Source organism: Desulfoluna spongiiphila, from assembly GCF_900101345.1.
Classification (GTDB): Bacteria; Desulfobacterota; Desulfobacteria; order Desulfobacterales; family Desulfolunaceae; genus Desulfoluna; species Desulfoluna spongiiphila.
Map to the genome: position 1 here is coordinate 1 of NZ_FMUX01000028.1, position 57,102 is coordinate 57,102.

Genomic DNA, 57,102 nt, shown 5'->3' on the forward strand with positions numbered 1-57,102 from the left:
GCCTCTTCCTCGGCTTTGATGCGGGCTTCCTCTTTGGCCTTTTTCTTTGCCTCTTCCTCAGCTTTCAGGCGGGCTTTCTCTTCGGCTTTTTTCTTCGCCTCCTCATCGGCTTTTTTTTGTGCAGCGGCCTTGGCCTTGGCATCATCTTTTTTTGCCGGTGCCTTTTTGGCGACGGTCTTCTTTGTCTCAGCGGCACCGTCTTTTTTTTCAGTGCTTTTTGCGGTGGTCTTTTTGGCGGTTGAGGTTTCAGCCTTCAACGCTTTTTCTTCTTTTTTCTTCTTGGTAGCAGCTGCTTTTTTAACGGCTTTTTTAGACTTGGGAGCTTTCTTGGTGGTGGTCTTTTCTGCCGTTGCTGTGTTCTTCTTCTTTGGAGACTCCTCCTTGGCAGCGCCCTCCTTGGACGCATCGGTTGAGCTTTTTACGGTTTCCTTTGCCATGTGATCACCTTTGAAAATCTCAATTATTTATAATATGATGCCAACTGGTTATTTTCTACTTGTTAACGCTCATGTATATAAAAATTGTAAACAATTGTAAACCATTTTGGTGGAGTCGGGACGCCCGTGAAATCCAGTGCATTGAAGTATGAATCTCTTTTAACTCGCTTGAAACTCTATGATTCTCTCGCGGTAGCGTTTTCAGGGGGGGTGGACAGTACCCTTCTTTTGAAGGCTGCTGTAGATACCCTCGGAGAGAACGTTGTGGCGGTGACATCGGTCTCCCCTGTCCATGCACGACGGGAAATCGAAGCAGCCAAAGCCTGCGCCGCGACGTTGGGGGTTCGGCATATCCTTTATGATCCCGGCATGATGGAGGATAAGGACTTTCTTGAGAATACGCCCAGGCGTTGTTATTTCTGTAAACGTCGTATGTTCATGCGAATGAGTAATGAGGTGAGAGCCCTTGGGGTGAGCAATGTAGTGCATGGGGTGAATTGCGATGATTTAGGGGACTACCGCCCCGGCCTGAAGGCCGCCGAAGAACTCGGTATCGGTGCGCCCATGGTGGATGCGGGCCTGTTTAAGGCAGAGATCCGGGAGTTGGCCGAGGAACTGGGGCTGTCCGTGGCCCGCAAGCCGGCCATGAGCTGCCTGGCAACCCGCATTCCCTACGGTGAGCCCATTACGCGGGAAGCGCTGGCCATGGTGGAGGCCGCCGAGGCGACCCTGGATGATCTGGGGTTTCAGCAGTTTCGGGTGAGGCACCACGGGGACGTGGCACGGATTGAGTTCTCCCGGGAGGACCTGGCACGGCTTTTTACCGAGTCGATGATGGCGCAGGTGGTGTCCGGGGTGAGGCGGGCAGGCTATCTCCATGTGGCCGCTGACCTGGAAGGGTACGGCCAGGGGCGCATGAACAGGGGGCTGGAAGACGTCTGAAGGGAGCCTGTCTTGCGCGCGGTGTGTCCTGCATCAGGAAGCGGGGAGTCGCCTGGCGATTGCCCGCTTTTTTGTGGGGATCCGGGTGCGGGCTCTGTTTGACGTGTTGCCTTTGGGGTGTGTATATAGGTGCAGGGACGGTATCTCAAGGGGGATGACAGGGGAGGGGTGTATGGAGATTCGATGTCTGGTGGTGGACGATGAGCAGCCTGCTGTGGACGAGCTGGCTTTTCTCTTATCCGGGTTGCCGGATGTGGTGGTGGTGGGATCGGCCAACTCCGCCAAAGAGGCGGTGGAAAAGATCGGTTCCTTGAAGCCCGACCTGGTCTTTTTGGACATCAACATGCCGGGCCACACGGGGTTTCACGTCATTGAGGCCTGCAGCGACCTGCACAAGGCTCCTTTGTTTATCTTCTGCACAGCCTACGATCAGTATGCGGTGAAAGCCTTCGAGGAGCAGGCTGTGGACTACATCCTGAAACCCTTTTCCCTGAAACGCGTGGCCAAAGGGGTCGGGCGTGCCCGGGAGCGCCTGGAGGCGGAGTCCGGGGCCTCGAACGATGAGGTCACAAGGCTCCTTGAAGCCCTGGGGCCCAGGCAGCCCCATGTGGTTCGTCTTTCGGTGGAGAGCCAGGGGCGACTTCTCCTTTTGGATCCCGATGAGGTGCTTTTCTGCAGGGCGGAAGAAAAACGGGTGCGTGTCTTTACCCACGGCGGCGACTACATCTCCCACGGCGCTTCCACCCTGGACCGCCTTGAAGAGCTGGTGGCAGGCTACCCCTTTTACCGCGTCCATCGGGCGAGCCTTGTGCACCTGAAGCACATTCGGGAGGTCACAAGCTGGTACAACGGCAAGTACCTCCTCGTAATGGACGATTCCGCAGCCAGCGAAGTGGTGGTGAGCCGAAACCGGGTCAAGGGCCTGAAAGAGAACCTGGGCCTCTGAGTTTCCTGCATCCCAGCCTGCCGAAAAGCCCCCGCATCCTCGAAAATCGACCATCCCCGATGAATGCCTGGCCGCCTGGGCCCGGACGGTTTACCGTGCACGGGAGAGAAGGGGGATTTTTTCTCCCCCTGTGTGGAACCATGGAACCAGAACAATCGGAGTGCCTTGCATCGTGGACGTATCCATCACCCATCTTTTGATTTCCCTTATCGAGCACCTGGGCCTGACCGTGGCCGCGGCCTTTCTTATCCTGAACATGGGGGCTGCGGGCAAGACCTTCCTCGGGAAACATCCCTGGGTGGAGAAGGCCGTACTGACCTGCTTTTTCGGCCTGTTTGCCATCCTGGGCAATTACGGGTTCGATCCGGTACACGACGCCTTCGCCAACCTGCGGGCCATGGCCGTGGTGACCGGCGGGCTCTTTGGCGGGCCCTGGGTGGGGGTAGGGGCCGGGATCATCGCGGGAGGGCATCGGTTCCTCATCGACATCGGGGGATTTTCCTCGGCGCCGTGCGCCACGGCGACCCTTCTGGAAGGGGTAACCGCAGGGCTTTTGGCCGGGTGGTACGGCTCGCGGGTGATGAACTGGAAGGTGGCCTTCGGGCTCGGGGTGGCCGGAGAGTCCATGCACATGGGGCTGGTGCTGCTGTTTGCCAAGCCTTTTCCGGAGGCGGTGGCCCTGGTTCAACTCATCGCCGTGCCCATGATCCTGGTGAACTCCGTGGGGGCCGCCTTTTTTGTGGAATTGATCAAAGGGCTCTTTCGGGAGCGTGAGCGGCGGGAGTCCCGTCAGGTGCAGCAGATCCTGGAGATCGCCAACCTTACCGTGGGGTACCTCCGGGCGGGTCTGGGGGCGGGCTCTGCCAAAAAGACGGCCGAGATCATCTTTCGGCAGGTGGATGTGGCGGCGGTGGCCATCACCGACACCACCCATGTACTGGCCCACATGGGGGCGGGGGCAGACCACCACATCGCCGGGGAACCCATACGCACCGCCGCCACCGGCATGGTGCTGGACGACGGGTTGCCCCTGTTCCGGCACACACGGCGGGAGATCGCCTGCCCGCACCACGGCTGCCCGTTTCATCACGGCATCATCGTTCCTTTGAAAAAGGGGGCGGACATTGTGGGGACCCTGAAGTTTTACGGAACCCGGGAAAAGCCCCTGGATAAGGTCCATTTTCAGACCGCCCGGGGGCTTGCCGTGCTCTTTTCCACCCAGCTGGAACTCGAAGATATCCAGATCCAGGCCCGCATGCTGGCCTATGCGGAGATCAGGCGGCTCCAGGCCCAGATCAATCCACATTTTCTCTTTAACTCCCTGAACACCATCGCAAGCTTCTGCCGGACCCGGCCCGACCGGGCCCGGGAGCTGATCCTGGACCTGTCCAACTACATGCGCAGGAACCTTGACCAGAGCAAGGGGTATATCACCGTGCGGGAAGAGCTGGAGCAGGTGGAGGCCTACCTGGCCATCGAGCAGGCCCGCTTCGGCGATCGGGTGTCGTACCGGCTCCACGTGGGGGAGGGGTGCGACAACTGGCCCATTCCCGCCCTGGTGATCCAGCCTGTGGTGGAAAATGCCGTCAAGCACGGGATTACGCCCCAGGAGACGGGGGGCACCGTTACCGTGTCCATCGATTGCGACGCCACGCTGCTTACCGTGCGGGTGACCGATGACGGCGTGGGGATGTCCGACGAGACGGTGTCCCGCCTTTACAACCCCGAGGAGCTGGCCGCGGCCGGTGAAGGCATCGGGGTGCGTAACACCATCCACCGGCTTCAACGAATCTATGGCCCCTCCTGCCGCATGGCCATCGAAAGTGTCCAGGGCCGGGGTACAGAGGTCTCTTTTTCCATCCCCAGAAAGCACCCTTCCGTGCGTCCCTGACCCCCACTTTATCAGGTGGCCCCGGTGTTTTCGGGGCTGCCCTGGCGTTTCAGCCCATTGCTGGTGCATTCCATCCTTGAAAAACGACATGACTCTTTTGAGGCATGGCCCGTGGCCCCCATTTTCCGATAAAACCGGTGTGTAAAAGAGGAACCGCCCAAGGGGGCGATCAATGCGTTTTGTCATGGAGGTTATTTTACTATGCTGATTTTTTTTGCGTGCGTTGCTGCACTGATTCTCGGGTACTTTACCTACGGTACCTTTGTGGAAAAAACATTCGGGCCGGACAGTTCCCGAAGGACCCCCGCCTACGAGCTTGAGGACGGGGTGGACTACATGCCCCTTCCCAAATGGAAGGTGCTGTTTATTCAGGTTCTGGATATCGCGGGAATCGGGCCCATCTTCGGCCCCATCCTGGGGGCCCTCTACGGCCCGGTGGCTCTGGTCTGGATCGTCATCGGCTGTATTTTCGCCGGAGCCGTCCACGACTACTTCTCCGGCATGCTCTCCATTCGAAACCGCGGGGGCAGCATCCCCGAGGTGGTGGGGGATTTTCTCGGCATGCCTGCCCGACAGGCCATGCGCGTTTTTTCCGTCGTGCTTCTCATGCTGGTGGGTGTTATTTTTGTGCTGGCACCTGCCAAGCTCCTCACCGGGCTCACCGGTGTGAATACCCAGATTTTTATCTTTGCTATTTTCGGCTACTATTTCCTTGCCACCATTCTTCCCATCGACAAGGTCATCGGGAAGATCTACCCCCTTTTGGGCGCACTTCTGCTCATCACCACCGTGGCCACCGTGGTTGCCCTGATGCTTGGCGGCTATGAGATCCTGCCCAACCTGGATGTGACCACCAGTGCGCATCCTGCCAACAAGCCCATCTGGCCCCTGCTTTTCATCACCCTCTCCTGCGGTGCCATCAGCGGGTTCCACTCCACCCAGTCCCCCCTTATGGCCCGGTGCGTCAAAAACGAAAAAGACGGCCGCGCTGTGTTCTACGGCGCCATGATCCTTGAAGGGATAATCGCCCTGATCTGGGCCACCGTGGGACTCTCCTTCTACAAGTCTCCGGAAGCCCTTAACGCCGTGATCGCGGCGGGGACTCCCTCAGCCGTTGTCTCTGAAGTTTCCAACGCCCTCCTGGGGCCCGTGGGCGGCTTCCTGGCGGTCATCGGGGTCATCGTGCTGCCCATCACCAGCGGGGACACCGCCTTCCGAAGCACCCGACTGATCCTGGCCGAATCCTTTAAGGTCAGCCAGTCCCAGACGGCCAAGCGCCTGATGATCGCGGTGCCTCTGTTTGTCCTGGGCTTTATTATCTCCAAGCAGAACTTCGGCATCATCTGGCGATATTTCGGGTTCTCCAACCAGGCCCTGGCTACCCTGGTGCTCTGGTCGGCCGCCGTGTTCCTTGCCCGGGAGATGAAAAATTACTGGATCGCCTGCCTGCCGGCGACCTTTATGACCGCCGTGGTGGTCACCTTTATCCTCCAGGCCAAGATCGGATTTGGCCTTGCCATCGGAACATCCACCGTGGTTGGTGTCGGAACCGCCGTGGTTTTACTGGCCCTGTTTGTCTTCAAGTTTTCCGGCATCCGGGCTGTCAAACGTGCCGACGGGTTGGCTGAATAACCTGCTCTCGCAGCGGATGCGCCCGTATGTTCCCTGTCCGGTGTCATGGTGCGGATTTTTAAAGGGATGCCCGCCGGGCAGGGAATGGGGCGCAGGCTTTAGATTGCCTTGACAACCGGAAAAGTGTGGCTTAGGATCACATCCTATGCTTGGTGCAGCTAATGCTTAATAGGGAACTCCGTGAGAATCGGAGACGGGCCCGCCGCTGTAACCGGGGACGTTCTTCGCAACAACGCCACTTTCTTGATACGCCAGGAGTCATCGGCTCAAACAACGAGGGGAAGGCGCGAAGAAACGGATGATCCGGAAGTCAGAAGACCTGCCATGCGCTATATGATGTCCCGTTGTCAGATGGTTTCGTCTTATCTCCACCGTGGTGAGAGGGGTGGCCTGAAGAAACAAGGCTGCCGGAACACGGGGAAAGGATCATATAGAAGTGGCGCGCTGCCGTGGTAAAGGGTGCGCCCGACTATGAGGATTGAATACGGAATCCCCATGCTTGCATACGATTGCAGGCATGGGGATTTTTTTGTTTTAAAACCCGATAATTCGTCCTGTCCATGGCGGCGGATTTTCGGCTGAGTACGTGACCGGGTCCCCGTAACGGGGTCTTGTATACACGCAGGAAGGGAATCCCGTGAAAATCGGGAACGGTCCCGCCGCTGTAACCGGGAACCGTACGGCACGGGTGAGGGAGGTACCCCTCACCAAAAAGCCACTGCCCGCTGACGGCCCTCCTTTTCAGGCCGGCGGCAACCAGGGCGGGAAGGTGCGCCGTGCGGAAGGCCCGGGAGTCAGAAGACCTGCCCGGCATAAGACGCGTTGCTTTTTGTGCGGTTCGCTGCATAAAAAGCGCTCCTGCGGAGAACAGGGGGATCGGCGTGATGAAAAGGGCGAAGTAAAACAGGGAACAGCCCTTTTTCGGAGATGGTCGGGCCGGAAGGGGCTGGGTAGGTAATCCGCCGAACTCCGGTCCTTCAATTAAATGATCTGTTTACGAAGGAGCCGATGATGAAAAAAGGCATGATCCTGTGTGTGCAGGGGCAGCTCCCCGAAGGCGTTGCCCCGGATGACCTGCTTAAGGGCGGCCATGTTGCATTTGATGTGGACAAGGTGGCCGTGGTCTCTCCCCTGGACGGAGAGGGGGACATCCATTGGGCATGGTGGCGAATGATATCCAAAGGGTTTACCTCGATACACTGCCGCATGGCAGGGTACGAGAAGGGACGGCTCGCCTTGAAAGGAGGCAGCGTTCCCATCTGGTCGATCGGTTGAACTCCCGAGATGTCATAATCAATTAATACACCTGTTACGTACGGAGATTGTAAAACGATGAAAAAAACGACCCTTCTGATTTTGATTGTTTCATTGCTGTCCCTGCTGGGCGTAAATCCGGCCACCGCCGCCACCCAGAAAAAGGCGGTGGATGCGGTGGTTATCGCAAGCTTCGGCACCAGCTACCCTGAAGCCCTTGAAGCCATTCTCACCATCGACAAAGAGATGAGAAAAGAGTTCCCCAAGGCAGAGATCAAGCACGCCTTTACCTCCAATATCATCCGGGGCATCTGGCATGAGCGCGCAGGCGACGCCGCCTGGAAAAAAGCCAACCGCAGCGTTCCCGAGTGGCTGTATGAGGTCAAAGGACCCCTGGCCACCTTCGGCGCCCTTCAGGAAGAGGGCAAAAAGCGCGTGGTCGTGCAGACCACCCATGTGTATGCCGGGGAAGAGTACCTCGATCTCAAAGCCTATGTGGACGCCGTGGCGGGTATCGATACCCTTCGCGCCAAGTGGAAGCCCTTCTCTTTCATGACCCTGGGCCGTCCTGCCCTTGGCAAAGCCGGGGTGCATCCCGAGTACCACGCAGACATCGAAAAAGCCGCTGAGACCCTTGCCGGGGATGTGAAAAAAGCCCAAAAAATGGGTGCCGTCCTGGTCTACATGGGCCACGGCAATGAGGTGTTCCCCAGCAGCGCGTACATCGAATTCCAGAAGGCCATGAACGCCATGTACCCCGAGGTCACGACCCTCGTCGGCACCGTCGAAGGGTATCCCAGCCTTGATGAAGTGACCTTCGCTTTGAAGCACATGAAAGCCAAAAAGGTGTTCATGAAGCCCTTTATGGTGGTTGCCGGCGACCATGCCAGAAACGACATGGCCGGTGACGAAGACGACGCCTGGAAGACCGTCATGGAGAAGATGGGCGTCAAGGTGACCTGCGAACTCAAAGGCCTGGGCGAGAACCCCGAGTGGGCCAAGATCTACGCCAAGCATGCCGTGGATGCGGTGACGGTTCATAAAGGCCACTAAATAGAGTATGGTTTACTATGGTCTCCGGCGGTGCTGCCGGGGACCAACTTTTTGGATTTTACCCGAACGTTGATGGAAGGCCCCCATGACCATCGCCACAGAGCCGATGAGTAAATCGCGACCGTCCCTTGCCTTGGTGAAAGGCCCGGGAGGGTTGTTGTGTCTGTGCGCGCTGCTTTTCGGGGCGGTGCTTCTCTCGGCCCGCATGGGCTTTGTGGAGTTCTCCTTCGGGGAGGTGCTCAGTGCCCTCTGGCACGGGGTCACCGGCACCGAAGGGCAGACCACGGCCGCTGAAACGGCCCGCGTGATGGTGTGGGAAGTGAGGCTTCCGCGTATTTTAACGGCCGCCGCCGCCGGGGCGGGCCTTGCCGTGGCCGGTGCCGTCTACCAGAACATCCTGCTCAATCCCCTGGCCGATCCCTACACCCTGGGCGTCTCCTCAGGGGCTGCCTTCGGCGCGGCCGTGGCCCTTCTTTTCGGCATGGGCAAGACCCTCCTTTCTGTCCCTCTGTTTGCCTTTGGGGGCGCCATCCTCACCCTTTTTATCGTCATCGCCATGGCCTCCCCATCCGGACGCCTGCTGCGCTGCGGCATCGATTCGTCCAACCTTATCCTTTCGGGCATCATGGTGTCGGCCATCCTCTCGGCGGGCTTAAGCTTCATGAAGTACCTGGCCGACGAGCAGGTCTCCGTCATCATCTTCTGGCTCATGGGCAGCTTTGCTGCCGCCACCTGGCGGGATGCCGCGGTTCTCTCCGGCGTGGCCGCTGCCGGGTTTCTCCTGTTTCTGTTTTACGCCCGGGACCTCAACCTTCTGGCCTTGGGGGAAAAGAGCGCCCGCAGCCTCGGGGTGGATACCTCAAAGACGGTTTTTATCCTTCTGGTGGCCGCCTCTCTTGTGGCGGCTGTTTGCGTTGCGGTCTCCGGTATCATCGGTTTTGTGGGCCTGCTGGTGCCGCACATGGTGCGGTTCGTCACCGGGCCCGATGCGCGCAAGCTCTTGCCGGCCACCCTTGTCATCGGGGCCGTTCTCCTTCTTTTTGCCGACACCGTCACCCGGGCGGTGCTGCCCTACGAAGTGCCCATCGGGGTGCTGACGGCCCTCATCGGGGGGCCGGTGTTCTGCGTGATCTTTCGGAAGAGCCGCATGGGAGGAGGCGCATAAGATGGCTGACAGCGTACTCCGCATGGAAGGTATTTCATTTATGCGCGGCAGGCGCGAGGTGCTTAAAGGCATCGACGCCTGCTTCGAGAGAGGCATGTTCCACGCCATCCTGGGACCCAACGGGGTGGGGAAGAGCACCCTGGTTGAGATCCTGGCCGGGCAACTGGACCCCGACGCGGGGACAACCTCTCTTTTCGGGGCCCCTGTGCGAAAGCTGTCGGCCCGCAAGGTGGCCCGGCAGGTGGCGGTGGTGTCCCAGAGCCACGACGTACGTTTTGCTTTTTCCGTAAGGGACGTGGTGATGATGGGCAGGCACCCCCACATCGACCGGTTCGGCTCCCCGTCGGAAAACGATTTCAGGCTGGCCGAAGAGGCCATGGCCGTGGCCGATATCCACCACCTGGCCGACCGTCCCGTCACCGAGGTGAGCGGGGGAGAGCGCCAAAGGACCCTGTTTGCCCGGGCCCTGGCCCAGGACACCCCGGTGCTGATCCTGGATGAGGCCACCAGCAACCTGGACATGAAACACACCTTGAGCCTTCTTTCCGTGGTGCGCGAGAAGGTAAAACGGGAAAACAGATGCGCCGTGGGGGTCTTTCAGGACATCAACACCGCCGCGCTCTTCTGTGACCGTTTCCTCTTTTTAAAAGAGGGCCGCGTGGCCGTGTCGGGCTCCGTGGAAGAGACCCTGACGCCGGAGATCCTTCGGGAGGTGTTCGGGGTGAGGGCGCGCGTCATGGAAGACGAGACCACCCGGAGCCGTCAGGTGCTCTTCAACGCCGGAGGGTTCCATGATTAAACGATGCCTCCTGACTCTTTTTTGCCTTTGCCTGCTGGGCGGATCAGGCGCTGTGGCGGGTGCCGCGCAGATCACCGACGCCGCAGGGCAAGTGGTGACCTTTGATGCGCCCTTTTCACGAATCATCTCCCTGTACAGCGCCCACACCGACAACCTGCTGGCCATGGGGGCCGGTGACGTCCTCATCGGCGCGTCCAAAAGCGACGGGGCAGAAGATCTTCCCCGGTTTTCCTACCACGACGGCACAGAGCGGTTCCTTGCCGCCCGGCCAGATCTGGTGCTGATTCGTCCCATGATCGAGCGGGGATACGGCAGGCTGGTGGCAAGCCTCAAAGCAAGGGGAATCACCGTGATCTCCCTTCAACCCGGAACCGTGGACGAGATGATGGACTACTGGGTGGCCCTGGGCCTGCTCAGCGGCCATGAAGACGAGGCCCGGTCCCTGGTGTCGACATTTGAAAACGAGACGCGCCGCATCAGGGACCTCACCCAAGGGCTGGCCGCAAAGCGGACGGTGTTTTTTGAGGCCATGCACGGCAAGCTCCGCACCTTTTCCAAGGGGTCCATGGCGGCCTGGGCCCTGGAACTAGCCGGGGGCATAAACGTTGCCGAAGACGCCGTGCCCTCCAAGGGCAGCAACATCGCCATCTACGGCAAGGAGCGCCTCCTTGCCAAGGGGCCGACCATCGATATCTACCTGGTCCAGCAGGGACGCATGAACCGCGTCACCCGTGAGGAGATCAAAAACGAACCGGGCTTTTCCTTGATCCGGGCCGTGCGCGAGGGCGAGATCCATTTTGTGGACGAAGCCCTGGTCTCCCGGCCCACGCCCGCGCTTTTGAAGGGCGCACGGCGCATCGGGCAGATTCTTTACCCCACCCTCTTTGAACCGACCACAGAAGGACTGACAGTGCATGGGCAGTAAGGCGACTCACAGCAAGACGGGGTTTCTCATCGGCGGCACCTCCAGCGGCAGCGGCAAGACCACCCTCTCCCTGGGGATCATGGCGGCGCTGAAACGGCGCGGATTTGAGGTGGCACCCTTTAAGGTGGGCCCGGATTACATCGATCCCGGCCACCATCGGCGGGTTACGGGGCGCCCTTCCCGGAATCTGGACGGCTGGATGCTCAGCCGGGAGTATTGCCGAGAGGCCTTTTCCCGCTCCATGGACCAGGCGGACCTGGCCGTGGTGGAAGGGGTCATGGGGCTTTTTGACGGCTTTTCCGGCACCGACGAGGCCGGTTCATCGGCCCAGATGGCCAAATGGATCGGGCTTCCCGTGATCCTGGTGGTCAACGCCGCCAGCATGGCCCGAAGCGCAGCCGCCCTGGTCACCGGGTTTGAGAACTTCGACCCCGAGCTCAATTTCCTTGGCGTGGTCTTTAACAACATCGGCAGCAAGAGCCATCTCAATTACCTCACCGAGGCCCTTTCGGTGCACAGCGACCTGCCCTGCCTGGGCGGGATTCCCCGGGACGAAGCCTTGAGGATCCCCGAGCGCCATTTAGGCCTTGTCACCGATGAAGAACACATCCTCTCCGGCACCGAGACGGATCACCTGGCCGACACCGTGGAGGCCCATATCAATCTGGACCTGCTCCTTGAACGGGCCGGTGAACTTCACCTGTTCCGCCGGGAACCCGAGGGGCAGACTCGCGAAAAAACGCAAAGCGTTAAAATCGGCGTGGCCATGGACAGTGCCTTCTGTTTCTACTACCCGGACAACCTGGAGACCCTTGAAAAGGCCGGGGCCACCCTGGCCTATTTTTCCCCGACCGAGGATGAATCCCTCCCCGAAGGAGTCTGCGGCCTCTATTTTGGCGGAGGTTATCCCGAGCTCTTTGCCGAGGCCCTGAGCGGAAACACCGCCATGCGAAGGGCCGTCAAAGCCGCAGCCGATTCCGGCATGCCTGTCTACGGCGAGTGCGGCGGGCTCATGTACCTCTCCGAGGCCATCACCGATTTTGACGGGACCCGCTGGGAGATGACCGGCTGTCTTCCCTTAGAGACCCGCATGCAGGAGAAACGCTGCGCCCTGGGGTACCGGGAGATTACCCTCAAAGAATCCTCCCTCCTCGGCCCCTCCGGCACCACCGTTCGCGGCCATGAGTTTCACTATTCCAAACCCGTGGGGGAGCCGCCGGAAGACCGGATCTACCGGGTGACCCCACGTATCGATCGCACCCTTCCCGATGAGGGGTATGTCAAGGGCAACACACTGGGCAGTTACGTCCACCTTCACTTCGGAAGCTCTGCCGGGGTGGGGGAGGCGTTCGTGGCCCGCTGCAACGCGTATAAGGAGTCAACGAAACGATGAAACCCCAGGAAATTGAAGACCTGAGCTTCAAGATGATTGGAGAAGAAGCGGGCGACCACGGGTTCTCCGATGCGGAGTGGCCCATCGCCCGCCGCGTGATCCACACCAGCGCCGATTTTGAGTACGTCGACAGCCTTCGGTTTCACCCCGAAGCCATCGAAAGCGGCATTGCCGCCATTCGCGGGGGAAAACCCATCTTTACCGACACCAACATGGCCCTTTCCGGGATCCGTAAAATGGAGGTGGGCTCCTTCGGGGGAAGCGTGACCTGCCTTGTGGCCGACCCTGTGGTGGCAGCCACCGCCAAAACCAATGGCATCACCCGGTCCAAAGCGGCCGTGGACGCCGTGGCAGATCAGCTTGACGGGGCCATCTACGCCGTGGGTAACGCCCCCACAGCCCTGCTTCGTCTGCTGGAGCTGGTGCGGGAAGGGCGCATCAAGCCCGCCCTCATCGTGGGCTTTCCCGTGGGGTTTGTGAACGCGGCCGAGTCCAAGGCCGAGCTCCTGGAAACCCCGGGCGTCCCGTTCATCACGAACATAGGACGCAAAGGCGGCTCCAACGTGGCCGCCGCGGCAGTGAATGCACTGGCCATCATGGCAGCCGCCAGATAGGCCAACCCGTGGCCCCCGGCAGAGTCTCCGGAGGCCACATGGTGTTGAATAGACGCAAAATATCTGTGTCGATCACTTCGGTCATGCCCCAACCAGGTGAAATGAAAACGTCCCGCCGCGCCGGGCGGGACGATCATGGATTTTCATCGGCATGTGCGGATGCGACGACGCCGATTGTGTGATAGACGCTTTCATCAAAGCGGACAGGAGGAGTTGGATGCTGCGTGCAGCGCTGAAAGGGGCGTTTCTGTCAACCGTCAACCCTGCTATGATGAGAGATGCGGCACGGTGCCGCTTTAAAACAGTCGGTTTTCCAGGGTTCTTGTGGAAAATCGGCCCCAATCGACCGCTTGAACAGCAAGCGGATACCGAGGTAGTTTGTTATGTCTGAGAACAGAGGCACGCTTTTTGGCATTGGCGTAGGTCCGGGAGAGCCCGACCTCATCACCATGAAAGCCGTCAAGGCAATGCAAGACGTGGATGTCATCTTTACGGCATCCTCATCGAAAAACAGCTTCAGCCTGGCAGTGGAGATCGCCAGGCCCCACCTTCCGGAAAATGTCACGGTGGAGATCCTCCCCTTCCCCATGACCAGTGAGCAGGGCGTGACCACCAAGGCGTGGAAAGAGAATGCCGACCGTATCGCAGAGGTCCTGAACACCGGCAAAAACGCCGCATTCCTCACCCTGGGCGACCCCCTGACGTACTCCACCTTCGGATACATCCTCCAGTACATGAAAGCCGATCATGCGGAGTGCCCCGTGGTAACCATCCCCGGGATCACCTCCTTCCAGGCCGCCGCAGCCCGCATCAACACCCCCCTTGTGGAAGCCGAAGAATCCCTTGTCATCACCTCCGGAGCCTATGGCGGCGAGCACGTCCGCAGGGTCGCCGCGACCTCTGAGAACGTGGTTCTCCTTAAGGCCTACAAAAACGTCGACGACATCGCCGACGCCCTGTCCGACAGTGGCCTGATGGAGCACAGCTGCGCCATCAAAAAGTGCGGTCGGGAAGGCGAAGAGATCATCTGGAATGTCGGGGACCTCAGGGAGGTCAAGCCCGATTACTGGACCCTGATCATTGCCAAGCAGAAGAACGGACTGGCAAACTGAAATGGCCGGAAATCGCAAGGGAAAAGGCAGCGGTAAGACGCTGGCGGTCTCCCTGGGCGTAACGGCAGCCATGATCGCAGCAGGTCATTTCTGGATGGACGGGGTTACCCCCCACGTGGTGGTGACCCGCGTCTGCAAGCCCTTGCTGCGCCTTATCTGCTTTATTTCCCTGGGGCTCATCGCCGGTCAGATTATCGAGTCCACCGGTTGGACGCGCTACCTCGCCAAAGTGGCGGGGCCGCTCTTCCGCTTCGCCGGCCTGGGTGATCGCTGCAGCGCGGCGTTTACCACGGCCTTTGTGTCGGGGGTGGCGTCGAACTCCATGCTCTACGGCTTTTACAAAGATGGCAGCATCAGCCGCAGGCAGCTCTTCATGGCCAATTTCCTCAACCAGTTCCCGGCCTATTTTCTCCACCTGCCCACCACCTTTTTTATTGTGATTCCCCTGGTGGGCAAGGCTGGCCTGGTTTACTTCGGCCTTACCTTTACGGCCCTTCTCCTTCGCAGCGTGTTTCTCCTGGCCCTGGGCCATGTGACACTGGACGGCGAAAAGGAAGGGGGTGCAGAGGTGGAGGGCAAAGAGCCTTCGGCCAAAGGCTGGCAGGCCGTGACGGAGGGCATCCGAAAACGCTTTCCCAAACGGGTGTCCACCATCATCACCTGGGTGATTCCCATCTACGTTGCGGTCTTTTTCGTGCATCGCCTGGGCTTTTTCGACTTCATGAATGAGGCCCTGGCACACCTTGCCGTCTCCAGGATCATGCCCGTGGAATCCCTCTCCGTGGTGGTGCTGGGCTTTACCGCCGAGTTCTCCTCCGGGTTTGCCGCGGCAGGCGCTTTGCTTGATGCAGGGGTTCTCACCGTCAAACAGACGGCTCTGGCCCTTCTCATCGGCAACATCATCGCCTTTCCCATTCGGGCCGTCAGGCATCAGCTGCCCCGGTACGCAGGCATCTTCTCCCCGGTCATGGGGACCCAGATTCTTCTTATCGGCCAGTTCCTGAGGATTTTCTCGCTGATGGCGGCAGGGGTGCTCTACTATTGCCTTGTTCCGTAATACAGACCTGTAAGGTTTTCTGATATGGCAAAAAAACGAACATTACGAAGCGGGTTTACCACGGGCACGGCGGCGGCAGCGGCCGTGAAGGGGGCGCTGAGCCTTCTTTTTACCGGAGGTTGCCCGGATAAGGTTCGCATTCCCTTTCTAAGCGAGGGGCATGTGGACATTCCCCTGGTCTCCTGCAGCATGGAAGGGGAAACAGCGGTGTGTACCGTCATGAAAGACGGCGGCGACGACCCGGACATCACCCGAAACGCCATCATCGGTGCACGGGTGTGGCGGGACGATGCAGGAGGGGAGTCCTTTGTCCTTATAGGGGGCCAGGGGGTGGGCCGGGTCACCCGTCCCGGCCTGGAGGTCCCGGTGGGGGAAGCGGCCATCAACCCTGGCCCGGTGAAGATGATTCGCGGGGTCGTGGATACCCTGAGGGCCGAGACCGGTGACCTGGATCCTTTGGTCATCGAGATTTTTGTCCCCGAAGGGGAGGTGATGGCTGAAAAAACCCTGAACAGCCGTCTCGGTATTGAAGGGGGAATCTCCATCCTTGGCACCACGGGCATTGAGCGACCCCTGTCCCACGAAGCCTACGAAGCCACGGTGCGTTCGTCCATCAAAGTGGCCAAGGCCATGGGAGCCCACAGTGTGGTCTGCACCACCGGGCGCCGCAGCGAGCGTTTCGCCATGGGGGTGTTCCCTGAGTTTTCCGAGACCTGTTTTGTGCAGATCGGTGATTTTTTCAAAAGCTCCATGGAGACGGCAGGGGCGCAGGTTATGGATGTCATCCTGGCCGTCTTTTTCGGCAAGGCCGTGAAAATGGCCGCGGGCATTCCCCATACCCACGCGGCCAAGTCCGACCTGAACCTTCGATTCCTGGCCGATCTGGTGGAAGAGATGGTGGACGACGCCGAACTGGTGGACAAAGTGGCCCACTCCAACACCGCCCGGGAGGCCTTTACCTACCTTGCCGGGCCCTGCCCCGAGGTGATCGATCGTGTGGGCGAGCTGGCAGCCGCCTCTGCGGCCCGGTTTGCCGGGGAGGGCATCAAGACCCGATGCCTTATCTTCGATTTTGATGGAAACGTGGCAAGTGACAGCCGTAAGGAGCCGGTATGAACCAAACCATCACAGTCATGGGCTTCGGCCTGTCGGAGAAGGACCTTTCCCCGTCGTCTTTGGCAATCCTTTCAGACGCCGACGTGATCGTGGGGGGAAAGCGGCACCTGGGTGCCTTTCCCGATACATCCGCAGAAAAAATGGTCATCGAAGGCAAGATGTCTGTGGTTCTGGACCGCCTGGAAGGCAAGGTGGCGGAAGGCCGCAAGGTGGTGATCCTCGCCTCCGGTGACCCCTTGTACTACGGCATCGGATCGCTGGTGACCAAACGGTTCGGTTCTAAAGCCGTCCGGGTGATCCCCAACGTTTCGGCCGTTGCCGGGGCCTTTTCACGGCTCGGGCTCTCCTGGCACGACGCAGGGGTGGTGAGCCTCCACGGACGCGGGGCCACAGCAGAGACCCTGAAGGCCCTCTTGTCCCATGAAAAAACCGCGCTGTTCACCGATCCGAAAAACAGCCCCGATACCGTGGCCGCCTGGCTCCTGGAACAGGGGGTGACGGCCCGCGCCTGCCATGTCTTTGAGGCCATGGGCACCCCGGAAGAGAAACACACCGAGTCCACCCTGGAGCTCACGGCAGGCAGATCCTTTACCGGACCCAACATGATGGTGATCTTAGGGGCTGCCCTTGCGGAGCCCCCCCTTCCCATCGGCCTGGGCATGCCCAGTGAGTCCTTTGCCCACCAGCGCGGCATGATCACCAAACCCGAAGTACGGGCCGTGACCCTTGCCAAGCTGGGCCTCAAAAGCCATCAGGTGCTCTGGGACCTGGGGGCGGGCAGCGGCTCGGTCTCCATTGAAGCCTCCCGGTTTGTGAATAAGGTCTGCGCCGTGGAGCAAAAACCCGAACGCGTGGCCGACATCCAGGCCAATATCCGGCGCTTCGGCGCGCTGAACATGACGGTGACGGAAGGAGCCCTTCCCGATGCCGCACGAGATCTTCCCGACCCGGACGTGGTCTTCATCGGAGGGGGCGGCAAAGACCTTGACGCCATCATCCGCATGGCTTCCGACCGCATGGGAGATAACGCACGCATGGTGGTCAACACCGTGCTTCTCCAGAGCCTCGGCACCGCCGTGACTACCCTTGAAGACGAAGGGTTCGGCGTGGAGGTGTTTCACCTCACCGCCAGCGTTTCCACCACCGTGGCCTGGGACATGATGCTTAAAGGAACCAATCCGGTCTTTATCGTCACCGGAATACGAGGAGAAGGTTGATGACAGACGTAAGATACCCCATCACATTTACCGGGGCCGGCCCCGGAGATCCCGAACTCATTACCGTCAAGGGCAAGCGAAGCCTCGAAGAGGCCGACCTCGTGATCTTTGCCGGTTCCCTCGTCCCGGAAGAGCTCCTGGTCTGGACCCGTGAGGGCTGTGAGTGCCTGAGCAGCGCCTCCATGGACCTGGACGGGATGGTGGAGAAAATGGCCGAAGGCCATCGTGCCGGCAAAAAAGTGGTGCGTCTTCACACCGGCGATCCCTCTCTGTACGGCGCCATCGACGAGCAGATGCGCGACCTGGACAAGCTGGGCGTGCCCTACACCGTCATCCCCGGCGTCACCGCAGCCTTCGGGGCCGCAGCCGCCATGAAGATGGAGTACACCCTCCCCGAGGTGACCCAGACCCTGATCCTTACCCGCGCCGAAGGCCGCACTCCCGTGCCCGAAGGAGAAACCCTGGACGCCCTGGCCTCCCACGGCGCCTCCATGGCCATCTACCTCTCCAGCGCCCTGGCGGAAAAAGTCTCCAAACAGCTGAGCGCACACTACGGCGAAGAGTCCACCTGCGCCGTGGCCTACCGCGTGAGCCAGCCCGATGAGAGGATTATCTACACCACCATCGGCAAACTGCCCGAGACCATGAAAAACGAAGGCATCCGAAAAACCGCCCTTATCATCGTGGGCAAAGGCGTGGGTGACCACAACGCCGCCAAATCCAAACTCTACGATGCCACCTTCACCCACGAATACCGGGACGGGGTGGAAAAAGCGTAAAGAGCATGCCTCCGGCGGGCAGGGGATAAATCCCCTGCACCCCAGGTTGCGAATGCTCCCGGCCTTCGTTCCTCAGGCCGATCACATTCGCTTACGGGCTTCGCCCGTGATGTGTCGGGTGCATTCCATGCACCAAAATAAAAGCGTGGGTATCACCCATCGTCGGGCTTAAATGTGAAGAATACGTTCCTGGCCTGCACGGAGGAAAAGATGAACAGACGAACACTGAAAATCTGGGCCGTAACCGAACGGGGCGCGCACCAGGGCCAGAGGCTCTGTGCAGCCCTGGGCGGTGATCTGTGCCTGCCGGACAAACCCTGGGTATCCGGGTTTCCCAAGGCACGCATTGTGCCGTCCCTTCGGGAAGGGATCGCAGGCGGGTTCCACGGGGCGGACGGCCATGTGTTCATCATGGCCGCGGGCATCGTGGTGCGGATGATCGCGCCCCTTTTGAAGAGCAAGGCCCAGGACCCGGCGGTGGTGGTCATGGACGAGGCGGGGCGCTTTGCCGTGAGCCTGGTCTCCGGCCACATCGGCGGGGCGAACCGATTGGCGGAAGAGGCGGCAGCGGCTGTGGGCGCGGTGCCGGTGATCACCACGGCCACCGACACCCACGGCATCCCTTCGGTGGACGGCGTGGTGTCCGAACGGGGGCTGGTGGTGGAAAACCCGTCAGCCATAAAAACCGTGAACATGGCCCTTTTGGAAAAAAGAAAACCCCTGCTCTGGGACCCCATGGGGATCTATGCCGATATGGCGGATTCCTATGCCCCTGCCGGTGAACGGGCTGCTGCCGATGTGGTGGTGGACTGCTCTTCGGCCCCGGCAAAAGAGGGGGCCCTGGTGATCCGGCCCCGGCGCGTCACCGTTGGGGTGGGGTGCAACCGGGGCACCGATGTGGAAGAGATCCTGGAGGTCATGGGAAAGGCGTTTGAGGCGGGGAATTTATCCCATCTGTGCCTGAAGGCCGTGGCTTCCATTGATGTAAAAGCCGATGAAGAGGGGATACTCAAGGCCGCCGAGCGACTCGGGGTGCCCCTCTCATTTTATACCAAGGACCAACTCAGCGGCACCGAAGGGGTGGTGACACCCTCGGCGGCCGCTTTAAAACACGTAGGAACGGTGAGTGTATGCGAAGCAGCAGCGATTCAGAGTGCAAACATGGGGCCCCTTGTTGTGCCCAAGGTGAAGGGGAAAAATGTGACGGCGGCGCTGGCAATGGCGTCCTCTACATCATAGGCATCGGACCCGGCAGCGTGGATCACATGTCCATGCGCTGTGTGGACGTGATCAAGGGCGCAGACGTCATCGCCGGGTACACCGTCTACGTGGACCTCATCAAAGGGTTCATCGACGGCAAAGAGGTCATCGCCACCACCATGAAAAAAGAGGTGGACCGAGTCAAGGCCGCCGTGGAGACGGCCCTCACCGGCAAAAAGGTGGCCCTTGTCTCCAGCGGGGACCCCGGCATCTATGCCATGGCGGGCCTGGCCCTTGAGATCATCAAGGAGAAAGGGGTCTCGGCCCGTCGACCCGGCTGCGGCGCTCCGGAAGAGGGCAGCCTCACCGTGGAAGTGGTCCCCGGCATCCCGGCTCTCTCCTCGGGCGGGTCCCTGTTGGGCGCTCCTCTGACCCACGACTTTGCCTGCGTGAGCCTGAGCGACCTTCTCACCCCCTGGGAGCTCATTGAAAAGCGCCTCAACGCCGTGGCCGAGGCCGATTTTGTCATGGTGATCTTCAACCCCAAGAGCAAGAAGCGCAACTGGCAGCTGAACAAGGCCCAGGAGATCGCCCTGAAACACCGCAGCGGGGACACCCCTGTGGGCATCGTCAAGAGCGCCATGCGTGACGCCCAGGACGTAACCATCGTGCCCCTGAAAGACCTGCACGAAGCCGATGTGGACATGCTCACCACCGTTTTTATCGGCAACAGCGCCTCCGAGGGGTACCTTGATTTTATGTTTACCCCCCGGGGGTACGGTAAGAAGTATGATTTGAAATCTTAAATCACATGGTAACTATTCAGCTTGCAAAAAAGCCTCCGGCGTTCCTGCCGGGGACCAAACTTTTGAAAAGTTTGATAAACAGGTTTTGCTCAATTTAACAGAAACTTTCGCGGAAGCCCTCACCCTGAGGAACGAAGGGGGAGGGCTTTCGCAACCTGGGGTCCAGGGGATCATCCCCTGGCCGCCGGAGGCAGGTTTTCCCTGCCCACTTTAACCATAGAAGGCATGTTTTTGTTTTTTTTCTCTGAGCTGAATAGTTACATCGTAAATGACAGGAACCCATGAGGCGAACCATGGAAAAAGGGTACATTCAGGTCTACACAGGCAAAGGCAAGGGCAAAACCACGGCGTCCATCGGCTTAAGTGTCCGGGCCGCCGGGGCCGGTTTCAAGGTGCTCATCGCCCAGTTTATGAAGCAGGGGGATTATTCCGAGATCAAGGCCCTGGAGCGGTTCAGTGACCTGATTACCGTGCGTCAGTTCGGCGCCGGGGGCTGGGTCAAGGGAAAGCCTTCGGACAAGGAGAAAGCCAGGGCCCGGGAGGGATACAACCTCGTGAAAGAGGCCCTTTCCACCGGGTCCCATGACGTGGTGGTTATCGAAGAGGGAAACCTCGCCGTGAAGTACGGCCTGATCACTTTGGAGGAGATGCTGGGTCTCATGGAGATGAAGCCCGACGGCACCGAGCTCATCATCACCGGGCGCTACGCCGCAGACGAGGTGATGGCCCGGGCCGACCTGGTGTCTCAGATCGAGCCCGTGAAGCATTACTTTGCCGACCAGGGCGTCAAAGCCCGTGTCGGCATCGAAAAATAGCAGGGGCTACAGCCCCCTGGCCCCAGGTTCGCAAATGCTCCGAACCTTCGTTTCTCAGGAACGTCACATTTGCTGACGGGCTTCGCCCGTGGGGGAATGTGGCATTTTCGGATGCAGAGCGGAAGTCGTCAGTCCTAATAGTGATGTGAGCACCCTGATAGCCTAAATGATGATCAAGGCCGTTCCCTATGATAAGCCTGCATTGTCACAATTCAGCAAGGCCCCGTCTTCCCCGCCAGGAGCAGGGGAGACAGGGGCTTTCTATCGGAACGTTTTTGCGGAGCTTTTTTCAAAAAGCGACCCGCCGGAGGCATCTTTTTTTATGAATAAAGCGGATAAAAAGAAGCCGGCTCGTTGTATTGCCGTGTTCGGCACGGGGTCGGACGTGGGCAAGAGCGTGGTGACCACCGGGCTCTGCCGGCATTTTGCCGAGCAGGGGCTCAAGGTGGCGCCCTACAAGGCCCAGAATATGTCCAACAACTCCGGGGTGACCCCCGAGGGTCTGGAGATGGGCCGTGCGCAGATCATCCAGGCCGAGGCCGCCGGTGTGGTTCCCTCGGTGCTGATGAACCCGGTGCTTTTGAAGCCCACCGGGGAGACCGGGTCCCAGGTGGTGCTCATGGGCAAGGTGGACGGGGACGAATCCGCCGCCGCCTACCACAAGAAAAAGGAACGATATTTCAATATCGCCGCCGAGGCCCTGGATCGCCTCCGGGCCGAGAACGACCTGGTGATCATGGAAGGGGCCGGCTCCTGTGCCGAGGTGAACCTCATGGCCGGGGACATCGTGAACTTTCGCATGGCCGACTACGCCGACGCCGACGTGATCCTTGTGGCCGACATCCACCGGGGCGGGGTGTTCGGGCAGGTGGTGGGAACCCTGGCCTGCCTGCCGGACCATTACGCCGAGCGGGTGAAAGGGGTGGTCATCAACCGGTTTCGGGGCGACATCTCCCTGTTTCAGGACGGGTGCGACTGGATCGAAGACAAGTGCGGGAAACCCGTTCTCGGGGTGCTCCCCTGGTATCGGGATTTTCATATCGGTTCCGAAGACTCGGTGGTTATCGAGCAGCCCCAGGGGCGCTCTTCCCTGACGGGCACCAAACCCGCAGGGGCCGTGATCCGTCTCCCCTTTATCTCCAATTTTACCGACTTTGAGCCCCTGATGCAGCGTGATGAGATCGAGCTCTGCTACCTGGATCGTCCCTGCGACCTTTCGGAGTTTGCCTTTCTCATCATCCCCGGTTCCAAAAACACCAGAAAGGATCTGGCCTGGCTCAAGGAGACGGGCTGGGATGCCCGTATCAAGGATTTTTCCCGAAAAGGGGGCCACGTGGCAGGTATCTGCGGCGGTTACCAGATCCTTGGGGAGAAGATCGAGGATCCCCAGGGCGTGGAGGGTGCGGCCGGTACCGAAGATGGCCTGGGGCTCCTGCCTGTTGCCACGGTGATGAAAGCGCCCAAGACCACCACCCTCAGCCGGTTTACCTACAAAGGCATCGAGGGCAGCGGCTACGAGATCCACATGGGCACCACCTCCCGCCACGGCGGGGAGTCCCTGGTGGAGGTTCTGGAGCGCAACAGCCTGCCCGCAGGGGACAACGACGGCTGCAGGGCCCCGTCCGGAACGGTGATGGGGACCTACATGCACGGGATCTTCGACACCCCGGCCATTGTGGACTCCTGGCTCGCGGAGATCGGCATTGCCGTGGCCCCTTCCAAAACCGCAGGGGGCCTTGATGCCCGCCTGGAAGCTTACGGCAGGCTTGCCGAACACACACGAACCCACCTGGCCATGGATCCCATCAACGCCATGGCGAAAGGAGAGGCATAACATGGGCTCCTTTACCTTTGTCACCGGCGGATGCCGGAGCGGAAAAAGCTCCCACGCCCAGAAACTTGCCGAATCCCTTGCTGCGGATAACCGCCTCTACGTGGCTACCCTCCAGCCCATGGATACCGAAATGGAGCGACGGGTCACCGATCACCAGTCCCAGCGGGACGACTCCTGGTACACCATTGAAGAGCCCTACGACATCGTCAGGGTCCTTGAAGAGGAGCAGGACAAAGCCGGAGTCATCCTCGTGGACTGCATCACCCTCTGGGTGACCAACCTCTTTATGGCCGAGCAGAGCGAAGAGGAGATTCTGGCGTTTGTGGACGATTTTGCCGAGGCGGCTGCCGCCTCAAAGGTGCCTGTGGTGACCGTCTCCAACGAGGTGGGCATGGGCATCGTCCCGGACAACACCCTCTCGCGGCAGTTCCGGGATATCCAGGGGGCTGCCAACCAGCGCCTCGCCGCCAGGGCCCACAAGGTGGTCTTTACGGTGTCGGGTATTCCCATGACGGTGAAGGGGTGAAAATGAACATGAAAGAGTGTGTGCTGGACTTGAAATCGGCCTTGCAGTTTTCCACCATTCTTCCCGTGGGGGCCGGCAATGTGTTTCGCCCCGTGGGCCAGGTGGCCATGTTTCCCGTGGTGGGGCTGATCCTGGGAGGCATCCTCGCCTTTGTGGATGCCGTTCTTTCCAACATCTGGCCCCCCATGGTGGTGGGGATCCTGGACACGGTGCTGCTGATGGTCTTAACCGGCGGGTTTCACCTGGACGGGTTGGGGGACACGGCAGACGGCCTGTTCAGCCACCGCCCGAAGGAGCGGGCCCTTGAGATCATGAAGGACAGCCGCAGCGGCGCCATGGGGGTCCTTGCCATGATCGCTATCCTTGCCATGAAATGGGCCGGCCTTGCCTCCATGAGCGCACCCGGCTGGAGCCGGGCCCTTCTGCTCATCGCCATCCCCGCCCTTGCCCGGGGCAGCCAGATTTTCGGCATCGGCCTGTTGCCCTACGGCCGTAAAGAGGGCACCGCCCACGACCTCTTCGGGGACGTGCCCCTGGCAACCCGCCTTCGGTTCATGATTGCTCCTGTGCTGCTGGTCCTGTGCACAGGCGGCCGGGGCGTGATGGTGCTTCTGGTCTATACGGGCATCACCGCCGTACTCCTTGCCTGGTACAAAAAAAAGATGGGGGGCATCACCGGCGACATGCTGGGAGCCATGACGGAGATTACCGAAGGGTTTCTCTTTGTGGCGGCCGCTGCGGCGCTTTAAGAGATAAAAAATGCCTCCGGCGGCAAGGTGTGCCACCTTGAAAGCAGGTTGCGAATGCGCTTTCCCCTTCGTTCCTCAGGGAAAATCACATTCGCCTTTGATTCAGATTGAAATACATCTTTTTTTAAACCTGCTTGTCAAATTTTTCAAAAGTTTGGCCCCCGGCAGGGTCGCCGAAGGCATATTTAACCGGTTTCATTATGGAACGCCGCACTCAGGTGCGGCTTTTTAGGCCGTCGTTACCCGTGCCGCACAGGAGTGCGGCGCTCCAATGGGTGTTTCAAATACGACGATGGCCCAAACGATGATCAAGGCCGACGTTGTTTGAAAGGCGGATGTGATTTGACCCGAGGAACGAGGGGCAAAGCGCATTCGCAACCTGGGGTCCAGGGGATCATCCCCTGGCCGCCGGAGGCAGGTTTTCCCTGCCCACTTTGACCATAGAAGGCATCGCTTTTGATTTTTGACTTTAACAGGGTGTGCCCGCGGGCCATTCGGTGTATACTTAAAAGAACGAAAATCCATGAAAAATAAGGAGTTCGGGTTATGATAATCGGTCATGGAGGCAACATCTACAAGCTGGCGAAGGATCTGGGGGTGACCCCGTCTGATATTACCGATATGAGCAGCAACCTGAACCCTTTGGGGCCGCCTGAAGGGCTCATGGAGCACCTGGCATCCAAGCTCTCCACCATCGTTAGCCTGCCGGAGGTGGACGCCGGGCACATCAAGGAGCTGCTTGCTGCAAAGTACGGTATTTCGTCTTCATCCATCCTGGCCGGTAACGGCACCACCGAGTTCATCTATGCCATCCCCAGGGCCCTTGATACCAAACGGGCCCTCATCGTGGGCCCCACCTATGCGGACTACCGGGATGCCTGCGAGATGTACGGTGCCGATGCGGATTTTCTCCTCACCCGGAAAGAGGACGCCTTTTCCATGGCCCCCCAGGACATCGCCGAAGCCGCTGACGGCTACGACACGGTGTTTCTCTGCAACCCCAACAACCCCACCGGCACCCTGGTGGCCCCAGAAGCCATCAAGACCATGGCCGAGTCCCGGCCCGATATCCGGTTTGTCATCGACGAGTCTTACCTTCCCTTTGCCTGTGACGCCTACGGACAGAGCGTGGCCCGATACGGCCTGGACAACGTGGTGACCTTGAACTCCATGAGCAAGGTGTTCCGTATCCCTGGCTTGCGCGTGGGCTTTCTCATGGCCCCTGAAGCCATCATCGCCGAGTTTTCCAAATACGTGCTCCCCTGGTGCGTCAACGCCATGGCCCAGGCGGCCGTGGGCTTTATCCTTTCCGGCGGAAAGGCCATCGACACCTTCCTCGAAAAGACCCGGGCCTACGTCAAGGGAGAGAAAGATCGCTTCGTGGCTGCCTTAAACGCCATGGACGGGATTATCCCCTACGGCGCGGAGACATACTTTGTCATCTGTGAGCTCACCGGCGAGAACACCGCTGCCGGTCTCTGGGCCGCCCTGGCCGAAGAGGCCGTGCTGATCCGTGACTGCACCAACTTCATCGGCATCGAAGGCGAGTTCGTCCGGTTCTCCCTCAAAGACAAAGAGACCAACGACAGGCTCCTCGGGCTGTTGAAAAAGCATGTGAAGTAATCTGGCGTGTAAAACAAAAAAAGGTGCCCCGGTTGACCGGGGCACCTTGCATTTTATGACAGTCGCCTTGTTGGTTGAACGGGTGCTGCACGGAGTGCACCCGATGCATTGTCACCTCACGGTGTGCCGGGTGTTGATCTGCCCGCATCGTAAAACCGTGCGGGCGTGCCTGACATCAATCGCTGCCCGTGCTCGCCTGGGTCAGGATTTGCTCGGGGGCATTGCCTTGTGCCTCCATGGGGCGCTCTTCCCACGGCATGGTCTCCACGTAGAGGGACTGGCTCGGGAAGGCAAAACCGGATCCTTCCTCTTCCACGATCTCTTTGATGGCGCAGATCAGCTCCTCTTTTCGTTCCAGCCACTCCCCCCAGACCGTTGTGCGGGTAAAGCAGTAGATTTTTATATCGATGGAAGAGTCCGAGAAGTTGTCGATGCGTACGAACAGGGGCGCCGACGGCGGGTTCACAAAACCTTCATGTTCGGTGATCCAGGCTTCGATGCGTTCCCGGATGGCCCGGAGCTGGCTCACCGTGGTGCGGTATTCAAGGCCCACAAGCCAGGAGATGCGGCGGAAGGTCATGGAGGTGAAGTTGGTGACGGTGTTGTCGGAGAGCAGGGTGTTGGGGACAAAGACCGGGGCCTTGTCGAACCTGCGGATTCGGGTGGATCGGAACCCGATCTGTTCCACGGTGCCTTCCACCACGCCGCTGACCTGAATCCAGTCTCCGATTTTAAAACGCCGCTCGGCAAGGATCAGGATGCCGGAGATGAGGTTTTTGAAGAGGTCCTGTGCTCCAAGGGCCACGGCCACGCCGAAGAGACCGAGGCCGGCGATGATAGGGCCGACCCGGATGCCCCAGATCTCCAGGATGGTGGCGGCACCGATGAGGGCCAGGGCCGCGCGGGTGGCGTTAAAAAACCAGTCCAGGAGGGAGCGGTCGAAGATCGCCTCCAGCTTTTTGAACAGGTGGGAAATGGGCAGGATGATATTGAAGAAGCTCCAGAAGATGGTGAAGGCCATCAGCGAGCGGATCAGCTTGTCCAGGAGAATGGCGGCCGTGCCTTCAAAACCGAGGTATTGCCTGGCGAAAAAGAGGCCGAGGATGACGGGCAGCAGGTTCAAAGGGGGCTCAAGGGCCGTGAGGATCTTGTCGTCAAGTTCGGTGTTGGTCCTGGAAGTCAACCGTTTCAGGCGGTTTAAAATGGACTTGGAGATGGTCTTCCGAAGAAGGAGAAAGGCCATGAAGATGACCATTGCCACCAGGATGCGTCCGATATCGATACCGAAGAGACCGTTTTTCCAGACATCAAGGATCAGGTCACCGAAAGCTTTCAGTTGTTCCATGCGTGTGTGCTCCCAAATTGCGGGGGTCAATATATTTAGAAATGAAAAAGATATATCATCGCCTTTTTTTTCTTTGACTTCAAGGCTGAAATCGAGGTGAAACCTCTTCTCCTTTCTTGACATTGCAAGGGTCTTTCACTAATCAGGAAGGGGCGTGGTGCGTATGCCATGCATCCCGTCTCATAAGGACAGCACTATCTAAAAGGACGATTCATGTTTCCCATTTCCGAGTGGTACATCCTGCCTGCAGCCTTTCTTCTGGATCTCCTTGTGGGGGATCCCGCCTTTATCCCGCATCCCATCTGCTGGATGGGAAACCTTATCAGCAAATCCGAAGAACCGTTCAGGCGCCTGAAGATCCCCACGGTGGTCTCCGGCGGGCTGTTTACCCTCTGCATGGTGGCCGTGGCCTGGGCAGTTGCCACAGCGATCATGGCCCTTGCGTCCTTTATCCATGGGGACCTGGCCCGTGTGGTGGAGATACTCATGATCTGGTTTGCCATCTCCACCCGATCCTTGAAAAAGGCTGCCCTGGCCGTGTCCGACGCCCTGCGCATGGGAGGCATCGAAGCGGCGCGGGTCAAGGTGGGGATGATCGTGGGGCGGGATACCTCGGAGCTTGATGAGCGCGGGGTGCTCAAGGCGGCCGTGGAGACCGTGGCTGAAAACCTTGTGGACGGGGTGATCTCTCCCCTTTTCTTTGCAGCCGTCGGCGGGGCTCCCTTTGCCATGGCCTACAAGATGGTCAATACCCTGGATTCCATGGTGGGATACAGAAACGAGAAATACATGGCCTTCGGCAAGGCGTCGGCCCGGGTGGACGATGTGGCTAATTTTATCCCTGCAAGGCTCTCCGTGTTTTGCGTTGCCATGGCCAACTACGGGCTTGCGCGTCGCTGGAAGGAGATCCTGCGTTCTGCCTGGAGAGACGGCCGAAACCATTTAAGCCCCAACGCCGGGTACCCGGAGGCTTCCTTTGCCGAAGCCCTGGAGGTCACCATGGGAGGGCCTTCCGTCTACTTTGGCAAGGTGGTGGACAAGGCCTATATTTGTGAGGGGTACAAGAACAACCCGTACGTCCCCGCAACGGTGGAGAGCGCGTGCCGCCTGATGGTCTGGTCCGCCGCGGTTTCCCTGATCGGTGCCATGACCCTTGCCCATGTCATGAATATGGTGGCCTGACAAAGGTCGGTTGTGGTATAGACTATCCTTTTTTGATTCAACCATGTAGCATGCGGACGGGTGCAAAGGGCGTTTCCTTTGCAGGCCGGTTGCGGGCAGGGGCTTGCAGCCGGATGCCGCGTGCTGCGATGTCCACAAATACGGTCCGGAGTCCGGATTATCCCGGGGTGCGCGGGGAGTCACGCATCGGAAGTGAAACCAAGAGAAATAACGCATGAATATCGCATTTGATTTGATGAAGGTAACGGAGGCCGCAGCCATCGAAGCGGCCAAATGGGTGGGCACCGGACGCAAGAAGGCCGGAGACGGCGCGGCAGTTGCCGCCATGCGCCAGGCCTTTTCGACCATCGATCTTTCCGGTCGCGTGGTCATCGGAGAGGGAGAAAAAGACGAAGCCCCCATGCTGTACACCGGCGAAGAGGTGGGCAACGGCCGTGGCCTTGCCGTGGACATCGCCGTGGATCCCGTGGAAGGCACCAACCTCATGGCCCTTGGGCGCCCCAACGCCATTGCCGTCCTTGGTGCGGCACCCCGCGGTTCCATGTACGACCCAGGGCCCAGCTTTTACATGAAAAAACTGGTGGTTCCCAAGGAGGCAGCCCAGGTCGTGGACATCGACGCCCCTGTGGAGGACAACCTGGACAACACGGCAAAAGCCCTGGGCAAGGACGTTCGGGATTTGGTGATATTCGTCCTCGACAAGCCCCGCCATGTGGAGCTGATTCAGCGCATTCGCGCCAAGGGGGCCAGGGTCCAGCTGCACACCGACGGTGACGTGGCCGGCTCTCTCATGGCCGTGACCCCGGGTTCCGGGGTGGACATGATGCTTGGCACCGGCGGAACCCCCGAAGGCGTCATCTCCGCCTGCGCGGTGGTGGCCCTTGGCGGCGCCATTTTCGGTCGCCTGGATCCCAAGACCGAAGAGGAGCGGAACACCGTCATCAATTACGGCACCGACATCGACAAGCTCCTCACCACCACGGACCTGGTGGACAGTGAGAAGGCCTGCTTCGTCGCCACCGGGATTTCCGGTGGCACCTTCCTTGCCGGGGTGGAGAACGACGCCTCGGGAATCATTACCCACTCCATGGTCCTTGACGGCGGCTCAGGGCACCTTTGCATGGTCCGCTCCGTCCATACGAATACGATGTGATCTGAACGCCATTGCCCTTCGGCACGTTCCTGCTGTACCTGACAAACACACCATCGATTGGAGAACTCTATGATCATACTGAAAAGTGCCGATCTGTCCCGGCGGCGATTTACCAACATTGTGGTCCCGGTGTGCGAGAAAAAATCCATCACCGCCGAGGCCAGGCTGGCGGCCCTGGTGGATGACGCCCTCTCCCTGCCCGAGTTTGAAGGCAAGGCCGATGACGCCCTCGTGCGGTATTCCACGGGTGGCATCAAGGCCGAGCGCCTGATTTTTCTGGGGCTCGGCAAGGTCAAGCAGGTGGAAGAAGACGACCTGCGCCGCATGGCGGCAAAGGGTGTGAGGCGTGCCCTGGAGCTGGGCCAGCCCAAGGTGGCCATCGTGATGCCCGACATCGAAACCCTCAAGATCGATCGAGAGCGCCAGGTGACCGCCGTTATCGAGGGGGCCCTCATGGCAAACCACCTGTTTCATCGCTACCGGGGGAAAAAGGAGCGCAAGGTCAAGCCCCTGTCTGCCATTGAGGTGCTCATCGCCCGTAATGAGGTGAACCGCCTGCGCCCCGTGGCTGATAAAGCCGTTGCGGTGGTTTCCGGTTCCCTTCTTGCCCGTGACTGGGTCTCTACACCCCCCATGGACAAGGTGCCGGAAAAGTTTGCAGGGATGGTCGAAAAACGTCTGGAAGAGGTCGGGGTTTCCGTGGAGGTCAAAGACCACAAAGAGCTCGCTCAGATGAAATTCGGGGCGCTTCTGGGGGTTGCCATGGGAAGCGACAGCCCGGCTCGCATGGTGGTTGCCGATTACCACCCCGAGGGCGCTACAAAGACGGTTGTCCTTGTGGGCAAGGGCGTGACCTACGACTCCGGCGGACTGAACCTCAAACCCGCAGACGGCCTCAAGGGCATGAAAAGTGATATGGCCGGAGCCGCAGCCGTTGCCGGAACCCTGTACAACGTGGGCCAGCTTCAGCCCGATGTGCGCGTGGTTGGAATCATGCCCCTGGTGGAGAACATGCCCTCGGGCAGGGCCCTGCGCGTCGGGGACGTATTGAAGAGCGTCTCGGGCAAGACCATTGAGGTGGGCAACACCGACGCCGAGGGGCGGCTGATCCTGGCCGATTCCCTGGCGTGGGCCAACAAGACCTACAAGCCTGACCTCATGATCGACCTGGCTACCCTCACCGGTGCCTGCATGGTGGCTCTGGGCCAGGACATGGCCGGGGTGTTCACCGTTGACGACAAGCTGTCCAAAGCCATTACGCGCTCTTCAGAACGCGTGCATGAGCGGTGCTGGCCCCTGCCCATGCCTGAGGACTATAAAGCGCATTTAAAGAGCGATGTGGCCGATATCGCCAACGTGGCTGGGCATCGATGGGGGGGAGCGTCCACCGCAGCCCTCTTCCTCTCGGAGTTTGTGGGCAAGACCCGCTGGGCCCACATCGACATCGCCGGGCCCGCCTTTACCCAGAAGGACAGCCCCTGTATCCGCCCCGGCGGGACAGGCTTCGGGGTCCGCCTCCTCTGCGACCTGCTGTTCGGTGAGGAGAGCTCCCTGACCCTCTGATAAGGGCTATCGTAAAAAGGTAACAAACAAAAAGGCCGAACGCCCGCATGGGTATTCGGCCTTTTTTTGTCTACAAACCAATAAACGATGCCTCCGGCGGCAAGGTGGGGGGCACCTTGAAACCCTATGGCGAATGCATGGATACCTTCGTTGTCTGACCGTTTTCGTGGCATTCACGTGGCGGGTGACATTCGGCAACCTTCTCTGCAGGAGAGGTCCATATTATCATTCAGAATACGGTGCGGGATTATACCCCTGTTCGTTCCCAGGCTCCGCCTGGGAGCGCTTTCTCGGAGGCTCCGGCAACAAGTGTACAAATTCACCATGAATGCCGCTGTGCTTTAACCCGAGGAACGAGGGGTAAAGCGCTGCGGCAACCAGCTTTCAAGGTGGCTCACCTTGCCGCCGGAGGCACGCTTTTACTTGTTTTTGTTGTATTGTCTCACCACCGGAGAGAACCCTTCCAGTTTTTTCAATCGCTTCAGGCCCGGGGGCACCCCTTTGTCGATCTCTTTGAGCATGATGTCGAGGATTGCCGGAAAATCATCGGTTTTTATGACGCCGCCGTGGGCCATGAGAAGGTGGTCCACTTCCAGGTTCCGGAGTTTATCGATGCTGCGGCGCATTTCGGGTCTCATGGAGACGGGGAAGGGGGGACGGAAGCTGTTTCCGACCTTCAAGATGACGTCGGCCGCGTAGAGGGTTCTGCTCTGGGCGTGGTAGAGCACCACGTCATGGGCGGTGTGGCCCGGGGTGGCGATGACCTGCCAGTCTTCAAAGCCGGGGAGCCGGTCTCCGTCCTTGAGGGGGTGATCGACGGTGAGCTGTTTTTTGTACCAGATCCATTCAAAGGGGTAGTTCATGGCCTTTGCCACCACATAGCCCAGGAGGGTGTCTATTTTGTGCTGGATTCCCCCTGAAAAACCGGCATACCAGCGGTTGATCTCCTCGGGGGCGGCCACGGGCACGGCATGGCGGCTGCGGAGGGTATGGGCACCACCTGCGTGGTCCGGGTGGGTGTGGGAGGCCACGGTCAGTTTAAGCTGGCTCATGGGGCGTTTCAGGCGACGTTTCATGACCTGCTCAATGCGGGGCACGTCGCTTCGGCAGCCGGAATCAATGAGCAGCACCTTCTCCTTGTACACGGCAAGGTACAGGGTCTCTATGAAGCCGTCCACCACATGAATCGTGAACATGGGAGGCATTCCTTTGATGTGAGTCGTCTGTTTGATTTGGTAGTTAAAGTTAACTTTAAGGTATGGCGTGGAATGCTGTCAAGGCATCATTGGGAGAAGGGCTCAGGCGATGATGTCGGTTTTGGAAGATTTTTGTGCTTTTGGGGTCTTGCGCTGAAAGTGGAGGCAAGGTTTGCCTGAGCTTTTCAAGACGGTCACAGATGGGAGCATGGGCCCCTTAAATCCCATTTTACGGCATCCGTAGGGGTGGCGGTTGTCCCAGGTGACAAAGAAGTGGCGGCAGGCCCTGCAATTGATTCGTGGGTGTGTGGTCATTGCAATCACGGACGGTATCGGGGCATTGGGCTCCCGATTCAAGGTTACGGGTTTCTGGTGGCAATTTCCGGCTGGAAGATTTTTATCACAGGCTGGGGGTGCGGACAAAACAAAAAAGCCGCCGGATGTATATCCGACGGCTCTTGCTTTTAAATGGTGCCGAAGGGGAGACTTGAACTCCCACGGGTTGCCCCACACGGCCCTCAACCGTGCGCGTCTACCAATTCCACCACTTCGGCAAATGTGAGAGCGTTATAGCACCGGCCTGCGGGGTGATCAAGCCTTTTTCGGGTTTTTCTATCCCCTTTTTTTGACGGGTGGGGTAACGCCCTCAGATGACATGGATAATGCCGGGGTGTAAGTGGCGCATGGAAGCTTGCGTGCTTGAAAGAAGGGCGTTGCGGCTAAAACAGGGGATCCATAGCGGTCTTGGTACATGCGGGGCAGGGGGGCCGAGAACAGGTTTCCGGCGTTCTGGATCTCGTGGGGCACATCATCTGCCTCATTGCTACACCCCGGTTTGGTGATGTTGATTGGCAGAGGGTGTTTTACGGAGGGCTGCGTCCCAAAACAAAAACCCCCTTGCCGGTTCCGGCAAGGGGGTTGAAGTCAAATGGTGCCGAAGGGGAGACTTGAACTCCCACGGGTTGCCCCACACGGCCCTCAACCGTGCGCGTCTACCAATTCCACCACTTCGGCAAATGTGAGAGCGTTATAGCATCGGCTTTCGGGTTGATCAAGCCTTTTTCGGGGCTTTTTGGCGCTTTTTTGTGCGGGGTCAGGTAAGGGTTCAAAATGACGGAAACATTGCGGGGCGGCGGGTTTTGCGGGGGCAGGAAAGGTGTGTTCGGCCAGGCTGGTTGCAGCGGTGTGTGGAGGGCTGTGACGCAGCGAACCCGAAGGCGTTGTCCATCCATGGTGTGTTTTAAGGCACGGGGGCTCACGTGGCCAAAGGAAGGCTCCGGGGCATGGGAGGCGGGTATGAGGCGTTGAGGGGGTTGCCTGGGCGGGGCTCATGAATTCCGTGCATCAAGGGAGGGGATCAGCTCTTGTGCGCAGGGGGCCCGAGGGGCTGGGGGCGCTGCGCCAAAACAAAAACCCCCTTGCCGTTTCCAGCAAGGGGGTTGAAGTCAAATGGTGCCGAAGGGGAGACTTGAACTCCCACGGGTTGCCCCACACGGCCCTCAACCGTGCGCGTCTACCAATTCCACCACTTCGGCAAATGTGAGAGCGTTATAACATCGGTTTTCGGGTTGATCAAGCCCTTTTTGCAGGGTTCTCGGCTTTTTTCGTGGGGGCGGTGGCGTGGTGTGAGGAAGGGGTTTTGTTTCAGGTGTATTTTCAGTGAAGTGTTCCCTTAAAAGGGGGCAGCGCCGTTTGGAAGGGGTGTTGACAGGGCAATAAAAAACCCCGTCTTGTGTACACAAGACGGGGTTTTTTATATATGGTGCCGAAGGGGAGACTTGAACTCCCACGGGTTGCCCCACACGGCCCTCAACCGTGCGCGTCTACCAATTCCACCACTTCGGCAAATCGTGCGATTATTCGCTTTTTGTATCCACGGGTGCGCTCTGCTCGGCAGCCGGGGGCGCGGTGATTACCGTGCCGCTTTCTTGGGTGCCTGAGTCATACGCCAGAAAGAGCGATGTGATCATGAAGATGACCGCAATGGCTGTGGTGGCCTTGCTCATGAAGGTGGCACCGCCGGAGGGGCCAAAAAGCGTCTGGCTGCTTCCGCCACCGAAGGATGCGCCCATGTCGGCGCCTTTTCCGGTCTGGAGAAGGACAATGAGGATCAGGCCGACGCAGACCAGAATATGAATTATTTTAACAAAAAGCATGGGTTCGCCATCCGTTTATCATCGTTTGTATCGAACAATCCCGCTGAAGGATTCGGTGTCAAGGCTGGCTCCTCCAACGAGGGCGCCATCCACATCTTCAAGGGCCATTAATTCAGCAATGTTGCCCGATTTGACGCTGCCACCATATAGGATTCTCATGGCGTTGGCAAGTTCTTTCTGGAGACTGTCGGCCACGCTTTTCCGTAAGAAGGCGTGCACTTCCTGAACCATATCAGGCGTTGCCGTGTTGCCGGTGCCGATGGCCCAGACGGGCTCGTAGGCGAGGACAACGGAGGCCAGCTCCTCGGCGGACAACCCCTTTAATCCCATTTTGACCTGGGTGTCAAGGACCTCGAAGGTTTTTCCCTGTTTTCGCTCCTCATCGGTTTCACCGATGCAGACCACAGGGACCAGGCCGGCTTCAAGGGCCGATTTGAGCTTGGCGTTGACGGTCTCGTCGGTTTCGCCAAAGTACTGGCGGCGTTCCGAGTGGCCGATGATGACATGGGTGCAGCCGCAGGATCGGATCATCTCGGCAGAGATTTCACCGGTCCAGGCGCCTTTGGACTCCCAGAACATGTCCTGGGCGGCCACGGCAATGGGGCTGCCTTTAAGGGCCTCGCAGACGGGGTAAAGGGCGGTGAAGGTGGGGGCCACCATCACGTCCACGTCGGTGTCGGCACCGATGGCGCTTTTCAGCTCATGTGCAAAGGCAACGGATTCGGCGCAATCCTTGTGAAGCTTCCAGTTGCCGGCGATGAGAGGGGTACGGGTTGCCATAGGGGGCTCCTTTGATGTCGGACCGGCCAAAAGGCCGGTCCGAGACAGGGGATTACAGTTTGGATGCGATCATGGCTGCCAGGTCCACCATGCGGTGGGAGTAGCCTGCCTCGTTGTCGTACCAGGAGAGGACCTTCACCATGCCGTCGATGACGTCGGTGGAAGGTGCGTCCACACTGGAAGAGGCGGGGGCCCCGTTGAAGTCGATGGAGACAAGGGGGGCGTCGCAGTAATCAAGGACCCCTTTGAGCTCGCCGTCGGCGGCCTTTTTGAGGGCGGCGTTGATCTCGTCTTTGGTGGCGGGCTTTTCAAGGTTGACCACGAGGTCCACCAGGGAGACGTTGGGGGTGGGGACGCGGATGGACATGCCGTTGAGCTTGCCTTTGAGCTCGGGCAGGACCAGGGCAACGGCCTTGGCGGCACCGGTGGTGGTGGGAACCATGGAGCAACCGGCGGCACGGGCACGCCTCAGGTCCTTGTGGGGTGCGTCAAGGATGCGCTGGTCGCCGGTGTAGGCGTGGATGGTGGTCATGAGGCCCTCTTTGATGCCGAAGGTCTCGTGGAGCACCTTGGCCACGGGGGCCAGGCAGTTGGTGGTGCAGGAGGCGTTGGAGACGATGTGGTGGGCGGCCGCATCGTAAGTGTCATCGTTCACGCCCATGACGATGGTGGTGTCGGGGTCGCTGGCGGGGGCGGAGATGATCACTTTTTTGGCGCCGGCGGCCAGGTGCTTGGAGGCGCCTTCGCGGTCGCGGAAGATACCGGTGCACTCCAGGGCGATGGCCACATCAAGCTCTTTCCAGGGGAGGTTCGCGGGATCTTTTTCGGCAGTGACCCGGATGGTTTTTCCGTTGACGATGATGCCGTTGTCCGCGGCTTTTACCTCTCCGTCAAAACGCCCGTGTACGGAATCATAGGTCAGAAGGTGGGCGATGGTTTTGATGTCGGTGAGGTCGTTGATGGCAACCACGTCGATTGCGGGGTTGTTGAGGGCTGCTCTGAAAACCATACGACCGATACGTCCGAATCCGTTGATACCGATTTTGATGCTCATGGGTCTTCCTCCGTCCAACGTTGGGTGTCAGGACCAGTTGGAGATGTGATGGTGATAAAATTGTTGGTGACGTTTGCAAAGAGGCGTCCGATGTCCGGGGCTGCAGAAGGTGCAGGCCATCCAAAGGCAATCTTCGGGCGGGTCTTTAAACGTTGTACGGGGCCGAAGAGCGTGGTTGCTCCGGCCCCTGGCTGCTTATATCGCGGTCGCCCCGATGGCGATCGTTCATTGCCCTGTCAAAGGGGAAACATCAGCGCTTGGCGCCGTTTAAGATGCTGCTGGCAAGGGAGATGCTGCGTTTGCCGGTGTTTTCCAGGAGCTTGGCCGTGGAGGCCAGGGCTCCTTTTTTCTGTCGCCCCACCGCAGAGATCAGCAGGGGAAGGTTCACCCCGGAGATCACCTCCACCTGGTCTTCTTCCAGAAAGGAGAGAGAGAGGTTGGAGGGCGTGCCGCCGAACATGTCGGTGAGGATCAGCACCCCGTCGCCGGAGTTGACCTCTTTGATGGCCTTGGCCACTTTGTTATGCAGGTCATCGACACTTTTGGTGATGTTGATGGAGACGGGCTTGACCTGCTCAAGGGGCTCTTTTTGTATAAATTCGGCGGTCTCGATGAGAATGTCACCGAGGTTGCCGTGGGTAACGACCAGTATGCCAATCATATATAAACCTCATGTGGGGCATCTTGTATGATGGCCTCGCAACACGACAGGGGCATGGCTCATGCCGCCCTTCGGTTGTGCCCCGGCAAGGGGCGGGGTGCGAGGCGTTTCCGGGCTGTAACGCTTTCGAGTGTATCATTTTTTTGCGGGCAGGGCACACCTGCCGGCGTTTATTCCTCCCGACCGATGTCCCGGTGCAGGAGTCGGATATCGGAATAGCGACGCTTCAAGTGGTTGTGGATTTCTGTGGCGACGGCCACGCTTCGGTGCCGCCCGCCGGTGCATCCCACGCCCAGGGTGAGGTAGTGCTTGCCCTCTTTCTGGTACATGGGAATGAGAAAGTCCAGGAGATCGGTGTATTTCAGCAGAAAGGTCCGGGTGCCTTCTCCGTTCAGGACAAAATCCCGGACATCCGGGGCGAGTCCGCTGTGGGGTTTCAGCTCCGGGATAAAGTACGGGTTTTCGAGGAACCGGACATCCACCATGAGGTCTGCGTCCTGGGGCACCCCGTACTTGAACCCGAAGGAGACCACGGAGATTTTGAGCGGCGTCCTGTGATGGGAGTCGGCCGCCAATTCCGAGATGACCTTTTTAAGCTCATGGACGGTGAGGCTGGAGGTATTGATGATCCGGGCGGCATCTTCGTTTCGCAGGGCCAGGAGCTCTTCCCGTTCCTGGTTGATGGCGTCCATGACCCCTTTGTCTCCCACGGCCAGGGGGTGGGTGCGACGTGTCTGGGAGAAGCGCCGCGTAAGGGTGGTGACATCGGCCTCCAGAAATATCACCTTGAGCTTGTGACCGGCCTGCTTCAGTTCATCGAAGACGCTGCGGTAGGACTTGAGAAAGGTGCGCTCTCGAAGGTCCATGCCGAAGGCAATGCCTCTGTAGTGGGTCTCCTTGGCAATGGGGATTTCCATGAACTTGGGCAGCAGAGTCACGGGGAGGTTGTCCACGCAATAGTATCCGGCATCCTCAAAAGCGGCCAGGGCGGTACTCTTACCGGAACCTGCCTGGCCTGTGATGATGAATATGTTGAAGATGTTCATGGGGGGAACTCCCTTTGCAGCCCGGGGCTGTAGCCGGCAAGGCCGCATGGTGGTTGCGAATCCTTAAATGGGCGGATCGGTTCAGGGTGTCGGTGTTCGTTGAAATCGTCAAGGAGTTTGCCTCTCAAGGGGCTGAAACCCGTATCCGGCCGGGTGATGGTCGGTGCGTATCATCCGTTTTCGTTGTCTTCGTTTCGGATGATGGCGTGGATCTCGTCCCGGGACGCGGCGGTCATCAGTTTTTTCCGGAAGAGATCGCTCTTCAGCATTTTGGAGAGTCGGGCCAGGAGCTTTAAGTGTTGGCCGGTGGACTGCTCGGGGGTAACAAGGACAAAAAAGATATGGGCGGGGCGACCATCCAGGGAGTCAAAGTCCACGCCCTGGCGGCTCATGCCGAATCCCACCACCATGCGGTCCAGGCCGGCGATTTTTCCGTGGGGAATGCCGATGCCGTCTCCGATGCCGGTGCTTCCGAGCTGTTCCCGTTCAAGGAGAACCCGCACCAAATCCGGATGATGGAGGCCGGTGAGGTCCGCAATGGGGGCGGCGAGTTCTTCCAGGATTCCTTTTTTGTCCCGTGACGTGAGTTCGGGGATGATCGTTTCCAGCTGCAGTACATCGAGGATTTTCATAATGATTCACCCAGAGAGTCTCTGTTGGCCTGTCCGGCGGTGTGTCTGTCAGGCCGTATGGTTCGGCCGTCCTTTGCAGGGCATTGCGTGCGACGGGAGCCGACAGGTTTGGGACCTCTACTTTCATATCAGTGGATGGCCCATCTTTCAAGACCTGATGCGTACGTCGGAGCCGAGGGCTTCAGGCATCCCGCATCAGTTTTTGCCCATGAAAAAAGGTGCCTGCACCGGGCAGGCACCTTTTAACCGGAGTTTTTGTAGCCGACATCACCGGGGTTGTCAAATGGATTTCATCTTGATCAGACCTCCGGTGGTCTTGGTTTATGTGGGCGGGTTGCCCTGTCCTCGGATGGGCTCGTAAAAGGTCAAACAAGCGAAATCGAAACGCATTCTCGGCTGCCGCTCAGGAGCCCTGCATCGCTCCGAGGAGGGGGATGCGGGTCGTCTGTGAGGGGTATTTTTACGAGCACATCGTCATGCGATGACGGTCAGGCCGGTGGCTCAGGCCAGCCGACGGTCGTCATCGGCATCAAACTCGGAGAAGTCGTCAAACTCATCCACGTCAACAGGGGCCTCGTTGATCTCTTCGGCCAGGGTGGGGCGAATCCCCGGGTTGCCGCTTTTGCGGTCCTGTATTTTCTTTTTGTTTTTGGAAAGCTGCTGCTTGATTTTGTCCACGGCAAGGTCGATGGCGGCGTACATACCTTCGCTTGTTTCGGTGGCGTGGACAGTGGTGCGGCCGCTTGAGACGTTTATTTCGGTAATATGCCGTATCTTTTCAACGGAAAAAACGACGTTGGCTTCGGAAGGGGCATCAAGCAGTTTGTCGATACGTTCCAGCTTTTTTGCGGCGTATGCTTTAAGTGCATCGGAAGGGTCAATGTTCTTGAATGTTACAGATACTTGCATAAATGACCTCCTAATATTGTTTTCGTTTGCTTGACGGCAATATTTTCATTGCCTCACGGTATTTGGCTACCGTTCGTCTAGCGATGTCTACATTGGCCTCCTTTTTTAGGATTTGAGCGATTTTCTCATCGCTGAAGGGCTTTTTGGTGTCCTCTCCGTCAATGATCTGCTTGATTTTGTCCTGGACACTGGCCGATGCAATGGCCGCGCCATGGACGCGGTTGATGGAGCTGTTGAAAAAGTATTTCAGCTCGAAGATACCCTGGGGGGTAAATGCGTACTTGTTGGTGGTGACCCGGCTGATGGTGGATTCGTGCATGCCGATATCCTGGGCCACGTCCCGCAGGACCATGGGCTTTAAGTGGGCGATTCCCTTTTCAAAGAACTCGGCCTGAAACTTTAAGATGCTCTCCATGACGCTGTAGATGGTTTTCTGGCGCTGGTGGATGCTCTTGATGAGCCAGGCCGCAGAGCGCATTTTGTCCTGGAGGTAGTCCCGGGTGTCGCTGGGGATGTCCTGACCCTTGGAGAGGGCCTGACGGTAGTAGGGGTTGACGCGGAGCCGGGGCATGCCGTCATCGTTCAAGGCGATGATGAACTCACCCTCCTCCTTGTAGACGTAGATGTCCGGTGTGATGTAGTGGGGCTCTTCGGTGCTGAAGGGGCGGCCCGGCTTGGACTCGAACTCCTTGATGATGTTCACCGTGGAGATGATGCTGGGCAGGCTCACTTTCAGCGCTTTGCTGATGGCCTTGTAGTTTTTGTTCTCCAGCTCCTTGATGTGATGGGTGACGATCTCTTTCATGATCCGGGTCTCCACGCCGAAATGGCGGGCCTGGATCAAGAGGCACTCCCCTAAATTCCGGGCACAGATGCCCGGAGGGTCAAAGGTCTGGAGCTCTTCGAGGACATCTTCCACGAGCTCTGCCGAATGGCCGCACTCTTCCGAGATCTCTTCGACGGAGGCGGTGAGGTAGCCGTCACTGCTCAGGTTTCCGATGATGAGGCAGCCGATCTCCTCGGTGTCATTGTCCGGGCAGGTCATCAGAAGCTGCCAGAGGAGGTGGTCGTCCAGCGACTTCTTCTGGGAGACAAAGGCTTCGTATTTCGGCGCCTCTTTCTGCTCGGATTCATACTGGGCCTTGCCTGTGGAGTTGTATTCTCCCAGGTAGTTGTCCCAGTCAATGTCACTTCCAATCTTCTCGTCGATTTTCACTTCGGAAGTTGAATTGTCTTCCTGTACCGGCTTCTCGTCCTCGTGGGTACCCGCTTCCCGTTGTGCCGTCTCCTGAATCTCTTCAAGGGCCGGGTTTTCTTCCAGCTCCTGTGAGATGGCATCGACCAGCTCAAGACGGGAGAGTTGCAGGAGTTTGATGGCCTGCTGAAGCTGGGGGGTCATCACCAGTTGTTGGGAGAGGCGCAGCTGTTGCCTGAGTTCCATTGCCATAACTACAACTTCACGGTTTCCATTACGGTTCACACAAGTTTGGGTTGCCGGTCGCATCGCCATTGATACGCCGACTGAAGCCGTCTGTCGGGACGGTTCAATCCATCGAAATAGGAAACACGGCCCTTATGCGTTTCAAGGGCCGGTGGTCATCTATAGGGTAAAACCTTCGCCCAGGTAAATCCGCCGGGCGATGTCACTTGATGCAATCTCTTCGGGGGAGCCGGACTCAATGACTTTTCCATCGCTCATGATGTATGCGTTGTCGCATACCCCCAGCGTTTCCCGGACGTTGTGATCTGAAATCAATATCCCGATGCCGCGCTCTTTGAGCATGGCGATGATGTTCTGGATGTCGATGACCGCAATGGGGTCAACCCCTGCAAAGGGCTCATCCAGGAGGATAAAGGCCGGTTTGATGGCCAGGACGCGGGTGATTTCAAGTCGCCTGCGCTCTCCGCCGGAGAGGACGGCGGCCTTTCGGTCTGCCAGGTGGCTGATGCGGAGCTCGTTCAGCAGCGTTTCGAGACGCTCTTCCTGCTCCTGTTTGGAGATGTCGAGGAGCTCCAGAATCGCCATGACGTTGTCCCTGACGGACAGGGATTTGAAGATGGAAGACTCCTGGGGGAGGTAGCCGATCCCGCACCGAGCCCGTTTGTAGACGGGGTAGGTGGTGATCTCCTGGTTGTCAATGAACACGGAGCCTGCGTCAGGGCGTACAATACCTGCGGCCATGTAAAACGTGGTGGTTTTTCCGGCGCCGTTGGGGCCCAGAAGGCCGGTGACCCGGTTGCTCTCCACATGGATGGAGACCCCACCTACGACGTCGCGTCCACCGTATGTCTTTACAAGGCTGTTCAACACAAGCTCAGTCATAAAATCCCGATCTTCCCTCTTCGTAAGCGTCTTCGTGTTCGGACCCGTACATCAGAATATAATGCATTCGTCGCCGATCTCAAGGGCGGCCCGATCTCTTTGTCGGTTCAGCTTGTCCGGAACGTCCCTTACCATACCACAGGGGGTTTGAAAAAGCACTTGGCATGTTGGGTAATGGTTGCCGGAAGCACCTATTCCCAAGGCCTCAGCTCTACTTGTCCTTTTTTTCCGGGGTAAAGGAGAATCCCTTTTCGCCCGGGACGAGCCGCACCTTGACGCGGGTGCTCTTGCCGCTGTCAACTTTGATGGCTCCGGTAAGCCTGTTAATGACAATGGTTTTTCCCGTGAGGGTGCTTTCGCCGCTCACCACCTTGGGCGGGCCGCCGGTGAGGGTGACCTCTTCCTTGCGGAGGTCGTACAGGGCTTTGTCGGCAGTGGCGTGTTTCTCTTCAAAGTCCATGGTGACGTTTCCCTCGGCTTCGATGAGGGACAGCCCTTTGGTGGTGTCCCCCTTTTTTTTGCCGTCTTCGTAGTGGAGCTGGACGGTGTCGGCCTTGAGGACGGCACCGTCGCGGGTGATGCGGACATTGCCGGAGAAGAGGGCGTAGCGACCCTGGCTGTCGGAGGTGAGGTGATCGGCATTGATGCCGACTTCTCCCTCCTGGGCCATTGCTGCGCCGGGCAGGAAGGCAAGGGCCAGCAGGAGGCACCAGATGTATTTAAGGGGAGCGTGTTTCATCAAATTTTCCTTTGCTCTCTTCAAGGAGCGTACCGTTAACGTTTCCGTCCAGTGTCATCCTGCCGCCGGCAAGGTCAAGGAACATGGCATCCCCTGTGAGCCGCGAGATGCTGTCGGTAATGACCACCGGGGTCGTGGAGATGATGACCTGGGACTCTTTGGTGTATGTGAGGGCATCACTGGTGATGGTTATTCCCCCCCGCGTGACCACCACATTGCCGGACACCTCCATGTTGCGGGTTTCGGTGTCGAGGACGCCCTTGTCGGCGGTCAGGGTGGTGACGGCGCCTGATTTTTCGAAATACCGGGCGGTGAGCATCAGGAACACGGCTCGGTTTTCCGTGTTGTAGAGGTTGACTGTTTCCGCCTCGACGCTCCACTCATCCACGCCCTGGCGGGACGAGGTGTGTCGCATCTTGTCCAGGGTCAGGGTCGCCTTTTCGTTGGTGGCAGGTCCGGTGACAGGCACCTCGCCGCTGCGATGGGTGACCAGAATGACCCCGGTGGACAGGGCGGTGGCCGCCATGATGGCGATGAGCACCCGCCTGATCACCTTTTTGGTGGATATGGTGTTCCCGCCTTTCATGCAAGGAATCTTTCGATGGCCTCCTCCCAAAGCCCTTTGGCTTTGAGGATTGCCTCGCAGGTCTCCCGGACGGCGCCCTTGCCGCCGGGGTGGGTGGTGGTCAGGGCGGCGCGTTCCTTGACCTCCTGGACCGCATCGGCAACGGCAACGGAGAGCCCGACCCGTTTCATGATGGGCAGGTCGGGAAGGTCATCACCGATAAAGGCCATGCGTTCTGCCGGGACCCCCGATTGTTCCACCACCTTTTCAAGGGCGGCGGCCTTGTCCGAGACTCCGTGGAAGAGAAACGGAATGCCCAGGTTTTGAACACGGGCCTCAAGGGCCCCTGCGGACCGCCCGGTGACGATGGCCGTTTGAACCCCTGCGTCCATGAGGAGCCTTAAGCCGAGGCCGTCTTTGACGTTGAAGCATTTGATCTGGCTGCCGTCGTCCTGATAGATCACCTCGCCCTGGGTGAGGACGCCGTCCACGTCCATGATGAGCAGGTCGATGGAGGCGAGTTTCTCTGTATGGGTCATGCCGTGCCTCCGTCATTTATAATGGCTTTTATGGCCACGATCTTGGGAAGCAGCGTTTCCATCATCTCAAAGGTGACGGAGTTGGGGCCGTCGCACAGGGCGTTGTCCGGATCAAAGTGGGTCTCCATGAAGAGGCCGTCGGCCCCGGCGGCAATGGCGGCCTGGGCCAGGGGCGGTGCCTGCCTGCGGTCTCCGCCGGATTTGGTGCCCTGGCCCCCGGGAAGCTGCACCGAATGGGTGGCATCGAAGATGACCGGGCATCCGGTCTCTTTCATGATCCCTAAGCTTCGCATGTCCACCACGAGGTTGTTGTACCCGAAGGCGGTGCCGCGCTCGGTGAGAAGGATGCGGGCATTTCCTGCGGAGCGCGCTTTTTCCACGATGTTTTCCATGTCCCAGGGGGCAAGGAACTGTCCCTTTTTGATGTTGACGGGCTTGCCTGTTTCCGCGGCGGCCACGATGAGGTCGGTCTGCCGGCAGAGCAGGGCAGGGATCTGGATGATGTCTAGGACCTCGGCGGCCTCGGCGGCCTGTGCCGGCGCATGGATGTCCGAAATGACGGGGATGTCGAATTCGCGTTTTATCTCTTCTAAGATGCGCAACCCTTCCTGGGGGCCGGGCCCTCGGAACGAGTCGATGCTGGTGCGGTTGGCTTTGTCGTAGGATGCTTTGAAAATATAGGGAACCCCTTCTTTAACGGTCAGTCGCCGGAGAAAGTCGGCGATCCGCATGCAGATGTCCCGGCTTTCGATAACGCAGGGTCCGGCAATCAGGAAGGGGGGAGCGTCGGGGCCGGTACGTAGCGAGTGAATGGGGTCTGGCATACAAAACTCCTTAAAAAGGTCTCGGGGTTGTTTTATGGCTGCCTCGGAAAAAGTCGTGGGCGCCTTATCGCGTGTCCGCATCACTGAATAAAAATGTTGCCGACTACCTGTACCAAATAATACCCCATTTTGCGAGGCGCTTTGGTTGTGACTTTTTACGAATGATTTTTTTGTTTAGGTACGGAATTTGCTGTACCCACCCGGTCTAAGGGATGTATCCCGGAAACCCATCAAAAGTCAAGGAGCCAAAAGAGCCCTTGATAACCATGGGGTTTGCTGGTATCTGATAGTGTTGATATGCCATAGTGTCCATGATTGCCAAGGGTATCGGGCGTTTTAGTATCAAGTCCGGTGCAGGCGTCGTGGCCTTGCGTGAACGCATTCTGGACGAATTTTTAGTTCAGGTTTTCTATCATTGCCCCTCATTGTTCTATTTTTGGTGCGGGTGTCTGGAGATGTAGTTTGAGACAAAAAAAAGAAAGCAAAAAAGGGCGGCTGGTGGTCCTGCTTTTCCTTGTAACCCTTGTGGTGGCCGGTTGGTTCGGTATCAGCCGCCTGGAGGGAACCCCACCTGACGTGGATTTGGACCTGTCCCTTGAGACCCTGGGGAGCCGGGCCCGGATCACGGGAACCGTGACCGACGAGACCAGTGGGTTGCGGGAGGTGTGGATCGCGCTGTCCCGTGGTGGCGTCGACAAGGTGATTTACAGCAAAACCTGGCCCAGCGACGGGTTTCCCGGTAAGGGGAGCACCTTCTCCGATGCCATTGACGTGGATGCAGACCCCGGCAAGCTCGGGCTCACCGACGGCAAGGCCCTGCTTCGCATCCGCGCCACCGACCACTCCCTTCGCAACCTTCTGAAGGGAAACACCGCTTACATTGAAAAAGAGATCACCATCGATACCCAGCCCCCCATGGTCGATATCCTTACGCGGAGCCACAACGTGGCCCAGGGCGGGACCGGGGTGGTGGCTTACCGGGTGTCTGAAAAGGTTTCCACGAGCGGGGTCCGCGTGGGGGACAACTTTTTCCCCGGCCACGCCGGGTACTTTGAAGGCCATGACAATGTCTACGTGGCTTTTTTTGCCCTGACCCATCTCCAGAAGAAGGGAACCGAAATCCTGGTGGAGGCCGAAGATGCGGCCGGAAACCGGACCAAGGCCGGGTTTTACCACTACATCATCGGCAAGCAGTTCAAAAACGATCGCATCAACATCAGCGACGGCTTTTTGAACGCAAAGATCCCGGCCATGAGCGTGGATGCGTTTGGGGCAACCCCGCCCACAAACCTTGAAAAATACCTGGTGATCAACAGCAAGATGCGGGATGACAACAACCGGACCATTCTTTCAAACGGCATGAAAACCGAGGCCAAGATGCGCTGGAAGGGATCCTTCAAGCAGCTTCCGGGCTCTGCCACCCCGGCCACCTTTGCCGATCACCGAAGCTACTATTACAAAGGTAAGCGGGTGGACCAGAAGTACCACCTCGGGATGGATTTTGCCTCCATCAAGCATGCCGAGGTGCCTGCGGCCAACGCGGGCAGGGTGGTGTTTGTCCAGGAGGTGGGGATCTACGGCAGGACCGTTGTCATCGACCACGGCTTTGGGCTTTTATCCAGCTACTCCCACATGAGCTCGGTGCGCGTCAAAGAAGGCGACCTGCTGCGAAGGGGCGACGTGGTCGGCCGAACCGGCGTCACGGGGCTGGTGGGCGGCGATCATCTTCACTTCGGGATGATCGTGGGCAATGTGTTTGTCAACCCCATCGAGTGGCTGGACGGCCACTGGATCAAGAACAACATCACATCGAAACTGGCCCAGGTGAAGCGGGAGCTTGGGCAGGCACAGTGATGGGGCAGGCTCAGGCCCCAACGGATGTTGCGGATGACCGCAATCGCTGCCATGGGTGACGCCGGGGCGTCTTTTCAAGCTTCCCCTGCGTTATACCCGTAAAGATCGGGCAACACGAACCATCAATTTGGAGCTGAAATCAGGTGGGCAAATCATACAAGGTTGAAAAAAGTTACGAAGAGATCAACGCCAGGATTAAATCCGGTGAAGTGGTGGTGGTCACGGCCGAGGAGATGATCGGCATTGTGGACGAGAAAGGCCCGGTAGAGGCTGCCCGGCAGGTGGATGTGGTGACCACCGGAACCTTTGCGCCCATGTGTTCGTCCGGAGCGTTTCTCAACATCGGCCAGTCTACGCCCTCGGTGCGCACCACGGCCACCTGGTTCAACAACGTGCCGGCCTACTCCGGCGTTGCGGCGGTGGACTGCTACCTGGGGGCCACGGCGGTCTGTGACGACGATCCCTTGAACAAGGTGTATCCCGGGGAGTTTCGCTACGGCGGCGGTCACGTCATTGAAGACCTGGTGGCGGGAAAGACGGTTTACATCCGTGCGGACAGCTACGGCACCGCCTGCTACCCCAATCTCCATGTCGAAAAGGAGATGACCCTTGAAGAGCTCCCGTCGGCCGTGCTCTGCAACCCGAGGAACGCATACCAGAACTACAACTGTGCGGTAAACCCCTCGGACAAGACGATCTATACCTACATGGGGACCCTGAAGCCCAAGATGGGCAACGCCAACTACTGTTCGGCCGGGGAACTCTCCCCGCTGCTGAACGATCCCTTGTACAAAACCATCGGGTTCGGGACCCGTATTTTCCTGGGCGGCGCCCAGGGCTACGTGGCCGGACCGGGGACCCAGCATCGCCCCGGAAACCCCCGTGGTGAAAACGATGTGCCCCTTTCGCCCGCCGGGACCCTCTGGACCATGGGGGACCTTAAAAAAATGTCCCCGGAGTGGCTCCGCGGGGTGAGCATGCGGGGATACGGCTGCTCCCTTTCCGTGGGGCTGGGGATCCCCATCCCCATCCTGAACGAGGAGATGGCTCAGTACACCGCTGTGCGTGACGAGGAGATCTTCACCCAGGTGGTGGATTACAGCGACGATTACCCCAACGGGGTGTCCCGCAGCCTGGGCCAGGTCAGTTACAAGGAGCTTAAGAGCGGCAGCATCACCGTGAACGGAGAGACGATCTCCACGGTGCCCCTCTCCAGCATGGTCAAAGCCCGCGCCGTGGCCGAGACCCTCAAAGGGTGGATCCAGCGCGGCGAGTTCCTGCTGGGTGTTCCCCAGGAGCTTTTGCCTGTGGAGTAGGGCGGGCTTCATCCGCTTTGTCGTTACCCTCAGCGTAACTATTCAGCTCAAAATACAGCCTCCGGCGGCAAGGTGCGCCACCTTGAAAGCTGGTTACGAATGCGCTTTGTCCCTCGTTCCTCGGGTCAAATCACATCCGTATTTGTGTCGGCGTAAACTTAAAATATGGCCTTAAAACCTGTTTGTTAAACTTTTCAAAAGTTTAGCCCCTGGCAGGGCCGCCGGAGGCATAAGCTGAATAGTTACCCCGCAGCATCCTTAAATTTCCCATGGCGGGGATGCTGTGGGCGGGCCGCCTATTTTTGTATTGCCGATGCCAGGTGACCGGTATATGATCACGGTCATTGTGACGGCATCATCTATGACGTAAAATGGTTCAGTTCCGACATGAGAATGCCGGCTGGTGGTGCACGCAGTTCCTGGCGACCCGTGTTCCACGCGAGCCTTTCAATTTACCCGCATGAACCACGGACACGTGGTTACCTGTTCCTATTTCCGGCGTTTATACTATTCCGATGAAACGGCCTGTGCCGGTCATTCCGGTTGCCCTATACGTCTGGCGTGCACTCGGCTCTCTGCCTGATGCGCCACTGGGTGACCCGGCTCTGCAGGGCTGAAAGTAAAAGGCGAATTCACATTGGCATCGAAAAAGAGACCCCCTGCTGACTCCTCCCCGGCCAAAGGCCCCCTTCGCGAGAACATCGAGGCGATTGTCATCGCCCTTATCCTGGCGCTTTTTATCCGGACCTTTGTGGTCCAGGCATTTAAAATCCCGTCGGGTTCCATGCTCAATACCCTTCAGATCGGCGACCATATCCTGGTGAACAAGTTTATCTACGGGGTAAAGCTTCCCTTTATCCAGAAGACCATCGTTCCCGTCAAGGACCCGAAGCGTGATGATATCGTGGTCTTCATCTACCCGGAAGATCCCAAGAAGGACTTTATCAAGCGGGTGGTGGGCGTTGAAGGAGACGTGGTGGAGATGAGGGCCAAGAAACTCTACGTGAACGGGAAGCGGGTGGAGAGGGATTACACGATCCACACCGACCGGCGCGTGCTGCCGGGTCAGCTTACCCAGCGGGACAACTTCGGTCCCGTCACCGTTCCCAAAGAGTCCCTTTTTGTCATGGGGGATAACCGCGACAACAGCCATGACAGCCGCTTCTGGGGCTTTGTTCCTTTGAAGGCCGTGAAAGGCAAAGCCTTTATGATCTATTTCTCCTGGAACGGACGGGATCATTCGGTGAGGTGGCGCCGCATGGGGGATATTCTCAGGTAAAAGAAGGTGATAGGCTAAAGGCGAATTGCCTGGGGAAGCGGGGCTCATTCGATGCACTTATTGCAACGTTGTCTGTGGCCAAGTAGAGAACGGATGATTTGCCAACAACGGTAGAGACGTCTGAATCCTGCTTTAATACCTGTTTATCAAACTTTTTAAAAGTTTGGCCCCCGGCAGGGCCGCCGGAGGCTTGTTTTAAAGATCATTCCATCCAAAAATTCCAGATTGAGGTGCCATGAAATTAAAGAACAAGGATATTCTGGATATTGAGTCCCTTTCTGCCGAGGAGATCGGGTTGATCCTCGACACGGCGGAGAGGATGCGGGAGGTTTCCCGGCGTCCTGTGAAAAAAGTCCCCACCTTGCGCGGGAAGACCATTATTCTTTTTTTCCACGAGCCCAGTACACGCACCAAGACCTCCTTTGACATTGCCGCCAAGCGCATGAGCGCCGACAGCATTTCCATGGCGGCGAGCTCAAGCAGTCTTGTCAAGGGGGAGACCCTGGCCGACACGGCCCTCACCCTTGAGGCGATGAATCCGGATATCATTGTGATGCGCCACTCTTCTGCCGGAGCCCCCCACATGATGGCCCAACGCGTCAACGCGTCGGTGATCAACGGGGGAGACGGCATGCACGCCCACCCCACTCAGGCCCTCCTCGACATGCTCACCATCCGTGAAAAACTCGGCACCATTGCCGGAAAACGGGTGGCCATCATCGGCGACATCGCCCACAGCCGGGTGGCTCGTTCCAACATCAACGGGCTCACCAAGATGGGAGCCTCCGTGGTGGTTGCAGGGCCTTTTACCATGCTCCCCTTCGGTGTGGAGCAGCTGGGCTGTGAGGTGGCGTCTTCGGTGGACGAAGCCGTGGAAGGGGCCGATGTGGTGATGATGCTCCGGATTCAAAAAGAGCGTCAGGAGAATTTCCTGTTTTCATCGGTGAGGGAGTACTCCAAAAATTTCGGGCTGACCCGGGAGCGGCTCATGCGCGCCAATGAGGGGGCCATCGTGATGCACCCGGGCCCCATGAACCGTGGGGTGGAACTCACCAGTGACATCGCCGACGGACCCTGGTCCGTGATTCTCGATCAGGTGACCAATGGCGTGGCCGCGCGTATGGCACTATTTTATCTTCTGGCAGGAGGCCGTGATGCTGACAGTGATTAAAGATGGCAGGGTGGTGGACCCCGGCAATGCGGTGGGGTCTTTTGATGTCTGGATCAAGGACGGATGCATTGATGAGCTGGTTCCCTGCGGCGAAAAGAGCATCCCCGAAGATGCCGAAGTGATCGACGCCAAGGGACTCCTGGTGGTGCCGGGGCTCATTGACGTCCATGTGCACCTGAGGGAACCCGGGGAAGAGTACAAAGAGACCATCGAAACCGGTGCCCGTTCAGCCGCTGCCGGCGGCTTTACCGCGGTGTGTGCCATGCCCAACACCAAGCCGGTGAACGACACCCCTGAGATCACCTCCTTTATTGTGAAGCAGGCCAAAGCGGCCGGATACGCCAGGGTCTATCCTGTGGCGGCCATTACCGGCGGGCTTTCCGGAGGCTCCCTGTGTGAATTCGGCGAGCTGAAGCAGGCCGGTGCCGTTGCCGTAAGCGATGACGGCCGCCCCGTGGAAGACGGTCAGATCATGCGTCGGGCCATGGAGTACGCCAAGGGCTTTGGGATGCTTGTCATCTCTCACTGCGAAGAGCTCTCCCTTGTGGCGGGGGGCTGCATGAACGAGGGGCTCACCGCCACCCGTATGGGCCTTGCCGGTATCCCCAATATCTCAGAATCCATGATGGTCATCCGGGACATCAGTCTGGCAGAACTCACCGGCGCCCACCTCCACGTGGCCCATGTGAGCACCCATGAGTCCATTGAGGCCATTCGTGAGGCCAAAAAGCGCGGGATTTCCGTCACGGCTGAAACCGCGCCCCATTACTTTACCCTTACGGATGAGGCGGTGACGGGGTACGACACCAACGCCAAGATGAATCCCCCCTTGCGAACGGAGCAGGACCGCCAGGCTGTCCGGGAAGCCCTTGCAGACGGTACCCTGGATGTCATCGCCACCGATCACGCCCCCCATTCCATCCTGGAGAAAGACCTGGAGTTCAACCGGGCCATGAACGGCATCATCGGTCTGGAGACATCCCTCCCGTTGAGCCTGCAGCTCGTAAGGGAAGGCGTCCTGACCCTTGAGGACCTGGTGACCCGCATGTCCAAACGGCCGGCACAGATCCTGGGCCTCGACAACTCCCTGATCAAGGGACGCCCTGCCGACCTGACCCTCATTGATGAAGAAGCCGAATGGACCGTTGTGGCATCCCAATTGCAATCTAAAAGCGCCAACACCCCCTTTGAGGGATGGACCATGAAGGGACGGGCCGTGCGGACCATCGTGGATGGTAAATCTGTTTTTATCGGGTGAGTGGTAAGTGGTTTACAGTAAACGAAAAATGAGTGTGTGATTTTCTCGGCAAGGGTTGGCAGTTAAGACAGCGTTTCTGTTGACCCATGCCTTTGTTCGTTGAAAAGACCTGCCGCATTATGTCATGGGGTGACAAAAATTGTCATTATCCCTTTGGCCCTCCCCGAATGCAAGCAACACAGATTCCCTTCCCTTGGGCATAAAGCTCGATACGATCGATACAGACAGGTAGCGGTCCCGTTTGCCTCCGGCGGTCCTGCTGGGGGCAAACGTTTAATAAAAAAGCTGCGGATATGTTCCTTTCACCGCAGGCTCTCCTCCACGCCCGCCGGGCGTGGAGGAGAGCCTGCGGGAACCGAAACGTCTTTGTGGTGCTTTTTATGAATTGACCTGCCGGATGCCAGATGCATAGCTACGGTAAAAATCTGTTTGTCTGCCCTTTGCCCAGGCGGGATCGTCGAGGGTGATTTAAAGCCGAATTTTGCATAATTTTAGTTTGTCTGACTTTGTAATAAAACACCCATGGCGGGCCTGTTCCAGGCTTCGTCGAGGTGGAGCAGGCCGTAAACTGACGGAATCAATACATGCCTAAAAAGCCTCAAATTCTTGTTGTGGATGATGACCTCGGAATGCGCGAATTCCTTGAACTGATGCTGACCAGGGAGGGGTACGGAGTCACCCTTTCGGATTGCGGCAAAGACGCGGTCAAAAAGATCAGGAAAACGCCCTTTGATCTGATCCTCACGGATATCCGGCTGGGGGACCTGACGGGACTTGATGTCCTGCGGGCAGCCAAGGAGATTAAACAAGAGACCGCCGTGGTCCTTATTTCCGCCTATGCCACAACGGAAACAGCTGTGGAGGCCATGAACGAGGGCGCATACGATTATGTTCCCAAGCCCTTTGACAACGAAGAGCTCAAGGACACCCTTAAAAGGGCCCTGGAGCTGCAGAGCCTTGCCGCAGAAAAGGAGAAACTCTCCGAAGAGACCCAGGAGGTTTTGCATTTCGGGACCATGATCGGAAGCAGTGGCCCCATGCGGCGTATCTATACCCTGGTGGAGCAGGTGGCCGGCACCCGGACGAATGTGCTGATCACCGGCGAAAGCGGCACAGGCAAAGAGCTCATTGCCCGTTCCATCCACACCTTGAGCGGTCGCAAGGACAAACCCTTTGTAGCGGTCAACTGCGGCGGCATCCCCGAGACCCTCATGGAGAGCGAGCTCTTCGGTCACCTCAAGGGCTCCTTCACCGGCGCCACCCATGATAAAAAAGGCCTCTTTGAAGAGGCCGAAGGCGGCACCGTCTTTCTCGATGAGATCGGAGAGCTCTCCGTGGCCCTGCAGGTAAAGCTCCTGCGGGTGGTCCAGGAGCGCAAAATCAAGCCCGTGGGCGGTACCCGCGAGGTGAGTGTCGATACCCGTATTATCTGTGCCACCAACAAGAATTTAGAAGAAGAAGTCATGGAAAAGCGCTTCCGAAAGGACCTCTTCTACCGCCTCAATGTCATCGAGATCCGCGTCCCTTCGCTGCGTGAGCGCAAAGCCGACCTCAAACCCCTGGCCCAGTTTTTCCTTGAAAAGTACGCCGAAGAGATGGGCAAAGACATTACCAAAATCTCATCTTATGCCATTGATTTGTTGAAAAATTACGATTTTCCGGGTAACGTGAGGGAACTTGAGAATCTCATTGAGCGCAGCGTGGCCCTCTCCGCCACCAACATCATTCTTCCCGAAAGCCTCTCCATGTCTTCCAAGCGAAGGCGCTGGATCGAAGGCGTACCAAGGCGCCGCTTCGACCTCGACGACGTGGCCACAGGAGTCGACCTCCCCGACATCCTGGAAGCCATCGAAAAGGCTTATATGGAAAAGGCACTGGAATACACCAAGGGCAACAAAAGCAAGGCGGCGGAACTGCTGGGGCTTTCCTTTCGATCGTTCAGGTACAGGTGTGACAAGCTGAATATTTTGTAATGTGACGTTTTTTGTCAGTGTGGATGCCTCATATCGTCAGGGGGGGGTAGCGTTTTAATTGCAGAACAACAACAGAGTTTGTTCTCAGGTGACTTGGAATATTGATCTTTTGAGAAAATAGTTTGGTTTGGTATATATTATGCATCATAACTATAAAAAAGTTATGGGGGCTCTAACAACAAACGGTACTACGGCTTTCAAGTGAGCCTGGTTTGTTCCCTCCCCCTTGTTGAAAGAATGATAATTGTACCTTACTTCGAGGTGCTATTTACCTAAAACTCAGGAGGAAATGACAAATGATGAAGAACAACAAAGGCTTTACCCTCATCGAATTGATGATTGTCGTTGCGATTATCGGTATTCTGGCCGCAGTCGCAATTCCCAACTTCCGTACGTACCAGCTCAAGTCCAAAGAGTCCGAGGCGAAGATAAACCTGTCGGCCATCGGTGTGGCCCAGGAAGCTTACTTTGCTGAATATGATGAGTATGTTCCCTGTACCTCAAACCCTTCATCCCCTGCCGCCGCCGAATCTTCAAAGCGTACTTGGGACAGCCCGGCTGCAGGGTTTGATGCCATCGGTTTCAGGCCGAAGGATGCTCAGGTTTATTTTACTTATGCCGCAGCTGTTACAGCTACAGGTGGATATCGTGCCACTGCAGTGGGAAACCTTGATGACTCGACGACTGGAGACGATAACGTTTGGGTAATTACAAACCGAACCGCCGTTCGTAAGACATCAACAAAGAACAATTACTAATAAATCCATATGCAAGGATATTTGCCTTGATATGTGTTAGCCACTTTAAATCTAAGGTTGCAGTCCGTAACGATAAGGTGAAAATCAAACTCATCGCTTAACTGGCACAATTGCTGACCTCATGATTTAGACATACCAAAAGGCGGGCTATTTCAGTCTGCCTTTTGGTGTTTTATTATGAAGCAAGCAGGATGATTTTTCCATTTAAGGTGACTATTTGGACGGGCCATGTCATATGAGCGGTATGAGTAAGACGGTGCATAGGTTTAGTATTGTTGTTTGTGTGCTTTGTGTGTGTGGCTTTGGTGTACTGAACTCACGCCTTGAGCCGAGCCCAAAACGAAGTGAGGACTATCACCTTGTGGATCTTTCCCTGCCGTACTTGTCGTTGATATCCCTTGGAAATGAGAGCCTTATGGCCGACTGTCTTTGGCTGGATCTGTTGTTTCGCCTGGGAGAGTCCATCAAGAATGAGTCGGGCACCTGGTATCTGACCGCATATGTGGACGCTATAACAACGTTGTCACCTTCCTTTGAGGGGGCCTATGAATTGGCCGGCACCTTGGTTCCCAAATTAACAGGTGATTTTCAGTATACTCATGAGGTTTTGCAGAAAGGCGAAATCCATGTTTCCAAGGGTAACCCCAGGTACTGGTATATCCTCTTTTACTTAGGAATTAACGCTTATTTTGGGCAGGATGATGCGTTTTTGGCCGCGAGGTATATTGATGCTGCTTCAAAATTTCCTGATACACCCACTTTTTTGCCAGTATTCGCCGCTTCGCTTTATACGCTTAGTGACAATGAGTTTGCAGGTCTGGCCGTTGTTGAGCGCTACTTGAAGGAGTTTGATGATCCGTATGTCCTGCATCGTCTTAGGGAAAAGCAGCGTTCGTTACAAAATAAAATAGACGTAAATAGGCATAGGGAGTTTATGAGGCTTATTGTCAATCCAAATGGGTCAGGGTTTCTTGAGGCCATTGGATTCGAATGACTTTAGCTTATTTTTGTGTGTAAAGCGCGATCAGTTTTGGAGATAAAGAATGATTCTGGCCTTGGAGCAGGTCTCAAAACGATGCAAGGGTCACTTTTGGTCAAAGGATAAGACCATTTTATCTGATATTTCGTTACGTATTGATGATGGTCAGGTCATAGGGATCATTGGTCATAATGGTGCCGGGAAAACAACCTTGTTCAAATTGATAACCGGGCTGGTAAACCCAGACAGAGGCCAGGTCGTTTTTGGACAGATTATGGGGACGGTTCCGCGAGAACGTATAGGGTTTCTTCCGGAAAATCCATATTTTTACAGCCACTTGACAGCACACGAGTCTCTACGATTCTATGCCTCTCTTTTTCCGAATCTTGATGTGTCGGAACCGGATATTACCAAAGCCTTGGTAAAGGTGGGGCTGGCTGGGAGAGTTCATCACCAGCGACTGAATAGTTATTCGAAAGGGATGCTCCAACGGTTCGGTTTCGCCCAGGCATTGATCAATGACCCCAAACTCGTGATTCTGGATGAGCCCATGTCAGGGTTAGATCCATCAGGCCGACGAGATATTAGAAAGCTTATTGACAGTTTGAGAACAGACGGCAAGACAATCATTTTCTCATCGCACATTCTCGACGATGTGGAAAAATTATGCGACTCGGTCGTGTTGCTCAGTGAAGGAAAACTAATGAAATCCATTAGCTTGGATTTTGTTGCGGCAAAGTGTAGTTGGTCTGTTGAGTATGTGCTGGGGGAGGCAAATGGTCAGGATGATTCTGTGGTTCGTGAATTTGTCGATTCCAAGCAAAAACTGCATGATAAAATTGAGTGGGTGATACACCAGGGGGGGACCATCGATAACATCGATAAGGTGATTCCACCCTTGGAAGAGTGGGCCATAGGCAGCAGGGATATGTAATGAGGTGAAGTATCATGAATACGCAGAGTGTGTTTCATATCGGGGTCAATACCTACAAAGAGGTTGTACGGGATAAAATATACTATGTTTTTTTTCTGTTCTCAATTTTCATTATTTTTTTTTCCAGCATACTGGGACGCCTTTCCATCGGAGAATCTCGCGTAGTCATCATGGATTTTTCTTTTTTTTCCATGGAATTTACTGGCGTGATGATATCCATATTCGTCGGGATTACCCTCGTTTATCGGGAGATTGAAAAAAAGACCATTTTTAATATTTTGTCAAAACCGATTTCGAGATCTGAGTTTATCCTCGGAAAGTTCCTTGGGTTGCTCATGGCCTTGGTACTGATTGAAACAGTCATGTTTGTCGTCGTTGTGATTTTTTTGAAATTTAATCATGTTGATGTATCATGTTGGATACTTGTTGTTTTCGGCTCAATTCTGTTGCAAATTATGATGATTTTAAGTTGTGCGGTGTTGTTCTCAGCCGTGAGTTCTCCCATCGTCAGTGGTATGTTTACCCTGTGTTTTTATATTATCGGTAGCATTTCGTACCAGATCGTGCGGTTGTATCCAGCAAGAGATGGTGCTTATATATTAAAGGCCTTGTATGCCCTTATCCCCAATTTCTCCAAGTTTGATTTTTCGTATCAATACGTTCATCATCTAGATATAGTGGGTATGTCTGTGTTTACGGCATGGGGTTACGGTATTTCTTACGTGGTACTTTTGTTGCTCATTGCTTCCCGGTGCTTCGCTGTAAAGGATATATTTTAAAGTAGGCTGCGGGCCGTAAAACATTTGCTTCTGATGTAGCAACGGTTCGGCTTGGTATTTCAGGAATTTTAATTTTGTGTTAGGAGTCTGAGTTGACGAGACAACAAACAATTTTTTTTTCGTGTGTTCTTCTTATTGGATTGTTGGCATCGTATTCAAACTCTTTTCACGCCTCATGGCATTTCGATGATCAACAGAACATTCTTGAACGTAAATCGGTACATATAAGGGAACTATCCCCCGAATCAT

Annotated in this window: 53 protein-coding genes, 4 tRNA genes and 2 riboswitches (1 of these 59 only partly in view); of the genes, 37 read left to right on the top strand and 20 right to left on the bottom strand. The window is 57.6% G+C overall.

Annotated elements, in window-relative coordinates; all coding sequences use genetic code 11:
- Positions 1-437: hypothetical protein (locus tag BLQ12_RS24510; RefSeq protein WP_217640400.1), on the bottom strand; the 437-nt coding region annotated here is incomplete at its 3' end.
- Positions 438-563: 126 nt separating this feature from the next.
- Here BLQ12_RS24510 and larE point away from each other — a divergent pair.
- The 23 genes from larE to BLQ12_RS24630 all read left to right on the top strand — a co-directional run bounded on the left by larE (position 564) and on the right by BLQ12_RS24630 (position 25,885).
- Positions 564-1,379, top strand: coding sequence for an ATP-dependent sacrificial sulfur transferase LarE (larE, locus tag BLQ12_RS24515; RefSeq protein WP_092215227.1), 816 nt, complete (start codon positions 564-566; stop codon positions 1,377-1,379).
- Between the two features lie 172 nt (positions 1,380-1,551).
- Positions 1,552-2,325 carry a LytR/AlgR family response regulator transcription factor gene (locus BLQ12_RS24520; RefSeq protein WP_092215229.1) on the top strand — a complete coding sequence of 258 codons (774 nt, stop codon included), beginning with the start codon at positions 1,552-1,554 and terminating at the stop codon, positions 2,323-2,325.
- A gap of 172 nt (positions 2,326-2,497) precedes the next feature.
- Positions 2,498-4,216, top strand: coding sequence for a LytS/YhcK type 5TM receptor domain-containing protein (locus BLQ12_RS24525; protein ID WP_217640401.1), 1,719 nt, complete (start codon positions 2,498-2,500; stop codon positions 4,214-4,216).
- A 201-nt stretch (positions 4,217-4,417) separates the two neighbouring features.
- Positions 4,418-5,848 carry a carbon starvation CstA family protein gene (locus BLQ12_RS24530; RefSeq protein ID WP_092215231.1) on the top strand — a complete coding sequence of 477 codons (1,431 nt, stop codon included), beginning with the start codon at positions 4,418-4,420 and terminating at the stop codon, positions 5,846-5,848.
- Positions 5,849-5,981: 133 nt separating this feature from the next.
- A riboswitch (cobalamin riboswitch) is annotated at positions 5,982-6,189 on the top strand.
- A gap of 234 nt (positions 6,190-6,423) precedes the next feature.
- Positions 6,424-6,673: riboswitch (cobalamin riboswitch) on the top strand.
- Between the two features lie 183 nt (positions 6,674-6,856).
- Complete coding sequence (locus BLQ12_RS24535) at positions 6,857-7,123, top strand: hypothetical protein (protein WP_139164102.1); 267 nt, start codon at positions 6,857-6,859, stop codon at positions 7,121-7,123.
- 57 nt (positions 7,124-7,180) lie between these two features.
- On the top strand, positions 7,181-8,155 hold the full coding sequence (locus BLQ12_RS24540) for a sirohydrochlorin cobaltochelatase (RefSeq protein ID WP_092215236.1): 975 nt from the start codon (positions 7,181-7,183) through the stop codon (positions 8,153-8,155).
- An 85-nt stretch (positions 8,156-8,240) separates the two neighbouring features.
- Positions 8,241-9,320: a FecCD family ABC transporter permease gene (locus BLQ12_RS24545; RefSeq protein WP_254782111.1), complete on the top strand. Its 1,080-nt coding sequence runs from the start codon at positions 8,241-8,243 to the stop codon at positions 9,318-9,320.
- Between the two features lies 1 nt (position 9,321).
- Positions 9,322-10,119, top strand: a complete 798-nt coding sequence (locus tag BLQ12_RS24550) for an ABC transporter ATP-binding protein (RefSeq protein WP_092215238.1) — start codon at positions 9,322-9,324, stop codon at positions 10,117-10,119.
- On the top strand, positions 10,112-11,044 hold the full coding sequence (locus tag BLQ12_RS24555) for an ABC transporter substrate-binding protein (RefSeq protein ID WP_217640402.1): 933 nt from the start codon (positions 10,112-10,114) through the stop codon (positions 11,042-11,044). Before BLQ12_RS24550 ends, BLQ12_RS24555 begins: the two co-directional genes overlap by 8 nt.
- Positions 11,034-12,437 carry a cobyrinic acid a,c-diamide synthase CobB gene (locus tag BLQ12_RS24560; RefSeq protein WP_092215240.1) on the top strand — a complete coding sequence of 468 codons (1,404 nt, stop codon included), beginning with the start codon at positions 11,034-11,036 and terminating at the stop codon, positions 12,435-12,437. Before BLQ12_RS24555 ends, BLQ12_RS24560 begins: the two co-directional genes overlap by 11 nt.
- Positions 12,434-13,051, top strand: coding sequence for a precorrin-8X methylmutase (locus BLQ12_RS24565; RefSeq protein ID WP_092215242.1), 618 nt, complete (start codon positions 12,434-12,436; stop codon positions 13,049-13,051). Before BLQ12_RS24560 ends, BLQ12_RS24565 begins: the two co-directional genes overlap by 4 nt.
- A gap of 383 nt (positions 13,052-13,434) precedes the next feature.
- Positions 13,435-14,163, top strand: a complete 729-nt coding sequence (gene cobI, locus BLQ12_RS24575; protein ID WP_092215246.1) for a precorrin-2 C(20)-methyltransferase — start codon at positions 13,435-13,437, stop codon at positions 14,161-14,163.
- 1 nt (position 14,164) lies between these two features.
- Positions 14,165-15,220 carry a nucleoside recognition protein gene (locus tag BLQ12_RS24580; RefSeq protein WP_092215248.1) on the top strand — a complete coding sequence of 352 codons (1,056 nt, stop codon included), beginning with the start codon at positions 14,165-14,167 and terminating at the stop codon, positions 15,218-15,220.
- A gap of 24 nt (positions 15,221-15,244) precedes the next feature.
- Entirely contained in the window at positions 15,245-16,336 is a 1,092-nt protein-coding gene (gene cbiD / locus BLQ12_RS24585; RefSeq protein WP_092215250.1) for a cobalt-precorrin-5B (C(1))-methyltransferase CbiD, read from the top strand.
- A complete protein-coding gene (gene cbiE / locus BLQ12_RS24590; protein WP_092215252.1) occupies positions 16,333-17,553 on the top strand; it encodes a precorrin-6y C5,15-methyltransferase (decarboxylating) subunit CbiE in 1,221 nt (406 codons plus the stop codon). Before cbiD ends, cbiE begins: the two co-directional genes overlap by 4 nt.
- Entirely contained in the window at positions 17,553-18,332 is a 780-nt protein-coding gene (gene cobM / locus BLQ12_RS24595) for a precorrin-4 C(11)-methyltransferase (RefSeq protein WP_092215254.1), read from the top strand. The genes cbiE and cobM overlap by 1 nt, the downstream gene beginning before the upstream one ends.
- Before the next feature lie 210 nt (positions 18,333-18,542).
- Positions 18,543-19,571: a cobalt-precorrin 5A hydrolase gene (locus BLQ12_RS24600; RefSeq protein ID WP_092215256.1), complete on the top strand. Its 1,029-nt coding sequence runs from the start codon at positions 18,543-18,545 to the stop codon at positions 19,569-19,571.
- 26 nt (positions 19,572-19,597) lie between these two features.
- Positions 19,598-20,338, top strand: coding sequence for a precorrin-3B C(17)-methyltransferase (cobJ, locus tag BLQ12_RS24605; protein WP_254782112.1), 741 nt, complete (start codon positions 19,598-19,600; stop codon positions 20,336-20,338).
- A 293-nt stretch (positions 20,339-20,631) separates the two neighbouring features.
- Positions 20,632-21,153 (top strand): cob(I)yrinic acid a,c-diamide adenosyltransferase, encoded by a 522-nt coding sequence (locus BLQ12_RS24610; protein WP_092215337.1) that lies wholly within the window; start codon positions 20,632-20,634, stop codon positions 21,151-21,153.
- A gap of 322 nt (positions 21,154-21,475) precedes the next feature.
- Entirely contained in the window at positions 21,476-22,987 is a 1,512-nt protein-coding gene (locus tag BLQ12_RS24615) for a cobyric acid synthase (RefSeq protein ID WP_092215339.1), read from the top strand.
- A 1-nt stretch (position 22,988) separates the two neighbouring features.
- Entirely contained in the window at positions 22,989-23,513 is a 525-nt protein-coding gene (gene cobU, locus BLQ12_RS24620; protein WP_092215260.1) for a bifunctional adenosylcobinamide kinase/adenosylcobinamide-phosphate guanylyltransferase, read from the top strand.
- A 2-nt stretch (positions 23,514-23,515) separates the two neighbouring features.
- A complete protein-coding gene (gene cobS, locus BLQ12_RS24625; protein ID WP_092215262.1) occupies positions 23,516-24,262 on the top strand; it encodes an adenosylcobinamide-GDP ribazoletransferase in 747 nt (248 codons plus the stop codon).
- 546 nt (positions 24,263-24,808) lie between these two features.
- A complete protein-coding gene (locus tag BLQ12_RS24630) occupies positions 24,809-25,885 on the top strand; it encodes a threonine-phosphate decarboxylase (RefSeq protein WP_092215264.1) in 1,077 nt (358 codons plus the stop codon).
- A 175-nt stretch (positions 25,886-26,060) separates the two neighbouring features.
- Here BLQ12_RS24630 and BLQ12_RS24635 read toward each other — a convergent pair whose 3' ends face one another.
- The gene (locus tag BLQ12_RS24635) at positions 26,061-27,230 is read right to left on the bottom strand and encodes a mechanosensitive ion channel family protein (RefSeq protein ID WP_092215341.1); all 1,170 of its coding nucleotides are present in this window, start codon (positions 27,228-27,230) and stop codon (positions 26,061-26,063) included.
- Between the two features lie 213 nt (positions 27,231-27,443).
- Here BLQ12_RS24635 and cbiB point away from each other — a divergent pair, with 213 nt between their 5' ends.
- From cbiB to BLQ12_RS24650, 3 genes are all read left to right on the top strand, one after another.
- Complete coding sequence (gene cbiB / locus BLQ12_RS24640; protein WP_092215266.1) at positions 27,444-28,412, top strand: adenosylcobinamide-phosphate synthase CbiB; 969 nt, start codon at positions 27,444-27,446, stop codon at positions 28,410-28,412.
- Between the two features lie 214 nt (positions 28,413-28,626).
- A complete protein-coding gene (gene glpX / locus BLQ12_RS24645) occupies positions 28,627-29,565 on the top strand; it encodes a class II fructose-bisphosphatase (protein WP_092215268.1) in 939 nt (312 codons plus the stop codon).
- Between the two features lie 69 nt (positions 29,566-29,634).
- Positions 29,635-31,128 carry a leucyl aminopeptidase gene (locus BLQ12_RS24650; protein ID WP_092215270.1) on the top strand — a complete coding sequence of 498 codons (1,494 nt, stop codon included), beginning with the start codon at positions 29,635-29,637 and terminating at the stop codon, positions 31,126-31,128.
- Between the two features lie 419 nt (positions 31,129-31,547).
- On the opposite strand, the gene BLQ12_RS24655 is transcribed toward BLQ12_RS24650, so the two are convergent.
- The 18 genes from BLQ12_RS24655 to kdsA form a co-directional block, all read right to left on the bottom strand.
- Positions 31,548-32,324 (bottom strand): MBL fold metallo-hydrolase, encoded by a 777-nt coding sequence (locus tag BLQ12_RS24655; RefSeq protein ID WP_175470057.1) that lies wholly within the window; start codon positions 32,322-32,324, stop codon positions 31,548-31,550.
- Between the two features lie 469 nt (positions 32,325-32,793).
- Positions 32,794-32,878 (bottom strand) — tRNA-Leu (locus BLQ12_RS24665).
- A gap of 375 nt (positions 32,879-33,253) precedes the next feature.
- A tRNA-Leu gene (locus tag BLQ12_RS24670) sits at positions 33,254-33,338 on the bottom strand.
- 436 nt (positions 33,339-33,774) lie between these two features.
- Positions 33,775-33,859, bottom strand: a tRNA-Leu gene (locus BLQ12_RS24675).
- A 225-nt stretch (positions 33,860-34,084) separates the two neighbouring features.
- Positions 34,085-34,169: transfer RNA gene (locus BLQ12_RS24680), tRNA-Leu, on the bottom strand.
- A gap of 11 nt (positions 34,170-34,180) precedes the next feature.
- Entirely contained in the window at positions 34,181-34,480 is a 300-nt protein-coding gene (gene secG, locus BLQ12_RS24685) for a preprotein translocase subunit SecG (protein ID WP_092215276.1), read from the bottom strand.
- 18 nt (positions 34,481-34,498) lie between these two features.
- Positions 34,499-35,260: a triose-phosphate isomerase gene (tpiA, locus tag BLQ12_RS24690; RefSeq protein ID WP_092215278.1), complete on the bottom strand. Its 762-nt coding sequence runs from the start codon at positions 35,258-35,260 to the stop codon at positions 34,499-34,501.
- A 52-nt stretch (positions 35,261-35,312) separates the two neighbouring features.
- A complete protein-coding gene (gene gap / locus BLQ12_RS24695) occupies positions 35,313-36,314 on the bottom strand; it encodes a type I glyceraldehyde-3-phosphate dehydrogenase (RefSeq protein WP_092215280.1) in 1,002 nt (333 codons plus the stop codon).
- A gap of 250 nt (positions 36,315-36,564) precedes the next feature.
- Complete coding sequence (locus BLQ12_RS24700; RefSeq protein WP_092215282.1) at positions 36,565-36,975, bottom strand: PTS sugar transporter subunit IIA; 411 nt, start codon at positions 36,973-36,975, stop codon at positions 36,565-36,567.
- Positions 36,976-37,145: 170 nt separating this feature from the next.
- Positions 37,146-38,021: an RNase adapter RapZ gene (gene rapZ, locus BLQ12_RS24705; protein ID WP_092215284.1), complete on the bottom strand. Its 876-nt coding sequence runs from the start codon at positions 38,019-38,021 to the stop codon at positions 37,146-37,148.
- Between the two features lie 170 nt (positions 38,022-38,191).
- The gene (locus BLQ12_RS24710) at positions 38,192-38,653 is read right to left on the bottom strand and encodes a PTS sugar transporter subunit IIA (protein WP_092215286.1); all 462 of its coding nucleotides are present in this window, start codon (positions 38,651-38,653) and stop codon (positions 38,192-38,194) included.
- A gap of 501 nt (positions 38,654-39,154) precedes the next feature.
- On the bottom strand, positions 39,155-39,562 hold the full coding sequence (gene hpf, locus BLQ12_RS24715; RefSeq protein ID WP_092215288.1) for a ribosome hibernation-promoting factor, HPF/YfiA family: 408 nt from the start codon (positions 39,560-39,562) through the stop codon (positions 39,155-39,157).
- Between the two features lie 10 nt (positions 39,563-39,572).
- Positions 39,573-41,009, bottom strand: a complete 1,437-nt coding sequence (rpoN, locus tag BLQ12_RS24720; protein WP_092215290.1) for an RNA polymerase factor sigma-54 — start codon at positions 41,007-41,009, stop codon at positions 39,573-39,575.
- 153 nt (positions 41,010-41,162) lie between these two features.
- The gene (lptB, locus tag BLQ12_RS24725; RefSeq protein WP_092215293.1) at positions 41,163-41,885 is read right to left on the bottom strand and encodes an LPS export ABC transporter ATP-binding protein; all 723 of its coding nucleotides are present in this window, start codon (positions 41,883-41,885) and stop codon (positions 41,163-41,165) included.
- A 211-nt stretch (positions 41,886-42,096) separates the two neighbouring features.
- A complete protein-coding gene (locus BLQ12_RS24730; protein WP_092215295.1) occupies positions 42,097-42,624 on the bottom strand; it encodes an LptA/OstA family protein in 528 nt (175 codons plus the stop codon).
- Positions 42,605-43,210, bottom strand: coding sequence for an LPS export ABC transporter periplasmic protein LptC (gene lptC / locus BLQ12_RS24735; RefSeq protein WP_092215296.1), 606 nt, complete (start codon positions 43,208-43,210; stop codon positions 42,605-42,607). Before lptC ends, BLQ12_RS24730 begins: the two co-directional genes overlap by 20 nt.
- Positions 43,207-43,728 (bottom strand): KdsC family phosphatase, encoded by a 522-nt coding sequence (locus BLQ12_RS24740; protein ID WP_092215298.1) that lies wholly within the window; start codon positions 43,726-43,728, stop codon positions 43,207-43,209. Before BLQ12_RS24740 ends, lptC begins: the two co-directional genes overlap by 4 nt.
- A complete protein-coding gene (gene kdsA, locus BLQ12_RS24745) occupies positions 43,725-44,552 on the bottom strand; it encodes a 3-deoxy-8-phosphooctulonate synthase (protein WP_092215300.1) in 828 nt (275 codons plus the stop codon). Before kdsA ends, BLQ12_RS24740 begins: the two co-directional genes overlap by 4 nt.
- A 462-nt stretch (positions 44,553-45,014) precedes the next feature.
- Between kdsA and BLQ12_RS24750 the strand changes: the two genes are divergently transcribed.
- The 11 genes from BLQ12_RS24750 to BLQ12_RS24800 form a co-directional block, all read left to right on the top strand.
- Positions 45,015-46,406, top strand: a complete 1,392-nt coding sequence (locus BLQ12_RS24750) for a M23 family metallopeptidase (protein WP_092215303.1) — start codon at positions 45,015-45,017, stop codon at positions 46,404-46,406.
- A gap of 143 nt (positions 46,407-46,549) precedes the next feature.
- On the top strand, positions 46,550-47,722 hold the full coding sequence (locus tag BLQ12_RS24755; RefSeq protein ID WP_092215304.1) for a homocysteine biosynthesis protein: 1,173 nt from the start codon (positions 46,550-46,552) through the stop codon (positions 47,720-47,722).
- 637 nt (positions 47,723-48,359) lie between these two features.
- Positions 48,360-49,001 (top strand): signal peptidase I, encoded by a 642-nt coding sequence (gene lepB, locus BLQ12_RS24760; protein WP_092215306.1) that lies wholly within the window; start codon positions 48,360-48,362, stop codon positions 48,999-49,001.
- Positions 49,002-49,236: 235 nt separating this feature from the next.
- On the top strand, positions 49,237-50,172 hold the full coding sequence (locus BLQ12_RS24765; protein WP_092215307.1) for an aspartate carbamoyltransferase catalytic subunit: 936 nt from the start codon (positions 49,237-49,239) through the stop codon (positions 50,170-50,172).
- Positions 50,156-51,430 carry a dihydroorotase gene (locus BLQ12_RS24770; protein ID WP_092215309.1) on the top strand — a complete coding sequence of 425 codons (1,275 nt, stop codon included), beginning with the start codon at positions 50,156-50,158 and terminating at the stop codon, positions 51,428-51,430. Before BLQ12_RS24765 ends, BLQ12_RS24770 begins: the two co-directional genes overlap by 17 nt.
- 584 nt (positions 51,431-52,014) lie before the next feature.
- Entirely contained in the window at positions 52,015-53,403 is a 1,389-nt protein-coding gene (locus BLQ12_RS24775) for a sigma-54-dependent transcriptional regulator (protein ID WP_092215311.1), read from the top strand.
- A gap of 296 nt (positions 53,404-53,699) precedes the next feature.
- Positions 53,700-54,161 carry a type IV pilin protein gene (locus BLQ12_RS28245; protein ID WP_302846805.1) on the top strand — a complete coding sequence of 154 codons (462 nt, stop codon included), beginning with the start codon at positions 53,700-53,702 and terminating at the stop codon, positions 54,159-54,161.
- Positions 54,162-54,405: 244 nt separating this feature from the next.
- The gene (locus BLQ12_RS24785) at positions 54,406-55,155 is read left to right on the top strand and encodes a hypothetical protein (protein ID WP_139164103.1); all 750 of its coding nucleotides are present in this window, start codon (positions 54,406-54,408) and stop codon (positions 55,153-55,155) included.
- 49 nt (positions 55,156-55,204) lie between these two features.
- Complete coding sequence (locus tag BLQ12_RS24790) at positions 55,205-56,074, top strand: ABC transporter ATP-binding protein (RefSeq protein ID WP_092215315.1); 870 nt, start codon at positions 55,205-55,207, stop codon at positions 56,072-56,074.
- Between the two features lie 14 nt (positions 56,075-56,088).
- Positions 56,089-56,853, top strand: coding sequence for an ABC transporter permease (locus BLQ12_RS24795; protein WP_092215317.1), 765 nt, complete (start codon positions 56,089-56,091; stop codon positions 56,851-56,853).
- 92 nt (positions 56,854-56,945) lie between these two features.
- A protein-coding gene (locus BLQ12_RS24800) for a tetratricopeptide repeat protein (RefSeq protein WP_092215319.1) crosses the window boundary here: on the top strand, positions 56,946-57,102 show its start. Its footprint extends 1,886 nt past the window's final position; 157 of the gene's 2,043 nt are visible here — the first part of the coding sequence; it begins with the start codon at positions 56,946-56,948; its stop codon lies beyond the right edge, outside the window.

Excerpts from the sequence above, each read along its gene's own strand:
- gap (WP_092215280.1), bottom strand. The coding sequence starts at position 36,314 with ATGAGCATCAAAATCGGTATCAACGGATTCGGACGTATCGGTCGTATG.
- cobU (WP_092215260.1), top strand. The coding sequence starts at position 22,989 with ATGGGCTCCTTTACCTTTGTCACCGGCGGATGCCGGAGCGGAAAAAGC.
- BLQ12_RS24775 (WP_092215311.1), top strand. The coding sequence starts at position 52,015 with ATGCCTAAAAAGCCTCAAATTCTTGTTGTGGATGATGACCTCGGAATG.
- BLQ12_RS24535 (WP_139164102.1), top strand. The coding sequence starts at position 6,857 with ATGATGAAAAAAGGCATGATCCTGTGTGTGCAGGGGCAGCTCCCCGAA.
- rapZ (WP_092215284.1), bottom strand. The coding sequence starts at position 38,021 with ATGAACATCTTCAACATATTCATCATCACAGGCCAGGCAGGTTCCGGT.
- BLQ12_RS24635 (WP_092215341.1), bottom strand. The coding sequence starts at position 27,230 with ATGGAACAACTGAAAGCTTTCGGTGACCTGATCCTTGATGTCTGGAAA.
- BLQ12_RS24795 (WP_092215317.1), top strand. The coding sequence starts at position 56,089 with ATGAATACGCAGAGTGTGTTTCATATCGGGGTCAATACCTACAAAGAG.
- BLQ12_RS24555 (WP_217640402.1), top strand. The coding sequence starts at position 10,112 with ATGATTAAACGATGCCTCCTGACTCTTTTTTGCCTTTGCCTGCTGGGC.
- BLQ12_RS24615 (WP_092215339.1), top strand. The coding sequence starts at position 21,476 with ATGAATAAAGCGGATAAAAAGAAGCCGGCTCGTTGTATTGCCGTGTTC.
- BLQ12_RS24740 (WP_092215298.1), bottom strand. The coding sequence starts at position 43,728 with ATGACCCATACAGAGAAACTCGCCTCCATCGACCTGCTCATCATGGAC.
- BLQ12_RS24710 (WP_092215286.1), bottom strand. The coding sequence starts at position 38,653 with ATGAAAATCCTCGATGTACTGCAGCTGGAAACGATCATCCCCGAACTC.
- BLQ12_RS24785 (WP_139164103.1), top strand. The coding sequence starts at position 54,406 with ATGAGTAAGACGGTGCATAGGTTTAGTATTGTTGTTTGTGTGCTTTGT.
- kdsA (WP_092215300.1), bottom strand. The coding sequence starts at position 44,552 with ATGCCAGACCCCATTCACTCGCTACGTACCGGCCCCGACGCTCCCCCC.
- cbiD (WP_092215250.1), top strand. The coding sequence starts at position 15,245 with ATGGCAAAAAAACGAACATTACGAAGCGGGTTTACCACGGGCACGGCG.
- BLQ12_RS24565 (WP_092215242.1), top strand. The coding sequence starts at position 12,434 with ATGAAACCCCAGGAAATTGAAGACCTGAGCTTCAAGATGATTGGAGAA.
- BLQ12_RS24630 (WP_092215264.1), top strand. The coding sequence starts at position 24,809 with ATGATAATCGGTCATGGAGGCAACATCTACAAGCTGGCGAAGGATCTG.
- BLQ12_RS24560 (WP_092215240.1), top strand. The coding sequence starts at position 11,034 with ATGGGCAGTAAGGCGACTCACAGCAAGACGGGGTTTCTCATCGGCGGC.
- rpoN (WP_092215290.1), bottom strand. The coding sequence starts at position 41,009 with ATGGCAATGGAACTCAGGCAACAGCTGCGCCTCTCCCAACAACTGGTG.
- BLQ12_RS24520 (WP_092215229.1), top strand. The coding sequence starts at position 1,552 with ATGGAGATTCGATGTCTGGTGGTGGACGATGAGCAGCCTGCTGTGGAC.
- BLQ12_RS24650 (WP_092215270.1), top strand. The coding sequence starts at position 29,635 with ATGATCATACTGAAAAGTGCCGATCTGTCCCGGCGGCGATTTACCAAC.
- BLQ12_RS24610 (WP_092215337.1), top strand. The coding sequence starts at position 20,632 with ATGGAAAAAGGGTACATTCAGGTCTACACAGGCAAAGGCAAGGGCAAA.
- BLQ12_RS24765 (WP_092215307.1), top strand. The coding sequence starts at position 49,237 with ATGAAATTAAAGAACAAGGATATTCTGGATATTGAGTCCCTTTCTGCC.
- secG (WP_092215276.1), bottom strand. The coding sequence starts at position 34,480 with ATGCTTTTTGTTAAAATAATTCATATTCTGGTCTGCGTCGGCCTGATC.
- BLQ12_RS28245 (WP_302846805.1), top strand. The coding sequence starts at position 53,700 with ATGATGAAGAACAACAAAGGCTTTACCCTCATCGAATTGATGATTGTC.
- BLQ12_RS24580 (WP_092215248.1), top strand. The coding sequence starts at position 14,165 with ATGGCCGGAAATCGCAAGGGAAAAGGCAGCGGTAAGACGCTGGCGGTC.
- BLQ12_RS24540 (WP_092215236.1), top strand. The coding sequence starts at position 7,181 with ATGAAAAAAACGACCCTTCTGATTTTGATTGTTTCATTGCTGTCCCTG.
- BLQ12_RS24550 (WP_092215238.1), top strand. The coding sequence starts at position 9,322 with ATGGCTGACAGCGTACTCCGCATGGAAGGTATTTCATTTATGCGCGGC.
- cobJ (WP_254782112.1), top strand. The coding sequence starts at position 19,598 with ATGTCCATGCGCTGTGTGGACGTGATCAAGGGCGCAGACGTCATCGCC.
- cobM (WP_092215254.1), top strand. The coding sequence starts at position 17,553 with ATGACAGACGTAAGATACCCCATCACATTTACCGGGGCCGGCCCCGGA.
- cbiB (WP_092215266.1), top strand. The coding sequence starts at position 27,444 with ATGTTTCCCATTTCCGAGTGGTACATCCTGCCTGCAGCCTTTCTTCTG.
- cbiE (WP_092215252.1), top strand. The coding sequence starts at position 16,333 with ATGAACCAAACCATCACAGTCATGGGCTTCGGCCTGTCGGAGAAGGAC.
- BLQ12_RS24770 (WP_092215309.1), top strand. The coding sequence starts at position 50,156 with ATGCTGACAGTGATTAAAGATGGCAGGGTGGTGGACCCCGGCAATGCG.
- BLQ12_RS24655 (WP_175470057.1), bottom strand. The coding sequence starts at position 32,324 with ATGTTCACGATTCATGTGGTGGACGGCTTCATAGAGACCCTGTACCTT.
- BLQ12_RS24730 (WP_092215295.1), bottom strand. The coding sequence starts at position 42,624 with ATGAAACACGCTCCCCTTAAATACATCTGGTGCCTCCTGCTGGCCCTT.
- BLQ12_RS24545 (WP_254782111.1), top strand. The coding sequence starts at position 8,241 with ATGACCATCGCCACAGAGCCGATGAGTAAATCGCGACCGTCCCTTGCC.
- BLQ12_RS24790 (WP_092215315.1), top strand. The coding sequence starts at position 55,205 with ATGATTCTGGCCTTGGAGCAGGTCTCAAAACGATGCAAGGGTCACTTT.
- tpiA (WP_092215278.1), bottom strand. The coding sequence starts at position 35,260 with ATGGCAACCCGTACCCCTCTCATCGCCGGCAACTGGAAGCTTCACAAG.
- lptB (WP_092215293.1), bottom strand. The coding sequence starts at position 41,885 with ATGACTGAGCTTGTGTTGAACAGCCTTGTAAAGACATACGGTGGACGC.
- cobS (WP_092215262.1), top strand. The coding sequence starts at position 23,516 with ATGAACATGAAAGAGTGTGTGCTGGACTTGAAATCGGCCTTGCAGTTT.
- hpf (WP_092215288.1), bottom strand. The coding sequence starts at position 39,562 with ATGCAAGTATCTGTAACATTCAAGAACATTGACCCTTCCGATGCACTT.
- BLQ12_RS24700 (WP_092215282.1), bottom strand. The coding sequence starts at position 36,975 with ATGATTGGCATACTGGTCGTTACCCACGGCAACCTCGGTGACATTCTC.
- BLQ12_RS24530 (WP_092215231.1), top strand. The coding sequence starts at position 4,418 with ATGCTGATTTTTTTTGCGTGCGTTGCTGCACTGATTCTCGGGTACTTT.
- glpX (WP_092215268.1), top strand. The coding sequence starts at position 28,627 with ATGAATATCGCATTTGATTTGATGAAGGTAACGGAGGCCGCAGCCATC.
- lptC (WP_092215296.1), bottom strand. The coding sequence starts at position 43,210 with ATGAAAGGCGGGAACACCATATCCACCAAAAAGGTGATCAGGCGGGTG.
- cobI (WP_092215246.1), top strand. The coding sequence starts at position 13,435 with ATGTCTGAGAACAGAGGCACGCTTTTTGGCATTGGCGTAGGTCCGGGA.
- BLQ12_RS24600 (WP_092215256.1), top strand. The coding sequence starts at position 18,543 with ATGAACAGACGAACACTGAAAATCTGGGCCGTAACCGAACGGGGCGCG.